Here is a 57,671-nt window from a genome sequence, read left to right on the forward strand (position 1 = left end):
CGTAGACCACCCACTTCTTCACGTTCGGATGGCGCGCGAGCACCGGCGCGGCCGCGCTGAAGCCGCCTTCGTCGTCGGTCGTCTTCTGCGGCGCGTCGAAGATGTTCTCCTTGCGGAAACCGTTCGCGAGCAGCGCCTGCGTCGCGCCGTCGGTGCGCAGCTTCGCGGTCGGCAGCTCGTAGTTCGTGATCCGCAGCGCGCCGACTTCCTCGGGCTTCCAGCCGCGCCGCTTCATCTCGTCGGCGATCGCCTGGCCGACCTGGTTGCCGATCTTGGTCGCCGACATCCCGAGGTGCGGCACGTTCGGCAGCGGCTTGCCGGTCGAATCGACGAGCTGGTCGTCGACGGTCACGAACTTCATGTTGTAGCGCTTCGCGCGTGCGGCGATCGCCGGGCCGAGGCGCACGTCCGGCGCGCAGATCACGAAGCCCTGCGCGCCCTGCGAGCCGAGGTTGTCGATCGCGGCCAGCACCTTCTCGCCGTCGGGCGTGCCGATCTTCACGACCGAGAAATTCTCCTTCTGGCCGAGCGCGGACGCCGCGTTCTGCTCGTTGATGAACCACGCCTGCTCGGGCATCTTCACCAGGAAGCCGATCTTCAGCGGCGCGTCGGCGCGCGCGGCGCCCTGCATGCCGAGCGGCGCGATGCACAGCGCGGCCAGCAGCGCGCGCAGGGTATGGCGGCGAATCGTGTGAGTCGTGCGGTTCATGCGGTGTCTCCTTTGTGTCGGCTCATGCCGTAATGATTCGTCGTGTGCGATCGCGCCGCAGCGCGACCGCGTGATCAGCGGCCGAACGCGTCGGTCTGCACGCGCCGGCCGAACAGGAAGGCATCGGCGACGAGCCGCAGCGGCCGCACGTCGACGTCGCTTTCGCCACGCGCGATCAGCGCATGGAAGTGCGCATACAGCGCCGGATACTCGCGTTCGGGGCCGAGCTCGACCGGCTCGCCCGCGATCGACAATTGCGCGCCGCCGCGGCTGATCGCGAGCACGCCGTCGGCCGTGTCGACCGCGATCTCCCATTGCTCGACCGGGCCGTGCCGCCAGTCGAATTCCGCACGCACCGGCACGCCGTCGGTATCCGCGCAATCGAGCTCGGCAGCGATCGGCGTCTGCACGTCGCTCGGCACGATGAGCGTCGCCTCGCGCAGCACGAGCTCGCGCGGCAGGATGCGCGTGACGATCGACAGCGCGTTGATGCCCGGGTCGAACACGCCCAGGCCGCCCGGCTCCCAGATCCATTGCTGCCCCGGATGCCAGCGCCGGACGTCCTCTTTCCAGCGCACCTGTACCGCGCGGATCGCGCGCGTCGCGAGCCAGGCGCGGGCGGGCTCCACCGCACTCGCGCAGCGCGAATGCCAGGTCGCGAACAGCGTGAGGCCACGCTCGCGCGCGAGCGCTTCCAGTACGGCCACTTCGCCGAGCGTCGCGCCCGGCGGCTTCTCGAGCATCACGTGCTTGCCGGCTTCGAGCGCGGCGCGCGCCTGCGCGTAGCGCACCTGCGGCGGCGCGCACAGCGACACGGCGTCGAGCTCGCGCTCGGCGGCCAGCAGCGCGCGCAGATCGCGATAGTTGCGCACGCCGGTGACTTCCGCATGGCGGCTCGCGCACGCGGTCAGCTTGAAACCCGGTTCGGCGTCGATCGCCGGCAGATGCTGGTCGCGCGCAATCTTGCCGATGCCGACGACCCCCAGCGAAACCTGATCACTCATCGTGCATGCCTCCTTCGCGAATCGTTCGGTGACCGTTCAGTGCGCCCAGCGCAGCACGAGCGGGTCGAGCCGGCGCGCGATCGCGAGCAGTTCCGCGCGCGTGTCCGGATGCAGTTCCGGCATCGGATGCCGCGGCCGCTCGCACGCGATCACGCCGCCTGCGCACATCAGCGCTTTCGCGGTGAGGATCCCGGACTGGCGGTTCTCGTGGTTGATCAGCGGCAGCCAGGCCTGGTAGCGCGCGTAGGCGTCGTCGTGGCGCCCTTCGCGCCACGCTTCGAGGATCGGCCGGATGCCGTCCGGAAACCCGCCGCCCGTCATCGCGCCGGTCGCGCCCGCGTGCAGATCGGCGAGCAGCGTGATCGCCTCCTCGCCGTCCCACGGCCCCTCGATGGCATCGCCGCCGAGCCGGATCAGCTCGCGCAGCTTGTTCGCGGCGCCCGGCGTCTCGATCTTGAAGTAGGCGATCTGCTCGATCTCGCGTGCCATCCGCGCGAGGAACGGGGCCGACAGCGCGGTGCCGCTCGCAGGCGCGTCCTGGACCATGATCGGAATCGCGATCGCGTCGGACACGCGCGTATAGAAATCAAAGATCTGCGCTTCGGGCACGCGGAACGTCGCGCCGTGATACGGCGGCATCGCCATCACCATCGCCGCGCCGAGCTGCTGCGCGCGCAGGCTGCGCGCCGCGCACACCTGGGTGCTGTAGTGCGACGTCGTGACGATCACCGGCACGCGGCCCGCGACATGGTCGAGGATCGTGCGCGTGAGCACGTCGCGTTCGTCGTCGGTGATCGCGAACTGCTCGGAGAAGTTCGCGAGGATGCACAGCCCGTCCGAACCCGCGTCGATCATGAAATCGACCGCGCGCTTCTGGCTCGCGAGATCGAGTTCGCCGGTATCGGTAAACGTCGTCGGAACGACGGGGAAAATGCCGCGATAACGCGGCGTGCTGCTCGATGTCATGGTTCGCGTCCTGCTTCGGCCTCGGTGGCGACCGGCCGTCATGCGTTTACGGTTTCACGTTGCGCGGGCCGGGAGAGCCCGCAACCGGCTGCCGCGCTGCCGCTCAATGCGAATGGCTCGGCACCTCCGCGCCGCGCGTGCCGACCAGGAAGTCGAGGTCGCACCCCTCGTCCGCCTGCAGCACGTGATCGATGTACAGCCGCGCGTAGCCGCCCTTGCCGAGCTGGCCGGCCACGCCCGGCGCCGCGGTCGGATCGACGTCCGACAGGCGGCGCTGCAGTTCGTCGTCCGTAATGTCGAGATGCAGCGTGCCGGCCTCGCAGTCGAGCTCGATCCAGTCGCCGTTGCGCACGGCCGCGAGCGGCCCGCCGGCAGCGGCTTCCGGCGCGACGTGCAGTACGACCGTGCCGTACGCGGTGCCGCTCATCCGCGCGTCGGAAATCCGCACCATGTCCTTCACGCCCTGACGCAGCAGCTTCGGCGGCAGCCCCATGTTGCCGACCTCGGCCATCCCCGGATAACCGCGTGGCCCGCAGTTCTTCAGCACCATCACCGAGCTTGCATCGATGTCGAGCGCCTCGTCGTTGATCGTCGCCTTGTAGTGGTCGAGGTTCTCGAACACGACCGCGCGACCGCGATGCTTGAGCAGCTCGGGGCTCGCCGCCGACGGCTTCAGCACCGCGCCGCGCGGCGCGAGATTGCCGCGCAGGATGCGGATGCCGCCGTCCGCGATCAGCGGCCGGTCGAGCGGGCGAATCACTTCGTCGTCATAGTTCGGCGCTTCGCGCACGTTGTCCCACAGCGACTTGCCGTTCGCGGTCAGCGCATCCGGGTTCGGCAGCAGCCCGCCTTCGCCGAGCCGGCGCAGCACCGCCGGCAACCCGCCCGCGTAATAGAACTCTTCCATCAGGAAACGCCCGGACGGCATCAGGTCGACGATCGTCGGCGTGTCGCGGCCGATGCGCATCCAGTCTTCCAGTTCGAGCGGCACGCCGATGCGGCCCGCGATCGCCTTCAGGTGGATCACCGCGTTGGTCGAGCCGCCGATCGCCGCGTTCGCGCGGATCGCGTTCTCGAACGCCGCGCGCGTGAGGATCTTCGACAGCACGAGCCCTTCGAGCGCCATCTCGACGATGCGGATGCCGGACATGTGCGCGAGCACGTAGCGGCGCGAATCGACGGCCGGAATCGCCGCGTTGTGCGGCAGCGCGACGCCGAGCGCCTCGGCCATGCACGCCATCGTCGACGCGGTGCCCATCGTGTTGCAGGTGCCGGCCGAACGCGACATCCCGGCCTCCGCCGACAGGAAGTGGTGGACATCGATCTCGCCGGCCTTCAGCGCTTCGTGCAGTTGCCACACGGCGGTGCCGGAGCCGATGTTCTTGCCTTCGAGCTTGCCGTTCAGCATCGGGCCGCCCGACACGACGATCGCCGGCACGTCGCAGCTCGCCGCGCCCATCAGCAGCGCGGGTGTCGTCTTGTCACAGCCGGCGAGCAGCACGACCGCGTCGATCGGGTTGCCGCGGATCGCCTCCTCGACGTCCATCGACGCGAGGTTGCGCGTGAGCATCGCCGACGGGCGCAGGTTCGATTCGCCGTTCGAGAACACCGGGAACTCCACCGGGAAGCCGCCGGCCTCGGAGATCCCGCGCTTCACGTGCTCGGCGAGCTTGCGGAAGTGCGCGTTGCACGGCGTCAGTTCGGACCACGTATTGCAGATGCCGATGATCGGCCGGCCGTCGAACTCGTGATCGGGGATGCCCTGGTTCTTCATCCAGCTCCGGTACATGAAGCCGTTCTTGTCGTTCGTGCCGAACCATTGGGTGGAGCGCAGCCTGGGTTTCGTTGCCGACATCGTCAGTCCTGTGGTGACGGGATACCGGCGCAGTCTAGGCAGAATTTTGATAACTGGCTAATGACGTTTTTGGCGATTACGATATCGATTCCGATATCGATATAAACCCGTACGATGCCCGAAGCCAGCCCGTGGGGAAACCGTGGCCGCCTGAAGACGCGCCAGCTTCTGCTGGTCGTCGCGCTCGCCGACGAAGGCAGCATTCACCGCGCGGCGGCCGCGCTGAACATGACGCAGCCGGCCGCGTCGAAGCTGCTGCGCGAACTCGAGGAATCGATTGGCGCGGTACTGTTCGAGCGCCTGCCGCGCGGGATGCGGCCGACGCTCTACGGCGACGCGCTGATCCGCCATGCGCGCGCGGCGCTCGGCAGCCTCGACCAGGCGCACGAGGAACTGGCCGCGTTGAAGGCCGGCCATCTCGGGCACGTGGCGGTGGGGGCGATCACGTCACCGGGCCTGCGGCTCGTGCCGCCGGCGGTCGCCGCGGTGAAGGGCACGCATGCCGGCCTGCACGTGTCGGTCGAGATCGACACCAGCAACGTGCTGCTCGAACATCTCGCGCAGGAGAAGATCGACATCGTGATCGGCCGGCTCTCCGCCGAACACGACAAGCTGCGGCTGCGCTACGAACCGCTGACCGGCGAGCCGGTGGCCGCCGTCGTGCGGCCCGGCCATCCGCTGCTCGCGCACGCGCCGCTGTCGCTCGCGGACGTGCAGCGCGCCGCGTGGGTCGTGCCGCCGGCCGGCAGCGTGCTGCGCCACCGCTTCGATCTCGTTTTCCAGCGCGCGAGCCTCGCGCCACCGGCGAACCTCGTCGAGACGTCCGCGCTGCTGTTCATCACGCAGCTGCTCGAACAGAGCGACATGATCGCGGTGCTGGCCGAGGACGTCGCGCGTTACTACGCGCGGCACGGGATCGTCACGGTGCTGCCGCTGGAGATGGATTGCCGGATGGACGACTTCGGGATCATCACGCGCACCGACCGGCTGCATTCGCCGGCCGTCGCGATGATGGCCGATGCGATTCGCGCGGCGGCGCGGGAGGTTTACGGTGTCGCGCTGTGACGTCGCCGCGGCGGTTCCAGTCGACTACGCGGCGGCGAACTCGATCACTGGTTCGCAGCGAATCGGAAAATTGACCGAGTTCGCGATATAGCACTTCGCGTGCGCATCGTGATGCAGATGCTCCGCCCGTTCGCGATCGTCGCCGGCCTGGATCGTCACGTGCGGGCGCAGCACGATTTCCGTGAAACGGCCTTCATCGGCGCTGTCGACCATCGTGCCTTCCGCGTTGTCGACATACGCAAGCACGCGAATACCGGCTTCCGAGCACAAATGCAGATACCAAAGCTTGTGGCACGCCGACACCGACGCGAGCAGCAAATCCTCGGGATTCCAGCGCGACGCATCGCCGCGAAACGCCGCGTCCGACGAACCGGGAATATCCGGCTTGGAACCGGCCCGGATCAAATGATCCCGCCCGTACTCGCGATACCCCGACGTGCCGGTGCCGCGATTGCCTGTCCATTCCACTGCGACGCGATACTTGTGTTCGCCAGATGCCATCTCGCTCTCCATTGATGTGGGTTGCTTCGGCCGGGCCGGATGTCGTTTTGCGAAGCCCGCCTGCGCTCGCCATTTTGGCACCGGATTCCCGTTTGGTATACCATTATTCCAAATTGAAGGAACATGCAGGCATGGAAGCCAAACTCGATTCCACCGCGGACGCGGTCGCCGCCTCGTTGCGGGACATGATCATCAACGGCGAGCTGGAAGCCGGCGAGCGGCTCGTCGAGCGCGACCTGGCCGACCGGTTCGGCATCAGCCGGATTCCGATGCGCGAGGCGATTCAACGCCTGGAGCGCGAAGGCTTGCTGGACATCTTCAGGAATCGCGGCGCCGTCGTGCGCATGCTGAGTGCGTCTGACGTGCGGGAAATCTACGACCTGCGCGCGCTGCTCGAAGGCGACGCAATCTACCGGAGCGTGAAGCGGCTCGACGACGAGACGCTCGCGCGCGCCGAGCTCGTCCATCGTTTGCTCGGCGACGCGGCCGTGCCGCGCCGGCAGGGCGAACTGAACCGCGAATTCCACGCGCTGCTGTATTCGTGCTGCGGCAACGCGCGGCAGTTGAAGACGATCGCGGAGCTGCGCAGCCAGGTCGAACGGTACGAGCGCCTGCAGGCCACGCTGCTTGCGGATACGCCGTCGTTCCAGGTCGAGCACGAGGAGATCCTGCAGGCGTGCCGCGAACGCAATGCGCGCGCGGCGCGCTCGATGACGGTCGCGCATCTGGAATCGGCCAGAAGCATCGTGATGCGGCTCGTCGAAGGCGGGTGAGACAGGGGAGGTTCGCCGTTCGCGACAGCGTGCGCAACGCCATGTCGGATCGCGTTGAGCACGTCGGCGACCTCGACGTACTCATCCCACCACGCATCATGTCGACGGCGCCGCGCCCCCGCCCGCCACACGACCCGTCGTCCCCCGCACCACCAGCCTCGGTCGCGGCGCGATCCGCACGCACGGTGCCCCGTCGCGCTGGCCACCCGCCTCGCGCAGCGCATTGAGCAGCTCGACAGCGAGCCCGGCGGCCTCGGCGGTCGGGATCGCGACGGTCGTCAGCGTGGGCCGCGTGTCGCTCGCCAGGTGAATGTCGGTAATCCCGACGATCGACAGATCATCCGGCACACGCCGGCCGCGATCGGCCGCCGCATGCATCGCGCCGATCGCCGGCAGGTCGTTGGTCGCGACCAGCGCGGTCAACCGCGGGTGCGCATCGAGCAACCACCCGGCCGCGCGCACGCCGCCTTCGATCGAATCGGGCTCGGCCGCGACGATCGACGCATCGAGCCCCGCTTCGCGCATCACGTCGACGAAGCCGTCGTAGCGCGCCGCCTGCACGCCGCTCGCCGACCCGCCGATGATCACGCCGATGCGCTCGTGGCCCAGTTCGAGCAAGTGCCGCGTCGCGATCCGCCCCGCCTCGCGGAAATCGATCGCGACGCACGGCAACCCGTCGGGCGGCGCCTCGGGCCGCTCCCACAGGCACAGCACGACCGGCACGCCGCGTGCCGCCACGTCGCGCAGATCCGGCAGATGCAGGTTCGCATTCGTCACGAGAATGCCTTCGGAGATCGTGCCGGCTATCTGGTCGAGATATGCACGCCCCTGCAACGGATCTTCGTTCGTGTTGCAGACGATCAGGAACTGCCCGTTACGCCGCACCGCGCGCTCGACCGCCAGCGCGAACTCCGGGTAGAACGGGTTCGCGATGCTCGACACCATCAGCGCGACCGTCGGCGCACGCCCCTCCGCCAGCGCCCGCGCGGCGAGATGCGGGCGATACCCGAGCGCCGCCACGGCCTCCAGCACCCGCGCCCGCGTCGCCTCACCCACCCGGCCGCGGTCGCGCAGCACGTTCGACACGGTCGCGGCCGTCACGCCGGCGCGTCGCGCCACTTCATCCAGGGTTGCCATTGCTTGCTCACTATATGAGACGTCTATCCAATATTTGCTTCGCTCACCGAAGCGGCGCACTATCGCCGCACACCCTGCCGCCCGACCGACGGGCGCGACTCGGCCGCGATCGCATCGCCTCTTTTTTTGATCGCGATGATTAAGCGCTTAATCACTGATGAAAGCGCATTAGAACATGGAGCGGAGACAATGGCGAGCATCTCGATGCGGCGCGTGCAGAAAGCCTATGGCGACCACGCGCCGGTCATTCGCGACGTCGATCTGGAGATCGGCGCGCACGAGTTCTGCGTGTTCCTCGGGCCGTCCGGATGCGGCAAGTCGACGTTGCTGCGGATGATCGCCGGGCTCGAGGATCTGAGCGCGGGCGAGCTGTCGATCGACGGCCGCCGCGTCGACGACGTGCCGGCCGCCGAACGCGGCGTCGCGATGGTGTTCCAGAGCTACGCGCTGTTTCCGCACATGACGGTCTACGAGAACATGGCGTTCGGGCTGAAGCTGGCACGCGTGCCGAAGGCCGAGATCGACCGGAAGGTGCGCGATGCCGCGCGCATCCTGCAGCTCGACACGCTGCTCGATCGCAAGCCGAAGGCGTTGTCGGGCGGGCAACGGCAGCGCGTCGCAATCGGCCGCGCGATCGTGCGCGAGCCCGGCGTGTTCCTGTTCGACGAACCGCTGTCGAATCTCGACGCCGCGCTGCGCGGCCAGACCCGCATCGAAATCGCGAAGCTGCACCGCCAGTTCGAACGCGCGAGCGTCGTCTATGTGACGCACGACCAGACCGAAGCGATGACGCTCGCCGACAAGATCGTGCTGCTGCACGCCGGCGCCGATACCGCGCAGCACGGCAGCATCGCGCAGGTCGGTGCGCCGCTCGACCTCTACCACCACCCGGCGAGCCGTTTCGTCGCGGGCTTCATCGGTTCGCCGCGCATGAACTTCCTGCCGGCCGTCGTGACCGCCTGCGATGCGCGTCGCACGACCGTCACGCTCACACCGTCCGGCGAAACCTTCGTACTGCCACGCGATGGCTCGGCGCTCGGCGCGGGCGCCACCGTGACGCTCGGCATTCGCCCCGAACACCTGACGCTCGGCGCCGCGCACGACGCGACGTCGCTCGCGCGCGACGTCGCACTCGTCGAACGTCTCGGCGAACAGACCTACGTGCATCTCGACCAGCCCGGCGGCCACTCGATCATCGCGAAGGTGCCCGGCGACGCGCAGGTGCGCAGCGGCGAACGCGTGCGCGTGCATGCGCCGGCCGCGGCCTGCCATCTCTTCACCGAAGACGGCCGCGCGGTGCCCGCGTGCGCCGACGTCCACGTTCACCATTACGCATAAGGATCGGGCATGCGCCTCGGAGTCTGTTACTACCCGGAACACTGGCCGGAAACGATGTGGGCCGACGATGCCCGCCGGATGAAAGCGCTCGGCATCGAGCAGGTGCGGATCGCCGAATTCGCGTGGAGCCGCATCGAGCCGTCGCCGGGCGAATACAACTGGGGCTGGCTCGATCGCGCGGTCGACGTGCTCGGCGCGGCCGGCCTCGAGATCGTGATGTGCACGCCCACCGCGACGCCGCCGAAATGGCTGGTCGATCGCCACCCCGACATCCTCGCGATCGGTGCGGACGGCCGGCCGCGCGCGTTCGGCTCGCGCCGCCACTACGACTTCTCGTCGCCGACCTATCTCGACGCGTCGCGCCAGATCTGCACGGCGGTCGCCGAACGCTACGGCCGCCACCCGGCCGTGCGCTACTGGCAGACCGACAACGAGCTGGGCTGCCACCAGACCGTCGTCAGCTACTCGCCGGCCGCGCTCGTGCGCTTCCGTGCGTGGCTGAAGGCGCGCTACGGCACGATCGACGCGCTGAACCGCGCGTGGGGCACCGTGTTCTGGAGCATGGAGTATCGCCATTTCGATGAAGTCGATGCGCCTGTCGGCACCGTGACCGAGGCCCACCCGTCGCACCGCCTCGACTACCGGCGCTTCGCGTCGGACGAAGTCGCGCGCTATCACCGGATGCAGGTCGACGTGATCCGCGCGCACTCGCCGGGCCGCCCCGTCGCACACAACTTCATGCAGCTGTTCACCGAGTTCGATCACTACAAAGTGGCACGCGACCTCGACATCGCGACCTGGGACAGCTATCCGCTCGGCGCGCTCGAGGAGCAGTGGTTCGCACCCGACGTGAAGGCGCGCTGGCTGCGCACCGGCCATCCCGATTTCGCGTCGTTCAATCACGACCTCTATCGCGGTATGTCGAAGCTGCCGTTCTGGGTGATGGAGCAGCAGCCGGGCCCGGTGAACTGGGCGCAGTGGAACCCTGCACCGCTGCCGGGCATGGTGCGCTTATGGAGCTGGGAAGCGTTCGCGCACGGCGCCGGCTGCGTGTCGTACTTCCGCTGGCGGCAGGCGCCGTTCGCGCAGGAGCAGATGCATGCGGGCCTGCATACCCCCGATGACCAGCTCGACGAAGGCGGCCGCGAGGCGCAGCGCGTCGCGCACGAGATCGCGACCGTGCACGACGCCGGCGCGGATGCAGACGGTGACGTACGCGCCCCCGTCGCGCTGGTCTTCGATTACGAAGCGAAGTGGCTGTTCGAAGTGCAGCCGCAGGGCGCCGATTTCCATTACCCGCGCTTCGCGTTCGAGTACTACTCGGCGCTGCGCTCGCTCGGCCTCGACGTCGACATCGTGTCCGCGCACGCGCCGCTAGACGGCTACCGCCTCGTCGTCGTGCCGCCGCTGCCGGTCGTGCCGAACGATTTCGCCGCGCGGCTCGCCGCCTCCGGCGCGCATGTCGTGCTCGGCCCGCGCACCGGTTCGAAGACCGTCGACCTGCAGATCCCGCCGACGCTGCCGCCCGGCCCGCTGGCGTCGATCCTGCCGGTGCGCGTGTGGCGCGTCGAATCGCTGCGGCCGAACGTGACCGAGCGGGTCGACGGCACGCTGCGCGACGGCGCGCCGCTCGCCGGCAACGCACGCCACTGGCGCGACTTCGTCGAGCTGCACGACGATACGCACAGCGTCGTGCGTGCGCGCTTCGCCGACGGTCACCCGGCGTGGGTATCGCACGGCACGCTGCACTACTGGGCCGCGCTGTTCGACGACGCGACCACCGTTCGGCTGTTCGCCGATGTCGCGGCCGAGGCCGGCCTCGCGCCCGCACCGCTCGGCGACGGCGTGCGCGTGAGCCGCCGCGGCGGCCTGACCTACGTTTTCAACTACGGCGACGCACCGCACACGATCGACGCGGTGCCGCCGTCCGCGTTCGTGCTCGGCACGGCGCAAGTCGGGCCGCAGGACGTGGCCGTGTATCGAAGCCGTTCGTAGCAACCGCGACCGGCGCCACGACGCGCCGGTCACGCACAACGACACCCAGGACTGGAGACACGTATGACCCATCGCCCCCTTCGCACCGCCGCCCGGCTCGCCACGGCCGCCGCTGTCGCACTGGCATCGCTCGGCATGACGGCGCCCGCCGATGCCGGCACGCTGACGATCAACATCGCGTTCAAGGGCGCCAGCCAGCGCGCGGTCTGGCAGTCGACGATCGAAGCGTTCCACAAGGCGCATCCCGACATCGACGTGAAGGCCACCTTCGTCGACGAGGAAGCGTACAAGGTGCAGCTCCCCGCCTGGCTCACGACCGTCGCACCGGACGTCGTCAACTGGCACGCGGGCGAACGGATGGCGTACTACGCGAAGCGCGGGCTGTTCGAGGACCTGAGCGGCGACTGGACGAAGAACGGCTGGGGCGCGATGTACGCGTCGACGCGCGACGCATCCTCGTACAACGGCAAGCAGTACGCGGCGCCGACCGTCTACTACTCGTGGGGGCTGTTCTACCGCAAGGATCTGTTCCACAAGGTCGGCATCGCCGACGAGCCGAAGACGTGGGATCAGTTTCTCGACGCGTGCAAGAAGCTGAAGGCGGCCGGCATCACGCCGATCGCGGTCGGCGGCCGCGACGCATGGACGCTCGCCGGCTGGTTCGACTATCTCGACCTGCGCGTGAACGGCAACGTGTTCCACCAGCAGCTGATGGCCGGCGACGTGCCGTACACCGACCCGCGCGTGAAGAAGGTCTACACGACGTGGAAATCGCTGATCGATGCGGGCTACTTCATCGACAACGCGCTGTCCTACGATCTCGACGGCGCGCAGCCGTTCCTGTTCCAGGGCAAGGCCGCGATGATGCTGATGGGCACCTTCATCGCGGCGGGCTTTCCGCCGAACGTGAAGCAGGAAATAGGCTACTACCGCTTCCCGATCATCGACCCGAAGGTACCGACCGCCGAGGACGGCCCGGTCGAATCGCTGCACATTCCGGCGAAGGCGAAGAACAAGACCGACGCGCACACGTTCCTCGCGTTCGTCGAAACGCCCGAGATGGGCGCGAAGCTCGCGGAGGGGCTCGGCTCGCTGTCGGCCAACAGCAAGTCGCCCGAGCCGGCCGATCCGATCTCGCGCATCGGCTTCCGGATCCTTGCGGACACGAAGGGCGGCGTCGCGCAGTTCTACGACCGCGACATGACGAAGGAAATGGCGGACGAAGGGATGAAGGGCATGCAGCAGTTCGTCGCGAATCCCGCGCAGCTCGATACCGTGCTCGCGCAACTCGAACAGACCCGCAAGCGCATCTACAAGAAGTGACCGTGTGACCCAACCGGCGGCCCCGTGCCGCCGTGCCCGTTCAGGAGGCTTGCCGTGTCCAGTCCGATCACGTCCCCCCCGCCCGCCGGCGCCGGCGCGGGCGCCGCGCCGTCGCCGCGCAGCGCATCCGCCGCCACCGCCCTGCCCGCGCGTCGCCCGTCGCCTGCCGTGCGACGGCAACAGCGCGCCGCGTGGCTCTTTCTCGCGCCGGCGTGCGCGATGGTGGCCGTCTATGTGATCTGGCCGATCCTGTCGACGCTGTGGCTGAGCCTGTACAACTGGGACGGGATGACCGAGCGCACCTTCGTCGGGGTCGCGAACTACGTCGAACTGCTGCATGCGCCGACGTTCTACACCGCGCTGCGCAACAACGTGATCTGGCTCGCGCTCTTCATGCTCGCGCCGCCGCTCGGCCTCGCGCTCGCGTTGTACCTGAACCAGGTGGTGGCCGGTATCCGGCTCGTGAAGTCCCTGTTCTTCGCGCCGTTCGTGCTGTCCGGCGTGGTCGTCGGGCTGATCTTCTCGTGGTTCTACGATCCGACGTTCGGCCTGCTCGCGCTGATCGCCGGACACGGCATCCCGGTGCTCGGCGACGCGCGCTACGCGACGTTCGGCATCGTATTCGCCGCGCTGTGGCCGCAGACCGCGTACTGCATGATCCTGTACCTCACCGGCCTCACGTCGCTCAACCCGGAACAGATCGAAGCCGCCCGGATGGAAGGCGCGCGCGGCTTCGCGCTGCTGTGGCACGTCGTGCTGCCGCAACTGCGGCCGACCACCTTCATGGCGATCGTCGTCACGGTGATCGGCGCGCTGCGCAGCTTCGACCTGATCTCGGTGATGACGAGCGGCGGCCCGTTCGAGAGCTCGACCGTGCTCGCGTATTACATGTACGACCAGGCGATCAAGTACTACCGGCTCGGCTATTCCGCGTCGATTGCGGTCGTGCTGTTCGCGATCATGCTCGTCTACATCGTGTTCCAGTTGCGCCGCCTGCTGCGCAACGAGCAATAACCTGACCGGTGGCCATCATGTTTCCGACTCCCGTTGCCCAATGGAAGCCTGTCTCGCGCAGGCTGTACAAGTTGTCGCTGCCGGTTGCGCTGCTGATCTGGCTGTTGCCGATGATCGCCGTGTTCATCACGTCGGTGCGCTCGACCGAGGAACTGGTCGAAGGCCACTACTGGGGCTGGCCGCGGCACTTCTCGATGATCGAGAACTATCGCGACGCGCTGACGACGTCGCCGATGCTGCATTACTTCTGGAACAGCGTGCAGATCACGGTGCCTTCCGTGCTTGGCTCGATTGCGCTGGCGGCGATGGCCGGCTTTGCGCTGGCGACCTACAAGTTTCGCGGGAGTACGGCGCTGTTCGGGACGTTCGTTGCCGGTAACTTCGTGCCCGTGCAGGTGTTGATGATTCCGGTGCGGGATTTGTCGCTCAGGCTCGGTGTGTTCAATACGGTCGAGGCGCTGATTCTCTTTCATGTCGCGTTTCAGACGGGGTTCTGCACGCTGTTTTTGCGCAACTTCATCAAGCAGTTGCCGTTCGAGTTGATCGAGGCGGCAAGAATCGAAGGGGCGGGGGAATGGACGGTGTTTTACCGGATCGTGCTGCCGTTGATTCGGCCCGCGTTGGCCGCGCTGGCGATTCTCGTTTTTACGTTCGTGTGGAATGACTACTTCTGGGCGCTGTGTCTCACGCAAGGGGATGAGGCTGCGCCGATTACCGCTGGCGTTGCCGCACTGAAGGGGCAATGGACGACGTCGTGGAACCTCGTGTCCGCCGGGTCGATTCTGGCGGCGTTGCCGTCCGTCGCGATGTTCTTCGCAATGCAGAAGCATTTCGTGGCGGGGCTGACGTTCGGTGCGACCAAAGGTTAAGCACGCGGCCACGCTTATTCGTATCTCCCCCTCCGCATCGTGAGGTTGCCCGCTTCGGCGGGCTTTTTTTGTTGGCGTAAATTGACTGGGAGCGCGGTATATGCGCTCATTTTCAACCGCAAGCAGCCGTTCGACATCGCATCTCGGTTCGCCGACAATTGAGCGCCGCCTGCATTCACGGACCACTGACGGGTACCTCTATGCCGATCACGGAATTGCCGCATCGACCATACGGGGCCGTCGTTGTGCTCAACGGTCCGAGTAGTGCAGGAAAAAGTACGCTGGCCAGGTATTTATGCGAGAACTTGATTGAGCATCATTTGCACGTGGAGTTGGACGTGTTCCGACACATGGAGCCAGCAAACTACTGGGAAGTTGAGAAGCAGGAAATAGAGATTCGTATGGCCGCGCTGTGCCGAGCAATCAATGCCACTGCCGCGACTTTTTCCAGGCATGGTCAGCCAGTGATCGTTGACCATGTCCTTTCATCCGATGCATGGCACTACATGCTCGAAGACTTGGTCGGTCTCCCGGTCTTCATCGTCGGAGTCTTTTGTTCGCTCGAGATTCTGATCGAGCGCGAGCTTGCCCGTGGCGACCGTAAGATCGGATTGGCAAAGTCTCAATTCCACTCGATTCATGCTGACCGGCACTACGATCACGTCATCGATACGTCGTTCACAAACGCACTCGAGTGCGGCCAGTCCGTACTGGCATGGTTGCGGACTCGACCCAATCCCACTGCATTCTCGAAAATGCGTCAGCAATTTTTCGGCAACGCAAATTAGCCAGATGTCGGCTGCCACCAGCGGTCCGTCGTGAATTGCTTCAGAATACCGGCTGATGAAGCAACGCCACGTTTTGTACGACCCCATTTCAGTGAGGCGTCAAATGGTTGATTGGTCTGCTATTGCGACGGTCGCTTCTGTCTATGCTGCAGGGGCCGTCGTACCCGGGCCGAACTTCGTCGCAATCACGCACAAGGCGGTAACTGGCACACGCGCCGATGCGCTCGCGCTTGTCGCCGGAATCGTGACGGTAAATCTGTTCTGGGCGACTTGCGCCATCCTGGGTCTCGGAATGGTGTTCGCCATTTTCCCGTGGCTCGCTGTCGGCGTCAGGCTTGCTGGCGCGGCTTATCTGATCTGGTTCGGGCTACGGCTCGTTGCGTCGGCACGTTCAACCCCGCCAGCGTCACGTCACCCAACGAAGGCGCCGCTGTTTCGCAGCGCGTTCCTGCAAGGCATCGCGACAAATATCGCGAACCCGAAGTCCATCGCCTTTTATGCGGCGGTGTTTTCCTCAGCGGTGCCCTCCCATGTTTCCACGCCGACGTTCGTCGCGATGCTGGCTACTGTCGGTGCATCGGCGACGTGCTGGTACGGAGCAGTCGCGCTCGTTCTGTCGCACGCGGCGATCGCGACCGCATATCGTCGCGCGAAGGCGTGGATCGACCTCACATGTGGCGGGCTCATGATTGCGCTGGGAATCCGGCAGGCATTTCGTTGAACACTGCGCCCGGCGGAATCTGTCTGAACGGCCGCGTTGCATATGGGCGACCGTTCCTTGCGGGTCCGACATCGGCGGGCATCCGCAAACAACGTCTTTCGCACCATCGTCGCTATGCCGCGCTCGGGCCACCACCCTTTATCCGCAACTGCACATCAACCGACCCGATGTTCTTCTCATGTGACACCAGCATTTGCGTGAGCGCATGGTGCATGTCGGGCTGCGCCAGCGTCGGCAGCAACGCCTGCAGCTTCCGCACGACCCAGCGCTGCCCGCGATTCAAGAACGCCAACCGCTCCGGCAGACCATCGATCGCCATCGCCTTCTCATAGAACGCCCCGGTGGCATGCGTCGGCGTCGCATCGAGCGACCGAATCGCATCGACCAGCACCGCACACCAGTGCGCCTCATCCTGGCGAATCCCAGCCACGAGCCGATGAAGTTCGGGATCGTCGATTTCCGCCGCCGTCTCCGATGCAACCCGCGCACCTGCGCGCTCGGCTTCCAGCAGCTCATTCAGCAACGTGAGCAACGCGTCGCGCTGCGCATCCGCGGATTCGTCCGCTGCTTTGGCGGGACGGGCGTCGTGCCCGTCGTCGTGGGTCCGGTTCGACATGCGATGTCCTCCGTTTCAGGAAGCGTGGCGCACCGGTTCGTCCGGCGTGGTTCCGTCAGGCACTGCACACACGACGGCATCCACGCATCACGGCAGGCAGCAGCGGGGGCCACACGAAGAATGGCTCACAGTCTGACATGCCTCCGTGACACGCGTCTGCAGCCGACCCGCTGTGCGTGATGCGCATCAACACACACCGCCACGCACAGCCAACCTCACGTCCACCCTTCGAGCCTCAACGTCGACCGCACCAACCGCTGCTCCTCCTGCTCGATCTCCCGCAGATACTCGACGCATTGCCGGATATGCTCGCTCGCCGCCTTGCGCGCCTGATCGGGCAACCGCCCCGTCACCGCGTTATAGAGCCTTGCATGCTGCCGATCGATCTGCTTTTTCAGCGGCTCGCGATGATAAAGATTGTTCACCGACGCAAACACCGAACTCAGCAGCAGATCCGTCAACGACTGCAGCGTATTCACGAGCACCGGGTTATGCGAAGCCTCACAGATCGCGAGATGAAACGCGTGATCGAGCTTCGCGCGCGCGGCCGGGTCGAGATCCTGCGTATCGGCCGCGGTCATCTCTTCATAGCGGCGCTTGATCAGGATGAAATCGGCCGGCGTCCCGCGCAGCGCCGCGAGCCGCGCGGCCTCCGTCTCGAGCATCCCGCGCACCTCGAACAGGTCGTACAGCGTGCGCGGCTGCGAGCCGAGCAGATGCATCATCGGCGTGATCTCGCGTTGCGGGGTCAGGCTCGCCACGAACGAGCCCTTGCCGTGCGTGGTGTCGATGATCCCCCGCGCACGCAGCAACTTCATCCCTTCACGCACGGCCGTGCGCGACACGCCGAGCTTCTCGGTCAGCCGCCGTTCGGACGGTAGCGCCTGCCCGGCCTTCAGCACGCCGTCGACGATCAGCTGCTCGATGCGCTCGGCGACGACGTCGGCCACGTTCCGCGCCGGGCCTGCCTGTTCCTGCATTTCCATACTGGTATGACCACCTCGGAAGGATATCGGCGATTTTCCCACAAACCCTTGTAGCCATTCAGTTTTACGGAGACCGATACAGCCACTTTCCGGCCGCCCCATAAAAACTGGTATGACCACTGGCGCCACATCTAGACACACACGCGCCGCCCGCCAAGAATCCCTCCCTTCCGGCGTGCCGCGCCTCGCGCAGCCGCCTGCATGGTGGAGACAACCCCGATGAGTTTCATCTACGACGAACGGATCGACGGCCCACTCGCGACCGTCGGCCGCGACACACTCGTCGCCGCACTGCACGCGGCGGCACCCGGCCTCGACGTGCTGCACGAACGCGAGGCGCTCAAGCCGTTCGAATGCGACGGCCTCGCCGCGTACCGCACGGTGCCGCTCGCGGTCGTGCTGCCCGACACGGTCGAGCAGGTGCGCGCGGTGCTGCGCGTCGCGGCCGCGCTCGGCGTGCCGGTGGTCGCGCGCGGCGCGGGCACCGGGCTGTCGGGCGGCGCGATGCCGCTCGAGAAAGGCCTGCTGCTCGTGATGGCGAAGTTCAACCGGATTCTCGACATCGACCCCGATGCCGGCATCGCGCGCGTACAGCCCGGCGTGCGCAACCTCGCGATCTCGCAGGCGGCCGCGCCCTACGGCCTCTACTACGCGCCCGATCCGTCGTCGCAGATCGCCTGCTCGATCGGCGGCAACGTCGCCGAGAACGCGGGCGGCGTGCACTGCCTGAAATACGGCCTCACGGTGCACAACATCCTGAAGGTCGAGATCCTGACGATCGATGGCGAGACGCTCACGCTCGGCGCCGATGCGCTCGACGCGCCCGGCTTCGACCTGCTCGCGCTGTTCACCGGCTCGGAAGGGATGCTCGGCATCGTCACGGAAGTCACCGTGAAGCTGCTGCCGAAACCACCGAGCGTGAAGGTGCTGATGGCGAGCTTCGACGACGTCGCGGAAGCCGGCGCGGCGGTCGCGCGAATCATCGGCGCGGGCGTGATCCCCGGCGGCCTCGAGATGATGGACAACCTCGCGATCCGCGCGGCGGAGGATTTCATCCACGCGGGCTACCCGGTCGACGCGCAGGCGATCCTGCTGTGCGAGCTCGACGGCTCGCCGACCGACGTCGACGAAGACGCCGAACGCGTCGCCGCGCTGCTGCGCGACGCGGGCGCAACCGAGATCCGCGTCGCACGCGACGAAGCCGAGCGCCAGCGCTTCTGGGCCGGCCGCAAGAACGCATTCCCGGCAGTCGGCCGCATGTCGCCGGACTATTACTGCATGGACGGCACGATCCCGCGCCGCGAGTTGCCGCGCGTGCTCGAAGGCATCGCCGCGCTGTCCGCCGAATACGGGCTGCCGGTCGCGAACGTGTTCCACGCGGGTGACGGCAACATGCACCCGCTGATCCTGTTCGACGCGAACCGGCCCGGCGAACTCGACCGCGCGGAAGCGCTCGGCGGCAAGATCCTCGAGCTGTGCGTCGCGGCGGGCGGCAGCATCACCGGCGAGCATGGCGTCGGCCGCGAGAAGATCAACCAGATGTGCGTGCAGTTCAACGCCGACGAAATCACGTTCTTCCACGCGGTGAAGGCCGCATTCGATCCGCAGGGCCTGCTCAATCCCGGCAAGAACATCCCGACGCTGCACCGCTGCGCCGAATTCGGCGCCATGCACGTCCATCACGGCAAGCTGCCGTTTCCCGACCTGGAGCGCTTCTGATGCGACGCGAAATCGAATCGATCGACGACAGCGCGGCGCTCGTCGCGCAGGTCGACGCGGCGATCCACGATCGCCAGCCGCTGCACATCCGCGGCGCCGGCACGAAGGCGTTCCTCGGCCGCCCCGTCGAAGGCCGCACGCTCGACATGCTCACGCATCGCGGCGTCGTGTCGTACGACCCGACCGAACTCGTCGTCACCGCACGCGCGGGCACGCCGCTCGCCGATCTGGAAGCGATGCTCGACGCGGCCGGCCAGATGCTGCCGTGCGAGCCGCCGTCGTTCGGCGGCGCGGCCACGGTCGGCGGCATGTTCGCGGCGGCGCTGTCGGGCCCGCGCCGCCCGTGGGCCGGCGCGGTGCGCGACTTCGTGCTCGGCTGCCGCGTGATCACCGGCCACGCAAAGCACCTGCGCTTCGGCGGCGAGGTGATGAAGAACGTCGCGGGCTACGACGTCTCGCGGCTGCTCGCGGGCAGCTTCGGCTGTCTCGGCGTCGTGACCGAGGTGTCGTTGAAGGTGCTGCCGAAGCTGCCCGCGACGGGCGATCTCGCGTTGCAGCTTGGCGTGGACGAAGCTGTGCAGCGCGTCGCCGCATGGCGGCGCGCGGGGCTGCCGCTCGCCGGCGCATGCCACGCGGACGGCGTGCTGCGCGTGCGGATCGAAGGCGGCGAGGGCTCGGTGAAGGCCGCGCGCGACACGATCGGCGGCGAGCGCATGGATGATCGCGACGATGCGTTCTGGGCTCGGCTGCGCGACCTGGCGCTGCCGTTCTTCGACGATCCGCGCCCGCTGTGGCGCGTGTCGGTGCCGGCCTCCGCACCGCTCGACGCCTTGCCCGGCGCGCAGCTCGTCGACTGGGGCGGCGCACAGCGCTGGCTGAAGAGCGATGCCGCGCCGGCCGACGTACAGCGGTTCGCCGCGCAGTGGGGCGGCCATGCAACCTGCTTCACGCCGGGCGCGACGCGCGAGCCGTTCCAGCCGCTGCCGGCGGCGCTGCTGCGCGTACACCGGCAGCTCAAGGCGCAGCTCGATCCGCATGCGATTTTGAATCCCGGCCGCCTGTACGCCGACTTCTGACGCGACCCGATCCCGACCCGCCAATGCAAACCAATCTCAGCGAAGCAAGCAAGGCCCTCGCCCGGGCCGACGAAGCGGAAGCGATCCTGCGCGCGTGCGTGCACTGCGGCTTCTGCAACGCGACCTGCCCGACCTACCAGGTGCTCGGCAACGAGCTCGACGGGCCGCGCGGGCGCATCTACCTGATCAAGCAGCTGCTCGAAGGCGAGCCGTGCGGCGAGCGCACGCAGCAGCATCTCGACCGCTGCCTGACGTGCCGCAACTGCGAGACGACCTGCCCGTCCGGCGTGCGCTATCACACGCTGCTCGACATCGGCCGCGCGGAAGCCGAGAAGCGCGTGCAGCGGCCCGCGCGCGAGCGCCTGCTGCGCGCGGGGCTGCGGCATGTCGTGCCACGCCCGGCGACGTTCGCCGCGTTGCTGAAGGCCGGCCGCGTGCTGCGCCCGCTGCTGCCCGGCACGCTGCAGGACAAGATCCCGGCCGCCGTCCCCGCGCCCGCGCCGCGCCCGCCCGTGCGCCATGGACGGCGCGTGCTGATGCTCGAAGGCTGCGTGCAGCCGTCGCTGTCGCCGAACACCAATGCGGCGGCCGCGCGCGTGCTCGACCGGCTCGGCATCAGCGTCAGTCCGGCACGCGAAGCCGGCTGTTGCGGCGCGACCGAATATCACCTGAACGCGCAGGCGGCCGGCCTCGCCCGCGCACGCCTCAACATCGACGCCTGGTGGCCCGCGATCGAAGCCGGCGCGGAAGCGATCGTGCTGACGGCGAGCGGCTGCGGCGCCTTCGTCAAGGAATACGGCGACCTGCTGCGCTCCGACCCCGTCTATGCGGAGAAGGCGCAACGCGTCAGCGCGCTCGCGCGCGATCTGGCCGAGGTGATCGCGGCCGAGCCGCTCGACGCGCTGGCCGGGCCGACGCCACGCCGCATCGCGGTGCATTGCCCGTGCACGCTGCAGCACGCGCAGCGCCTCGGCGGCGCGGTCGAACGCATCCTGACGCAGCTCGGCTTCGATCTGACGAATGTCGCCGACGGCCATCTGTGCTGCGGCTCGGCCGGCACATATTCGCTGACACAGCCCGCACTCGCGACGAAACTGCGCGACAACCGGCTCGACGCGCTCGAAGCCGCGCGGCCGGACCTGATTGTCACGGCCAACGTCGGCTGCCAGACTCACCTGAACGGCGCGGGCCGCACGCCCGTGCGCCACTGGATCGAGCTCGTCGACAACCACCTCGTCAACTGACCGGATTCCGGAGGATTGCCATGCAGACGAAACCCGAACTCGAACTCGCCGATGCCGACCGCATGCTCGCCGCCGCCCGCGCGGAAGCGGAGCGCCACGGCTGGGCGGTGTCGATCGCCGTCGTCGATGACGGCGGCCACCTGCTCGCTTTTGCGCGCCTGGACGGTGCATCGCCGGCCAGCACGTATATCGCGCAGGACAAGGCGCGCGCGGCAGCGCTCGGCCGGCGCGAGACGAAGGCGTATGAGGATATGATCAACGGTGGCCGCACCGCGTTTCTCAGCGCGCCGCTGACGGGGTTGCTCGAAGGCGGCGTGCCCGTCACGGTCGGCGGCCGGATCGCGGGCGCGATCGGCGTGTCTGGCGTAAAGTCCGAACAGGACGCGCAGATCGCCCGCGCCGGCACACAAAGCGTCGCAGCGTAACCAGCCAAAGCCGCGCGCGATTTTTTCCCCGGGAGGATTAACGATGATCGACCAAGCAGGACTGCAAGTCGCGCCAGCGCTGAGCCAGTTCATTGAAAACGAAGCGCTGCCGGGCACCGGCATCGACAAGGCCGCGTTCTGGAGCGGTTTCTCGGCCCTGGTGCACGACCTGGCGCCGCGCAACCGCGAGCTGCTCGCGGAACGCGACCGCCTGCAGCAGGAACTCGACGCCTGGCACCGTGCGCACCCCGGCCCCGTGCGCGACCACGCCGCGTATCGCGCGTTCCTCGAACAGATCGGCTACCTCGTGCCGGCCCCGTCGAACGTCGCGGCAGCCACCGCGAACGTCGACAGCGAGATCGCCACGCAGGCCGGCCCGCAGCTCGTCGTGCCGCTGTCGAACGCGCGCTACGCGCTGAACGCCGCGAACGCCCGCTGGGGCAGCCTGTACGACGCGCTGTACGGCACCGACGCGCTGCCTGAAGACGGCGGCGCCGAACGCACCACGGCCTACAACCCGACGCGCGGCCAGCGCGTGATCGACTACGCGCGCAACGTGCTCGACAACGCGGCGCCGCTCGCGAGCGGCTCGCACCGCGACGCACTGCGCTACCGCGTGCAGGACGGCCAGCTCGCCGTCGAAACCGCGAAGGGCATCGTAGGCCTCGCGCAGCCGGCGCAGTTCGTCGGCTACCAGGGCGCGGCCGACGCGCCGTCCGCGGTCCTGCTGAAGCACAACGGCCTGCACCTCGAGATCCAGATCGACGCATCGACGCCGATCGGCCGCGCCGATCTCGCGAACGTGAAGGACGTCGTGCTCGAAGCCGCGGTCAGCACGATCATCGACTGCGAGGATTCGGTCGCGGCGGTGGACGCGGAAGACAAGGTCCAGCTCTACCGCAACTGGCTCGGCCTGATGCAGGGCACGCTGGTCGAGGAAGTCGCGAAGGGCGGCAAGACCTTCACGCGCCGCCTGAACGCCGATCGCGAGTACACCACGCCCGCCGGCGGCACGCTGTCGCTGCACGGCCGCTCGCTGCTGTTCGTGCGCAACGTCGGCCACCTGATGACCAACGGCGCGGTGCTCGACCGCGACGGCAACGAGATTCCCGAAGGGATCCTCGACGGTGTCGTCACGGTGCTGTGCTCGCTGCACGACCTGAAGGCGAAGCGCAACTCGCGCACCGGCTCGATCTACATCGTGAAGCCGAAGATGCACGGCCCGGTCGAAGTCGCGTTCGCCGATACGCTGTTCGCGCGCATCGAGGATCTGTACCACCTGCCGCGCAACACGCTGAAGATGGGCATCATGGACGAGGAGCGCCGCACCAGCGTGAACCTCGCCGCATGTATCGCCGCGGCCGCCGCACGCGTGGCGTTCATCAACACCGGCTTCCTCGATCGCACCGGCGACGAGATGCACACCGCGATGGAAGCGGGCCCGATGATCCGCAAGGGCGACATGAAGTCGTCGGCGTGGATCCAGTCGTACGAGCGCAACAACGTGCTCGCGGGCCTGTCGGCCGGCCTGCGCGGCCGCGCGCAGATCGGCAAGGGCATGTGGGCGATGCCGGACCTGATGCACGCGATGCTCGAGCAGAAGATCGCGCATCCGCGCGCCGGCGCGAACACCGCATGGGTGCCGTCGCCGACCGCCGCGACGCTGCACGCGCTGCACTACCACCTCGTCGACGTGCAGGCCGTCCAGCAGGAGCTCGAGAAGACGCCGTACGCCAGCGAACGCGACGCGCTGCTCGAAGGCCTGCTGACCGTGCCGGTCGTCGAGCGCGCCGCGTGGAGCGAGGCCGAGATCCTGAGCGAAGTCGAGAACAACGCGCAGGGCATCCTCGGCTACGTCGTGCGCTGGGTCGAACAGGGCGTCGGCTGCTCGAAGGTGCCCGACATTCACGACGTCGGCCTGATGGAAGACCGCGCCACGCTGCGCATCTCGAGCCAGCACATCGCGAACTGGCTGCGCCACGGCGTGATCACCGAGGCGTTCGTGCTCGACGTGTTCAAGCGGATGGCGCGCGTCGTCGACCAGCAGAACGCCGGCGACCCGAACTATCGCCCGATGGCGCCCGGCTACGATCAGTCGACCGCGTTCAAGGCCGCGTGCGCGCTCGCGCTGCAGGGCACGTCGCAGCCGAGCGGCTATACCGAACCGCTGCTGCACCAGTTCCGCCTCGCGTTCAAGGCACAGCAGCACGGCGGTTAAGCGCAGGCGTGCTTCACGAAACGGGCGGCCGCCACGGCCGCCCGTTTTTCGTTTTCACGTTCGCCCGGCCGTTGAAACGAATAATCGGCGCCTATCGCATACCTTCATTTTTCGCGTGTGTGTGTCGCTCACCGGCGGGAATCGGCGGCTGCATGTCGCACGCCACGACCGTTCATGCCGCAAAGCCTTGTGCAGCAACGCTCTGCCCGGAATCCGCAAGCACGGGATTACACGGTAATTTGATCGGGATCAACCGTCCGCAACATTTCTCGCGCGTTCGGACGCGCGCGTTATACTCCGTTGAATTCGCGTTGCCCGATTCGTCGGATCGTTGAATCGGCGCAGATGTCACCGGTGAATGCGTGATTTACCGGTATATCTGGCCGCGATTAACGATAATCGGCGTCCATTTTCCCCGCCAGCCGGCAGGAAGGCGTCGGAATGGCCGCGTACCGGATCGCCGCCGGCACGACATACGAACAATCGCATCGGCCCGCCTCCCGGCGGCAATGCCCACCGATCCACCGACCATGGCAGAAACCGACTACGCAATGCCCAGCGAATCCGGCCTGACGAGCCGCGTCGCCGCGCATCTGCGCCGGTTCCTGCTGCCGCACCTGATCTTCTATACCGGGCTGCTGATCGCGCTGGTCCTGCTGCTCCTGTGCGGGGTCGTGCTGTACGAAGGCCGCATCGATGCGCGCGACCGCTCGATCGCGATGCAGCAGAATCTGGCGCTGATGGCGTCGTGGGACATCGAGCGCAACATCGAGATCTATTCGCTGTCGCTGCAGGCCGTCGTCGAAGGCGAGAACGACCCCGAGGTCGTCAAGCTGCCGATGCCGCTGCGCCGCCAGGTGCTGTTCGACCGTGCGACGACGGCGAAGTACCTCGGCGGGATCTACGTGCTCGACGCGAAGGGCGACATCGCGGTCGACGGCAAGAGCGACGTACCGCGCAAGGCCAACTTCGGCAACGAACCTTACTTCGTCGTGCACCGCGATCACCCCGACGCCGGCCTGTACGTCAGCCCCCCGTATCGCTCGCGGATGCGCGGCGGCTCGCCGAGCATCGCGCTCAGCCGGCGGATCACGAAGCCCGACGGCTCGTTCGGCGGCGTCGCCGTGATGTCGATCCGGCTCGAATATTTCCAGAACCTGTTCTCGCGCCTGTCGCTGGGCGATCGCGGCTCGATCGCGCTGATCAACACCGACGGCAGGATGCTCGCGCGCGAGCCGTACGATCCGAAGATCGTCGGCCGCGACATCAGCCATGCCAGCACGTTCCGGCGGTTCATGACCGCCAATGAAGGCAGCTTCGCCGACACCGCGTCGATCGACGGCGTGCGGCGCCTGTACGTGTTCCGGCACCTCGAGAACCTGCCGCTGATCATCATGGTCGCGCGCTCGGAAGCCGATACCTACGCCGCGTGGTACGACCGTGCGATTCCGATCGGCTCCGCGATGGCCGCGCTCGCGATCGGCTTCGTCGGCCTGTCGCTGCTGCTCGACGTGCAGTTGCGCAAGCGCCACCGCGCGGAAACCGAACTGCAGGCGCTCGCGCGCACCGACGGCCTCACGGGCCTCGACAACCGCCGGATGCTCGACGTCACGCTCGCGCGCGAATGGCGCCGTGCCGCGCGCTCGCAGCATGCGCTGTCGCTGCTGTTCATCGACGTCGACTACTTCAAGCGCTACAACGACACGCAAGGGCACCAGGCCGGCGACGACGCGCTGGCCGCGGTCGGCCACTGCATCGCCGGCTGCCTGCGCCGCCCGGCCGATTACGCGGCGCGCTACGGCGGCGAGGAATTCGTCGTGGTGCTGCCCGACATCGACACGGACGGCGCGGTGACGATCGCCGAGACGATCCGCACCGGCATCCTCGATCTCGGCATCCGGCACGACGCCGGTGCCGCCGGCCGCCTGACGGTGAGCATCGGCGTGACGACCAGCTACCCCGAACACGACGACGACATGCAGGGCGCGCTGAAGCTCGCCGACGACGCGCTGTATCGCGCGAAGGAAGGCGGGCGCAACCGCATCGTCGTGCACCCGGCCGCTTCCGGCGGCCTCGCGGCGCGGCAGGCCTGAACGGCCGGACACGCCGCGCCGCGGAGACGGCCAAGCAGCGGCCGAGCAACGGCCAAGCGACGGCCGGGCGGCCGCCGGCCCGCCGTCGCCGCCCGTGCGCAAAATCGCCGACAATGTCGCCTCGACCTGCCGCTGCACGGCTGACGCACCCGGCCCGTCCGCGCGGGTGCGCGGCTGCTTCGCCCCACCATGAGACTCAAGGCAAAGATCTTCCTTCTGGCCATCGTGCCGTTCCTGCTCGCGATCGCCGGCATCGGCTTCGGCGTGCGCCAGCAGGCGACGTCCCTCGCGCGCACGCAGCATGCGACGATCCAGGCCGCGTACCTGTCGAGCAAGGAAGTCGAACTGAAGCACTACGTCGAGCTGGCGACCAGCGCGATCATGCCGCTCTACGACGCGAGCGGCCGCAACGCGCGCGACGACGCGATGCTGCGCACGCAGGCGCTCGCAATGCTGCAGAAGATGGATTTCGGCCCGGACGGCTATTTCTTCGTGTACGACCTGCACGGCAATTCGCTGATGCATCCGCGCGAGCCCGAGCGCGTCGGCCACAACTACTGGTCGATGCGCGACCCGCAGGGCGCGCTGACGATCCAGAAGCTGATCGGCGCGGCATCGAGCGGCGGCGGCTACGTGCGCTACGCGTGGCAGCGGCCGTCGACGGGCCGCGTCGCGCCGAAGCTCGGCTACGTCGTCGCGCTCGAGCGCTGGGGCTGGATGGTCGGCACCGGCATCTATCTCGACGACGTCGACACCGCGCTGCAGCGCATCGACGCACGCGCGTCCGCGAACATCGAGCGCACGATGAGCTGGCTGACCGCGATCGCGCTCACCGGCGCGGCGGCGATCGTCGTGTGCGCGCTGGTGCTGAACGTCAGCGAGTCGCGCAGCGCCGACGCGAAGCTCAAGCTGCTCGCGCAGCGTGTCGTCGAATCGCAGGAGCAGGAGCGGGCGCGGCTGTCGCGCGAGCTGCATGACGGGATCAGCCAGATGATGGTGTCCGCGAAGCTGATGCTCGAATCCGCGCTCGCCCGTTTCGAACGCGGCACGGCGCGCCTGCCCGAAGCCGAGCAGGCGCTGGCATCGGGCGTCGGGCGGCTCGGCGACACGCTGCGCGAAGTGCGGCGCATCTCGCATGCGCTGCGTCCGTCGATGCTCGACGACCTCGGCCTGGCAGCTGCACTCGAGCAACTGGTGCGCGAGCTCGGCGCCGAAAGCGGCATCGACATCGGCTATACGCAGGTCGCGCACAGCGGCGCCCGGCCGCTGCCCGAAGCCGTCAACACCGCGCTGTTCCGGATCGCCCAGGAAGCGCTCAGCAACATCGTGCATCATGCGCAGGCGTCGCGCGCGGCCGTCACGCTCGACGTCGGCGCGCAATCCGTCACGCTGACCATCGCCGACAACGGCTGCGGCTTCGACGCCGAACGCTCGCAGGCCGACGCGCGACGCGGCATCGGCCTGCGCAACATGCGCGAGCGCCTCGACGCGCTCGGCGGCATGCTGACGATCACGTCGCAGGTCGGCCACACGGTCGTCGCCGCGCACGTGCCGCTGCCCGGCGCCGCGTCATGACGCGCCCCATCACAGGAGACCTTTCACGCATGAGCGCCCCCGACACCGCCCGGCCCGTCGCCCGACTGCTGCTCGTCGACGACCACCCGCTCGTGCGCGACGGCTTGCGGATGCGGCTCGAAGCGGCCGACCTGTCCGTGGTCGGCGAAGCCGGCAACGCCGACGAGGCGCTCGCGCTCGCCGCGTCGCTCGAACCCGATCTCGCGCTGATGGACGTCGGCATGAACGGGATGAACGGCATCACGCTCGCGGGCGTGTTCCACGAGCGCTTTCCGGGCATCCGCGTGCTGATGCTGTCGATGCACGACAACATCGAATACGTGACGCAGGCCGTGCGTGCCGGCGCGAGCGGCTACCTGCTGAAGGATTCGCCCGCAAGCGAGATCGTGCGCGCGATCGGCGCGGTGCTGGCCGGCCAGACGTTCTTCAGCGAAGGGCTCGCCGCGCGGATGATCCACGCGAGCGCGACCGCGTCGCCGCTCGACCGGTTGACGCCACGCGAACGCGACATCCTCGACGCGCTGGCGGAAGGGCTGTCGAGCAAGCAGATCGCGCAGCAGACGGGGCTGTCGGTGCGCACGGTCGAGACGCACCGGCTCAATCTGAAGCGCAAGCTGGAGATAGAAGGGCAGGCCGAGCTGATCAAGTTCGCGGTCGAGCATCGGCGGAGGTAGGCCAGCACGTCAACGGCGTCGACCTCACGATTCGCCGTCCAATTTCATACTCGTCCAATCGACCGCTCCCCGGGTCGATGGAATCCTTTCGCTTGCCGGAACGAGCATCGTGCTCGTGATTCGCATGACGCCTGCATGAACTCGTCGCGCGGCAACCGGCATCACCGGCAGATATCGGTGACCTGGACCAAGGAGCGAAATCATGATGCGCCGCATCGCCGTTGTCGGCGACGAATTGGAAACCGGAGGACACGTTGTTGCCTACGCGGGGCCGCCATTCACGTTTGGCGACGCTGGCCATCAGGTTGCGCTGATCGGCGGCCTCGCGTTCTGCAAAGCATGCGGAAGTACTGGACAGATTGCCAAGGCCGGCGGACCGAAGCGCATCAGATTCATGGGCGAAACGGCAGCCGATGGCGACGTCGTTTTATGTCGATGTGCGACACCGCCACGCATCGTTGCGGTGCTCTCCGGCAATTCATGGTGCGATGACGAAGCGGAAACGGAAGGCGTCGTTTCTTCCGGATCGAATCCGCAACGCAATACGGCGGCCATAGCCGCGGGCGTCTATGACGAATGCGTTCGCGCCGTCGGAAACGGCGCAGTGCCGGATTATCCGTACATCATCGAAACATCGGACGGGCGTGTTCACTCGGGCCGACTCGATGCCACCGGATACCTGCCGCGTGTTCATACGAGCCATGAGGGCACGTACACGGTCTATTGGGGCGACGAAGCGCTCGCACGACTGAGCGGGGATGCGTAATGCCAAACGCAAAAACAGTCGTGAGGACGACCACCGTGCAAAACTCGCACAAGGAAGTCCAACTGAAGTCGGTGACGTTTTCCGAACTCTGGAACAACTATGCTCACGGGAATCCGTACGCCGATCCAAACGGACAGTACCAGAACCAGTGCGCCATCCGGATGAGTGTAACGCTGCACAACGTCGGCATCGAGATGAAGTCGTTTTCGCAGAAACGGGTCCGGCCAATGCCAGGCAAGCCGACACTGGGCCGCCTCAAGCTCAACGGCAAATCGACGGCCACACGCGCATACGAGTTTGCTGAATGGTTAAAGCTGCGCCCGATTGCAGGATTACCCGCTCCGGAGAACGTGACCGGCCCCGATTGGGAAAACCGGGTCAGAAATCGCACCGGCATCATTTTCTTCTTCGGGTACTGGCAACAACAGGGCGACGCTGCCGACGACTTTAGCGGCGGACATATCGACCTCTGGAACGGTTCTCGCCTCCCGGTATCCAGTACGAGAGGTATCTTCGCGTCGATAGGCCGACGAATCGGAATATCCAGCCTGCAGATTCCACTCACGGATCTCGGCTACTCCGATCTGGCAAAATCGAAAACCATCCTTTTCTGGGAGATCAGGTGAAACGCGCCGGATTTTCACTTGCGTACTGGACCGCGGGCCTGATCACGACCTGGTTTGCATGCTGGATCGGGAGCCGAATCAGCTGGCGCATTCATACCGGTTTGCAGTGGCCTTCCGATCGGAATTCTTGCCATGAAATCGATCTCTGCTCTCCGCCGTGGCCGACTACCATTCTGCTCATTGCGTTTCTGATCGGGCCATCACTTGCATTCGCCTTCACGGGTTGGAGAATCAGTCGCCACCGCGTCACGGCAAAAAAATTGGCATCTTCGTTGGTCGCCTTGGCAGTTCCCACGATGCTCATGTACATCGGCACATATGTCATTCGATAGCTTGGTCGAATGAACAGCGGTGAGAATGCGCTCTTCGTCGGATGACGTGATCTGAAAGCCGTTCTTGCCGCCGCCGTGCGTGTCGTGACACGCATGAAAAGTTGATCGACCACTGTCATTCCGATTGTGACGACGTCACGCACGCCGCCGCGCGTCCCGGCTGCTTCTCCGTTTCACGCCGCATCATCAGCATTACCGCAACTACAATACTGAGGATCCCGGAACACAAAACCGCGATCGAAAACCCGTGCGCCATCGCGTCCCGATACGCACCGAGCTGCGCCGGCCGCCCCGCAGCAAACACATGCTCCATCACCGCCTGCCGCGCAAGCGTATCCGCCTGTGCGCTACCCGCCGCCTGCATCGCGGCCGTCATCCGGTGCAGCGCACCGACGCTCATCATGCTGCCGAGCACCGCGATGCCCATGCTCATCCCCGTCTGGCGCAACGCGTTCATCGTCGCCGACGCCATGCCCGCGCGTTCGGCCGGCGCCCGTTCCATCACGGTCATGCCGGTCGCGGGCACCGCGAGCCCCATGCCGACGCCGAGCACCGCCAGCGCGACACCGACCGGCCCATACGGCGTGCCCGCACCGAAGCCGGCCATGACCGCGAGCATCGCGCCGATCAACCCGTATCCCCCCACCATCAGCGCATGCAACGGAATACGCGCCGCGATGCGCCCGAACAGCATCGACGTGATCGCCGTCATCACGAACTGCGGCATCAGTTGCCAGCCGGCCTCGGCCGGCGTGCGCCCCTGCGCCTGCTGCAGGAACAGCGACAGGAAGAACAAACTGCTGTACCCCGAGAACCCGAGCACGAACGACGCGAGATTGGCGCGCACCAGCCGCCGGTCGCGAAACAGCCAGACCGGCAGCAGTGGCCGCTCGACACGCGTCTCGACTCGCACGAACACGACGAACGCCACCGCGGCGCCCGCCAGCGGCGCGAGCACCTTCGCGTGCCACGCGCCGGCTTCGCCGATACCGATCAGCCCGTACGTGAGCAACCCGAGCCAGATCACGCTCAGCGCCTGGCCGAGCGGATCGAACGCCGCATGCTGCGGATGCCGGCGCTCCGGAATGCCCCATGCGCCGAGCAGCACGGTCACGACGCCGATCGGCACGTTGACGAGGAAGATGTTCTGCCATCCGCCATGCTCGACGAGCAGGCCGCCCACCAGCGGCCCGAGGATCAGCGCGAGCGCGCTGAACGCGGACCACCCGCCGATCGCGCGGGCACGCTCGCGCGCATCGGGAAATGCATGCGTGAGGATCGGCATCGCGCCCGGTATCAGCAACGCACCGGCGAGCCCCTGGATCGCGCGGCCAATCAGCAGCGGCTCGGTGCTGCCCGCGCATGCGCACACCACTGACCCCACCGTGAACAGGACGACGCTGGCGAGCCACACGCGCTTGTGTCCGTAGCGATCGCCAAGCGGCCCGGCCGACAGCATGAATGCGGACAGCGTCAGCGCATACGCATTGACGACCCACTGGAGGCCGCCGATATCGGTATCGAGCGCCGTCTGCAGCGTCGGCAGCGCGACGTTGACGATGCTGATGTCGAGCGTGGCGAGAAAGGTGCCGAGACAGGCGGCCAGGACGAGTGCGGCGCGACGGTAGCGAGGCATGGTGGTCAGCCCTTGACGGGCATCGAGATGAGAATGATTCTCATCATATATATCGACCGACCGTCGGTCAATTGATTGCGTTGGCCGTGAGCAGGACGCTGGCCTAAACTGCGGGCTTTGCATGAACGGGCGTCGAGCCGCGCGATGACGGACAGGACCAAGGCAGGACACAGGACAGTGAAAGACGACACGCCGGCAGGCAAGCCGCGCACGAAGCCGGCGGAAGTGCGCCTCGAGGAACTGATGGCGGCGGCCGAGACGCTGTTTCTCGCGCAGGGCGTGGAAGCGACGACCGTCAGCGAGATCGTCGAACACGCGCAGGTCGCGAAGGGCACGTTCTATCACTACTTCGAATCGAAGTCCGACATGCTCGCCGCGCTCGCGCAGCGCTACACGGCGTCGTTCCTCGGCCGTTTGCAGCACGCGGTGGACTCGTGCGACGCCGACGACTGGCTCGCGCGCCTGCGCGCGTGGATCCGCGCCAACATCGAAACCTACGCGGCGACCTACCGCACGCACGACATCGTCTATACGAACCACCATCACCACGATCGCGCAAATGCCGACAAGAACGCGATCCTCGACCAGCTCGGCGCGATTCTCGACGGCGGCGCACGGGCCGGCACCTGGCGGCTCGCGCACCCGCAGGTCACCGCGCTGCTGATCTATGCGGGCGTGCATGGTGCGACCGATCACATCATCGCGACGCCGGAAGCGGATCGTGCCGCGTTCGTCGATGCGGTCGTCGACGATTGCCTGCGGATGCTCGGCGTCGGCGCGTAACGCGCCGCCAGCGCACAGCCATGAAAAAGGGCGCCCGAGGGCGCCCTTCGTGCATCCGGAATCCGGATCGCTCAGCGGCCGATCAGTTCGTCCGCGAATTGTGCTTCTGCAGGTACGCGATCAGCCCATCGATGCCGCCCGATGCGAGCTGGCTCTTGAACTGGCCCTGGTAGACCTGGATCAGCCACGCGCCCGACATGTCGATGTCGTAGATCTTCCAGTCGTTGCCTACCTTGCCGAGACGATAGCCGACCGACTGGCTGTCGCCCGGCGTCGTGACCGTCGACTGGACGAGCGCGTCGGCGCCCGACGCACCGCCGGCCTTGAACGAGAACTTCGCGTCCTGGCTGCCGAGCTGCGCGAGCGACGCGGCGTAGGTGCGCGTCATCAGCAGCCTGAACTGCTTGTATAGCTCCTGCTGCTGTTGCGGCGTGGCCTGCTTCCACGCGTCACCGACCGCGATGCGGGTCGTGCGCTCGAAGTTGGTCGCGGGCAGGAAGCGCTGCTCGACGACCGCCGAGACCTTCGCCATGTCACCGCCGCGTGCGGCCGGATCGGCCTTCATCGCATTGACGGTGCCCTCGACCGCATTGCGGACGATATCGACCGGCGCGCTCTGCGCGAAAGCGGAAACCGACACGGCGGCCGCCGCGACGAAAGCAAACAGATGACGTTTCATACGAATATCGCTCGATGAGAAAAAACGACCGGTTCATTGCACCGGCCGACGGAGCAAAGTATACCGGGCTCGACGCCTCGGTGCGCCGCCGTGACCGACTGTTACCTTTCAGATCCTTTGTCACAGGCCCGCGGCGGGGCGTCGACGCAGCGCGGCACCGTTTATGTAAATATCCCCTTACAAACCGGCCAGCCATCGGTATCGATTCCGCCGCCACGAACAATTCTCCTTCCCGTCTCGTAACCCCCAACGTCACGACCGCCGCCACGCTGCGCCGGTATACTTGGCTACTTTGCCCTTTCCAGCCGCTCCCCACCGCCACATGGTGACATCTCTCATCGTCCGACTCGTTGCATGGTCGGTACGCCGGCCCGTCTGGGTCGTCGTGCTGTCGCTCGTCATTGCCGCGCTCAGCGGCGTCTATGTCGCGCAGCATTTCAAGATCAACACCGACATCAGCAAGCTCGTCGATGCGGAACCGCAATTTGCCGCGCTCGGCCACGCGGTCGACACGGCGTTCCCGCAACGCAACGGCACGATCCTCGCGGTCGTCGAGGCGCCCGCCCCCGAATTCGCGAATGCCGCCGCGCAGGCGCTGACCGACGCGCTGCAGAAGGATGCCGCCGCCGGCCGCATCGGCCAGGTCGCCGAACCCGGCGGCGGGCCGTTCTTCGAGCACAACGGGCTGCTGTTCCTGTCGCCGCAGGAAGTCACCGATACGACCGCGCAGCTCGCGAGCGCACGCCCGCTCGTCAACGAACTCGCGAAGAACCCGAGCCTGACCGGGCTCGCCACGACGCTCTCCACCACGCTCGGCCAGCCGCTGCTGACCGGCCAGGTGAAACTGCCCGCGATGGCGAAGCTGCTCGCGCGCAGCGCCGCGACGGTCGACGACGTGCTGGCCGGCAAGCCGGCCGCGTTCTCGTGGCGCGCGCTGGTCGACAACGATGCCGCGCGGCAGCCCGCGCGCGCGTTCGTCACCGTGCAGCCCGTGGTCAACTACGGCGCGCTGAAGGCCGGCGCGGCAACCAGCCAGGTGATCCGCGACGCGGCCCGTTCGATCGACCTCGAGAAGCGCTACGGCGCCGTCGTGCGCCTGACCGGCGAACAGCCGCTCGCCGACGACGAATTCGCATCGGTCGAGGACGGCGCGGCGCTCAACGGCGTCTTCACGCTGCTCGCCGTGCTCGTCATCCTGTGGCTCGCGCTGCGCTCGAAGCGGATGATCGGCTCGGTGCTCGTCACGCTGTTCGTCGGCCTCGTCGTGACCGCCGCGCTCGGCCTCGCGATGGTCGGCTCGCTGAACATGATCTCGGTCGCGTTCATGGTGCTGTTCGTCGGCCTGGGCGTCGATTTCTCGATCCAGTACGGCGTGAAGTACCGCGAGGAGCGCTTCCGCGATCCGCGCATCGACCACGCGCTGATCGGCGCCGCGCACTCGATGGGCATGCCGCTCGCGCTGGCCACCGCGGCCGTCGCGGCGAGCTTCTTCTCGTTCATCCCCACCGCCTATCGCGGCGTGTCCGAGCTCGGCCTGATCGCGGGCGTCGGGATGTTCGTCGCGCTGCTCACCACGCTCACGCTGCTGCCCGCGTTGCTGCGCCTGTTCGCGCCGCCGGGCGAATCGAAGACGCCGGGCTTTCCGTGGCTCGCGCCGGTCGACGATTACCTCGACCGCCATCGCAAGCCGATCCTGATCGGCACGCTCGTGGTCGTGATCGGCGCGCTGCCGCTGCTCGCGTTCCTGCGCTTCGACTTCAACCCGCTGCACCTGAAGGATCCGAACAGCGAATCGATGGCGACGCTGCTCGCGCTGAAGGATTCGCCGGAAGCCGCCGTCAACGACGTCACGCTGCTCGCGCCGTCGCTCGCGGAGGCCGATGCGGCCGCGAAGCGCCTCGACGCGCTGCCCGAAGTCGGCCGCACGACCACGCTGTCGACCTTCATCCCCGCCGACCAGCCGGCCAAGCGCGCGGCGATCGCCGCGGCCGCGAGCGACCTGCTGCCCGCGCTGACGCAGCCGCCCGCGCCGCCCGCGACCGACGCGCAGCGCGTCGCCGCGCTCAAGCGCGTGTCGGACCTGCTGAGCTATGCGGCCGAAGATCACCCGGGCCCGGGCGCGGCCGCCGCGCAGCACCTGTCCGCGTCGCTCGCGAAGCTCGCCGCCGCGGATGCCGCGACGCGCGACCGCGCCGAACGCGCGTTCTCCGACACGCTGCGCATCGCGCTGAACCAGCTCGCGTCGCTGCTGCAACCGCAGGACGTCACGCGCGAATCGCTGCCGCCGCAGCTCGTGCGCGACTGGGTCGCGCCGGACGGCCATGCGCTCGTGCAGATCTCGCCGAAGGTGCCGAAGGGCGTCGACCCGGGCGACGACACGATGCTGCGCCGCTTCGCGAAGGCCGTGAAAGCCGCGGAGCCGGGCACGACCGGCGGGCCGATCTCGATCCTGCATTCGGCCGACACGATCATCAACGCGTTCCTGCATGCGGCGCTGTGGTCGATCATCTCGATCACGGTCCTGCTGTGGGTCACGCTGCGCCGCTTCGGCGACGTGCTGCGCACGCTGGTGCCGCTGCTCGTGTCGGGCGTCGTGACGCTCGAGCTGTGCGTCGTGCTCGGCATGCCGCTCAACTTCGCGAACATCATCGCGCTGCCGCTGATGCTCGGCGTCGGCGTCGCGTTCAAGGTGTATTTCGTGATGGCGTGGCGCGCGGGGCAAACCGGGTTGCTGCACTCGAGCCTCACGCATGCCGTCCTGTTCAGCGCCGCGACGACGGCGACCGCATTCGGCAGCCTGTGGCTGTCGCACCACCCGGGCACGTCGAGCATGGGCAAGCTGCTCGCGCTGGCCCTGACCTGCACGCTGATCGGCGCCGTGGTGTTCCAGCCTGTCCTGATGGGCAAACCGCGCGTCAAACGCGCCAAGAACCAATCGCAAGGAATCAATGAATAAGGTGCGAATCATTGCGGCGACCGTTGCCGCCAGCGCGGCGCTGACCGGCTGCGCGACGGGGCCGAACCGCAACCCCAACGACCCGCTCGAGCCGATGAACCGGGCGATGTACAAGTTCAACGACACCGTCGACACGAACATCGCCCAGCCGATCGCGAAGGGGTACCAGAAGGTCACGCCGACGCCCGTGCGCACCGCGATCAGCAACTTCTTCTCGAACCTCGGCGATCTCGGCAACATCGCGAACAACCTGCTGCAGCTCCGCATCACCGATGCCACCGAGGATCTGATGCGCGTGGCGATGAACTCGGTGTTCGGCGTCGCCGGCCTGATCGACATCGCGACGCCCGCCGGGCTGCCGAAGCATCACCAGGACTTCGGCCTGACGATGGCGCGCTGGGGCGTGCCGTCGGGCCCGTACCTCGTGCTGCCCGTGTTCGGGCCGAGCACGATCCGCGACGGCGTCGGCCGCGCGGTGGACGTGCGCTTCAACCTGCTGAACTACATCGAGCCGGCCGCACGCAACCCGATGTACATCGCGCAGTTCATCAGCGCGCGTTCGGACCTGCTCGGTGCAACCGACCTGCTGAAACAGGCCGCGCTCGATCCGTATTCGTTCGTGCGCGACGCGTACCTGCAGCAGCGCAAGTCGCTGACGTATCGCAGCCAGTCGTCGTCGGCCGCGCTGCCGACCTACAACGAGCCGGGTGAAGCGGGCGCCGTGCCGGCCGCGACGCCGGCCGTGCCGGGTTTGCCGAACTACGAGGATCCGGGCGAGTCGGGCGGCGCATCGGGCGCCACGCCGAACAATGCACCGGCCGCGCCGGGGCTGCCCCAGTACGACGATCCGGGCGCGGACAACGCGATGCCCGCGAGCGCGCCTGCTGCTGCGTCAGCCGCTACGCCGGCTGCAGCATCGGCGGCCGCACCCGCGACGCCTGCGAGCGCGCCGGCCGTGCAGCAGTAACGCTGCAGCGGCCACCGCCGCAAAGACAAAGAGCGCTGCAGATGCAGCGCTCTTTTTTTGTCCGCGAGAAACGGAAAACCGGGGGAGAAGGGCGAGACGGGCGGCGCGCGCCGCTCAGGCGATCCGCATCGCACCGGCACGCTCGAACGCGTGTCGCGCCTGGATCAGCGTCGTGCGCGCCGCGCGCGCATCGCTCGCGACCTGCAGCAGCGGGCCGAGCTGCGACGGCTGCTTCAGCAGTTCACGCAGGATCGGCAGGATCGCCGTGCTGCCGTCGTCGCGCAGGCCGGCCGTCGCCGCGCGCGGCAACGTGCGCCACGCCGGATCGACGATCGCGCGGCACACCGCGAACGGTACGCCGCGCGCGGCCGCGAAAGCCGCCGCGATATGCGACTCCATGTCGACGGCGAGCGCGTCCTTCGCGCGATGCAGCGACGTCTTGTCCTGCTCGCTGATGACCGGTGCGCCGACGGCCGCGATCGTGCCGCGCGTGACGCGCGCCCAGACGGGCGTGTCGTGCAGCGCGGCGACGAGCCGTGCACTCCAGCCTGCGTCGGTCTCGACACGGCCGAACGGCCCGTCGATCGCGCTCGCGACCACGAGCGCGCCGGGCGCCAGGTCGGGTGCGAGCCCGCCCGCCGTGCCGAAGCTCACGATGCCCGCGCAACCGCGCGCGGTCGCCTCGGTCAGCGCGCGTTCGAGGCGGTCGGCCCGTGCGGCAAAGACGGCTTCGACGCCGTCGCCGCGCGCGATGCGCGCCTCGAACGCCATCCCCGTCACGGCGATGACGGGCAGCGAGCCGGTGGATTGCGGCGCCACCCGTTACAGCCCGACCGTCACGCGCGTGGTGTTGTCGCGCTTCAGGTTGCGATAGCGGGCGAGCGCCCACAGCGGGAAGAACTTGCGATAGCCGTGGTAGCGCAGGTAGAACACGCGCGGGAAGCCCGTCGCCGTGAAGCGCGTCTCGTCCCACAGGCCTTCTTCGTTCTGCTCGGCGATCAGGTAGTCGATGCCACGCGCCACCGCCGGGTTGTTCACCTCGCCGGCCGCCATCAGGCCGAGCAGCGCCCATGCGGTTTGCGACGCGGTGCTCGGCGCCTGCTCGAAGCCGCGATAGTTCAGCTTGTAGCTGTCGCCGTCCTCGCCCCAGCCGCCGTCCTTGTTCTGGATCGACAGCAGCCACTGCGCGCCGCGCTTCATGCGCGGATCGTCCGGCGTCAGGCCGGCCGCGTTCAGCGAGCACAGTGCCGTCCACGTGCCGTACACGTAGTTCATTCCCCAGCGGCCATACCAGCTGCCGTCCGGTTCCTGTTCCTTGAGCATATAGTCGAGTGCGCGACGCGCCGGCTCGCTGTTCAGCGGCGTCTCGCCGAGCTGCGACAGCATCGACAGGCAGCGGCCCGACACGTCGGCCGTCGGCGGATCGAGCAGCGCGCCGTGATCCGAGAACGGGATGTTGTTCAGGTAGTACTGCGTGTTTTCCGGTTCGAACGCACCCCAGCCGCCGTCGCTGCTCTGCATCCCGACGACCCACTCGCGCGCCCGCGCGATCGAATCGCGATACGCATCGTTCTGCTTGAGTTGCTGCGCGCGCTCCATCGCCACCGCGACCACCGCCGTATCGTCGACGTCCGGGTAGTGTGCGTTCGCGTACTGGAACGCCCAGCCGCCGGGCCGCACGTGCGGGCGGCGCGAGATCCAGTCGCCGCGCACGTCGAGGATCTGCAGCGGGCGCAGCCATTCGAGGCCGCGGATCGCGGCATCCTCGGCACGCGCATCGCGCGTTTCGAGCAGCGCGTGCGCGGCGAGCGACGTGTCCCACACCGGCGACAGGCACGGCTGGCAATACGCTTCGTCATCGTGCACGACGAGCAGCTTCTCGATCGACTTGCGCGCGATCGCGCGGTTCGGGTGATCTTCCGCGTAGCCGAGCGCGTCGTACATCATCACCGCGTTGGCCATCGCCGGATAGATCGCGCCGAGGCCGTCCTCGCCGTTCAGGCGCTCGTCGACGAACGACACGGCCTGACGGATCGCGCGTTCGCGCGTGTAGTTCGGGAACAGGCCGTCGGCCGCGCGCAATGCATGGTCGACCACGCGGAAGAACGCGAACCAGCCGGGGCTCTGGTGGCCCTGGCGCGGCAGCAGCCCGGCGTTGACGGGCGGATCGATGAACAGTTCGTCGATGCGCACGCCGCGCGGGTTCTTCGCGAGCGGGCGCTTCGCGTTCAGCACGAGTAGCGGCACGATCACCGTGCGCGCCCAGTACGACACCTTCGACAGATGGAACGGGAACCACTGCGGCAGCAGCATGATCTCGACCGGCATCATCGGCACCGCGCGCCATGGAATCGCGCCGTACAGCGCGAGCTGGATGCGCGTGAACACGTTCGACATCTCGGCGCCGCCCATCGCGTGGATGGCACGGCGCGCACGCTGCATGTGCTCGGCGTTCTCGTCGTCGCCGATCACCTTCAGCGCGAAATACGCCTTCACGCTCGCGCTGATGTTCGGCGCGCCGTCGGTGAACAGCGGCCAGCCGCCGTCGGCCTGCTGGATGCGCCGCAGATACTTGCCGATCTTCTGTTCGAGCTCGAGGTTCGGCGTCTCGCCGAGATAGTGGACGAGCAGCACGTATTCGGCGGGAATCGTCGAATCGGCTTCGAGTTCGTAGACCCAGTGGCCATCCGCGTTCTGCGCGGCCAGCAGCGCGTCGGTCGCACGCGCGACGGCCGTATCGACGCCGGCCGGCACGGCGCCGGCGGACAGGGTAGCCATTTCGGTGAGATCGTTCATCGGTCCCTCTTTTACTTACTGTGTCTGGAGCACGTCCGCGGCCAGTTGGCCGGAGCGGATCGCACCCTCGATCGTGGCGGGCAAGCCGGTGGCAATCCAGTCGCCCGCCAGCACGAGATTGGTCCAGCGCGTACGCACGGCCGGACGTTTCATTTCCTGCGACGGCACCGCCGCAAAGCCCGCGCGCGGCTCGACGACGAGCTGCCACGCGGGGATGGTTTCCGGGTTCGCGCCGGTCACGCGCGCGACGTCTTCCCAGATGCGCCGCGCGAGCGTGTCGCGCGGCGTGTCGAGCCAGCGGCCCGCGTCGCGGATCGTCGCCGCGAGCTGGCCGCCGCCGGTGCGCACCGTATCGACAACGCCGTTGATGACGGTGGTCTGCAGCGGATTGCCGGCCGGGGTTTCGACCGCGAAATACGCGGTCACGACCGCACTGAACGTGTCGGGCGCGGTGAGTTCGGGCACGAGCGGCTGCGCGACCTCGGGCGGCACGGCCAGCACGACGGTGTCGCCCGGCGCGAGATCGATCCGCTCGCCGCCGACCGAAACCGCATCGACTGCGTTGCCGTGCGCGCCGAATTCGAATGCGTCGAGCCGCGAGTTCAGCCGGATCTGCGCGCCGCCGTGCTGCAGCATCCGCAGCGCCGGTTCGACGAATGCGCTGCCGAGGCCGTGTCGCGCGACGAGCGGACGGCAAGCGGGGCCGCCCGCGGAAAACGTGCTGCACAGCGCCGCGCGCGCGAGTTCGGCACTCGCGTGACGCGGCTCGACGTTCAGCACACCGAGGAAATACGGCCGCAGCCAACGTTCCCACAACATGCCGTCGCATCGCATCGTCTGTGCGAGCGAGCGGCCCATGCGCGCGAACGCGAGCGGGGCGAGCGCGAGGTAGTCGAGCGGCGTCGTGTCCGGCGCGCGCGACGCGGCATCGAACAGCCACGACGGCCAGCGCCCGTTGCCGAAGCGCAGCGTCCAGCGCTGCTGCGACGCGACGTCGACGACCGGGAATTCAGGCAGCGCCGGCCCCGTGAGCTGGTCGGCCGCGCCGATCGCGCGCAGGTAGCGCTGCGTCGCGGGCTGTCCCGCGAACACCGTGTGCAACCCGCTGTCGAGCGTCGCATTCAGCGTCCCGTCGAACCACGAGCGGCAGCGGCCGCCCGCATGCGCGTGCGCGTCGTGCAGCACGATGCGTCGCCCGCGGCGTTGCAGTTCGACCGCGGCCGACAGGCCGGCAACGCCGGCGCCGATCACGTGGACGGTCCTGGGCATCGACTCGGTCGGCTCAGAACAGCGCGTAGCGCGCGGCGATCATCAGCATGCGTGCTTTCGGCTTGCGCAGCGGCGCGCGCGGGAACGCAAAGCCGCGTGCGATCGCGGCTTCGAGGATGCAGCGATACGCGCCCGACATGATGCGCGGCGCCTTCACCTGCGCACGCGCGCAGGTGTCCATCACCGCGTCGGCCTGGCGGAAGTGCTCGAGCGCGCGCTCGACGAGCGTCGCGCACACGCGCGGCAGCGCCGGATCGCGCACGATCGTCGCCGGGTCGGTGATCGCGATGCCTTCGCGCGCGAGCAGCTCGCGCGGCAGGTAGCAACGGTTGATCGCCGCATCGTCGTCGATGTCGCGCAGGATGTTCGTCAGTTGCAGCGCGCGGCCGAGGTGATGCGACAGCTTGATCCCTTCGGCTTCCGGCATCCCGAAAATCCTCACCGACAGCCGGCCGGCCGCGCTCGCCACGCGATCGCAGAAGAGGTCGAGCGTCGGTTCGTCGGGCGCGCAGATGTCTTCGACCGCATCCATCGCCATCCCGTCGATCATCGCGTGAAAGTCGTCGCGCTGCAGGTTGAATGCACGGATCTCGCGATCGAGCGCGGCCAGGTGGCGCGGCGGGCGGCCGGCGAAGCACGCGTCGATGTCCGCGCGCCAGCGGTCGAGGCCCGCGTGGCGCTCGGCGCGCGGCAGGTCGCTGTCGGCGATGTCGTCGACCGCGCGGCAAAACGCGTAGACCTGGAACATCGCATCGCGCTGCGCAGCCGGCAGGATGCGCATCGCAAGATAGAAAGAACTGCCCGATGTGACGGCAGCGGCGTCGGTTTCTTGTTCGTCCACGACGGAATGGGAAACGGCCAAGACGAGCTCCACGGAGACACCCACGCGGGGCGATTGAAGAAGCCATGCCCGGCTGGGATGGTCAGGGTGTCAAATGCGTGCGAGATATGCGAACGATCGACACAGACAGGCACAAATTGCCGGCCGGAAGCCGGAATTGGGCGAAAGTATAGCAATCTTTGAAGTTCGATGGCGGACACGCGCCGCATGCGGCGGCAGGCCGGAAGCCGTTGGCCGGCAAGCGCGGCCGGTCCGGGCGGGCCCCGGCGCCGGCGGCGCGTCAGCCGTAGACGATGTCGCGTTGCAGGTCGAGCGCAATGAGCCCCATTTCGCGGGTGAGCTGCAGCATCGAGCGGCGTTCGAGGCGCGAGCCCATGAAGCTCGTCACGCGGCCGTCGGGCTCCGCGGTGAACTGGAATGTCGCGCCGCCCGTGCCGAACCACGCGCCCGGCACATCGGGCGATTCCTGCCAGTCGATCTGCGCGAACACGCGGGCGATGCCCGCACGCACCAGGTCGCCCGGGCCGATCGGCGGCGCGATGTCGCCGAGGTCGTCGAGCGAATAGGGGCCGGGCTTGTCCGGCCTCCGGTAGAAGAGATAGTCGACGTTCATGGGGCGCAATCGCAGGCAAAGCAACAAATTAGCGTGCTTCGCGATAAATTCAAATCGGATACGAACGAAATGTGGCCTGTACGAGACAAGAGGGACAGATCGAATCCGGTCCGGCTGGGCCTATACAGGTTCGTCTAAGATGACACCTTTCTCAAGATCTGAAGACCCGGACACCATGGAGACGAACGCAAGCGCCACCCCGCAGTCCGATCATCCCGTTTTCGTGCTCGTGCACGGCGCCTGGCACGGCGCGTGGTGCTACGCGCACGTCGCGGCCGCGCTGGCCGCGCGCGGCCACCTGTCGATCGCGCGTGACCTGCCCGCGCACGGCATCAACGCCCGCTTTCCCGCTTCCTACTTCGCGCGCCCGCTCGACAAGGACGCGTTCGGCGCCGAGCCGTCGCCGGTCGCGAACACGACGCTCGACGATTACGCGACGCAGGTGATGCAGGCGGTCGACGATGCGTACGCACTCGGCCGCGGCAAGGTCGTGCTCGTCGGGCACAGCATGGGCGGCCTCGCGATCACGGCGGCCGCCGAACGCGTGCCGGACAAGATCGCGAAGATCGTCTATCTCGCGGCCTTCATGCCCGCGTCGGGCGTGCCGGGCCTCGACTACGTGCGCGCCCCTGAAAACAAGGGTGAAATGCTCGGCCCGCTGATGCTGGCGAGCCCGCGCGTCGCCGGTGCGCTGCGCATCGATCCGCGCAGCGGCGACGCCGCCTATCGCGAGCTCGCGAAGCGCGCGCTGTACGACGACGTGCCGCAGGCCGACTTCGAGGCCGTCGCGAACCTGATGAGCTGCGACGTGCCGGCCGCGCCGTTCGCGACCGCGATCCCGACGACGGCCGCGCGCTGGGGCGCGATCGACCGTCACTACATCAAGTGCCTGCAGGATCGCGTGATCCTGCCCGCGCTGCAGCAGCGCTTCATCGACGAAGCCGACGCATTCGCGCCCGGCAACCCGACCCACGTGCACCAGCTCGACAGCAGCCATTCGCCGTTCATGTCGCAGCCGGCCGTGCTCGCCGGCGTCCTGGCCGACATCGCGAAAAGCTGAGCGCGGCGTGCGCCCAGCGCATCCGCTCCACGCACAGCGGGGCGGATGCGCTACCTATGCATACGCGACCGAGCGGTCGCGCCCGAGCCGCTTCGCGCGATAGAGCGCGGCGTCGGCCTCGTTGACGAGCACGTCGCTGGTCGGCGCGCCCGCCTTCGCACACGCGCCGCCGACGCTCGCCGTCACCGGCACGCTGACCCCCTCGGCATCGACCGGCACGCTGCCGATCGCATCGCGCACCTTGTCGGCCACGAGCATCGCCTCGTCGAGATTCGTGCATGGCAGCAGCAACGCGAATTCCTCGCCGCCGAAGCGGCCGAACGTATCCTGCGCGCGCACGATCGACGCGACGCGGCGCGCCGTCTCGCGCAGCACGGCATCGCCGGCCGCGTGCCCGAAACGGTCGTTGATCGTCTTGAAATGGTCGAGATCGAACAGCAGCACCGACAGGTCGCCGCCATAGCGCTGCCAGCGCGCGAATTCGTCGCTAAGCCGCGCCTCGAAGAAGCGCCGGTTCGCGATGCCGGTCAGGCCATCGCGATTCGCATGCTCGCGCAGCTTCGCGACCGCTTCCTCGCGCTCGCGCTGCATCACGCTCACATGCGTGACGTCCGAGATCGTCACGCACACGGCTTCGACGTCGCGGCCGCGCGTGAGCGGCATGAACGTGCAGTCCTGCTGCATGTAGTCGACGCCACCCGTGATCGGCCGGTCGTGCTCGAAGCGGAACAGGTAGGGCCGCTGCTCCCACGAGCTGAACGCGAAGCTGCCGAGCTGGAACACGCTCTCGAGCTTGCGCGACAGCCACGCGCGCGGCAGGTCGGGAAAACAGTCGAACAGGTTGCGGCCGATCACGTCCGCGGCGGGGATGCCGCTGTGGTCCTGCATGAAGCGATTCCACATCAGCACGGTCATCGCACGGTCGAGCACGAACAGGCCGAAGCCCACCCGCTCGATCACGAGGTCGCTCAGCGACGAGGTGGCGGCCGTCATAGCGCGGACAGCAACGCGTCGAGCGCGTCGCCCATCAGCCGGATCGAATCCTCGGCCATCAGCATCACGAAGTGGGCACGGAACGCGTGGTCCTCGAGCCCGAAGTTCACTTCCAGCAGCAATGCGACGCTCCAGGCCAGCTCGGTCGGCTGGAATACGTCGTCGAACGACACGTTCGCGCCGAGCAGCCCCGGCGGAAAGAACACGGGCTTGCGGCCGAGCTCGTCGAGGATCGACGCGACGCACGCGCCCATCAGCACGTTCGCGACGTCGAACACGACTTCGTCGGGGGTCGCCATCCCGCCGTACACGCCATCGCCGAACGTGCGGTCGACGACCGACATGAGCCGCGCGATGCTCGCGGTCCGGCACAACACGATCGCTTCGCCCTTGATGTCGGAACGAAAACCCTGGCGCACGGCGGTCACGTTGTCGTGAATACCCGTCATCTCGCGCAGCGCGTCACCCGCGTCGGTCGCTTTCACGACCCGCACGCGCGGCACCGACAGCTCGATGAAGTGCCCGAGCAACAACGCGAGCCGCGCGGCGGCACGGCCCATTGCGAGGTTGGCGATCTCCTGCAACGCGTCGCGTTGCTCCGCCGTGAACACCGAGTCAGGCATACAACCCATACTCCTTGAGAATGGGCAGCAATGCCTCCGACGTCACGGGCTTGGCTACGAATGCGATCGCGCCCAATTCGCGCACGCGAGCTTGCGCTTGCGGCTGAATATCGGCGGATACCACGATCACGAACGTGTTCAGATCTTCGTGGCGCAGTGTCTCCAGGACCTGATATCCGCTCATGTCGGGCATCGTCAGGTCCAGAAACATTACGGAAGCTTTGCCGTCACGATAGAGCGCCAAGGCCTCTCGACCATTCGCGGCATACGCGACTTCGACGTCCCAGCCTCCCGGCAGCGCCTTTGTCAGAAGTTTGCGAGCGAGCAGCGAATCGTCGGCAATTACAATCGGCAAAGGCATGGGGCGATGCGGTATACGGAATGGTCTCTCTCGCGTTAACGACCGCGCGGCGCACTTCTTTAGGCGCCATGCGTTCGGGTGCGGGCAACCGTCCGGCAGCCGTGCGCGGGCGCCGCGACGCAGGTGCGCGCGACGCACCGCGCGGCGAACGCCGGCGGGCGCATATATCTGTCATAGGGAAAGCAAGGCGCGATTCTCTGAGTAAACCGGAGGCGATGCAACTCGCCATTTTCAGCATTTCGAACAAAATTGGTCCAAACACGCGCCATTCCGAAAATAGCCCCGAGCATTTTCGAGATAAGCACGCAAAATTTTTCCTTGTGTACGTTTGCGCTGCCGGATTCGTCGCGTTTTCAATCTGACAATTTCCCCCTGTCGAAATCGACAGGATGACTGGCGTCCGGGGCCGTGCGGCGGCCCGTCGCAACTCGTTTATGATGGCAGGCACCTCTGCCTCACCCGCTTCCTCGATGACGTCCGACCGGCCCGCCGATTCCCACGCTCCCGCCTCCCCGCCCGCCGACGACTGGCAGGACGACGGCAACTATGCGGCCGGTGCGCCCGAGCACGATTTCGCGGTGCGTCGCATGACGCTGATCGTGCTGCTCGTCGCGGCGATCGTGCTGCCGTGCATCTACGTCGTGGTGATGGCGTACAACGACCTGAAGACGCGCGAGGCCGCCGCGAGCGACGTGACGATGCGCACGGTGCGAGTGGCCGAGGAGCACGCGCTCAAGGTGTTCGACCTGAGCGAGACGCTCGATGCGCGCATCGTCGATCTCGTGCAGGACATGGACGACGCGACCGTGCGCAACCGGGAGTCCGACATCCACGAAGCGCTGAACACGATCGGCGGCGGCTATCCGCAGGTGGCCGCCGTGTCGATCTTCGGCGCGAGCGGGATGCTGCTCGCGAACAGCCTCTACTATCCGGCGCCCTATGCGTCGATCGCGAACCGCGACGACTTCGCCGGCATCCGCGACGGCAAGGTCATCGAACACATCTCGCGGCTGATGATGGGGCCGCTCAAGCTCGAGAACATTCCCGTGTTCAACACGGGCGTCGCGCGACGCCATAGCGACGGTTCGTTCGCCGGGATGGTGTCGATCGCGTTGAAGTCGTCGTATTTCAACGCGTTCTACCGCGACCTGCTCGGCGGCGCGAGCACGCCGATGACGATGGCGCTCGCGCGCTCGGACGGCGCGGTGATCGCGTCGTATCCGCCGCCGCCGGCACTCGCGCACACCGATCGCACCGTCACGTTCGGCGACGCGCGCAACGATCCGCGCGCCGGCGTCGTGCGCGTGCGCCACGACGGCGCGAGCAGCGAGATCGTCGCGTATCGCCAGGTCGGCAGCTATCCCGTCTACGTGACGTGCGCGTACCGCACGTCGGCGATCTGGCATGAATGGTACGAACACCTGAGCGTGCTGTTCATCTCGATGTTCGCCCCGTCGGTCGCGCTGTGGTCCGTGATCTGGCTGTCGCTCAAGCGGCTGAAGGCGGAAGAGGAAGCGTGGGACCGCTGGCAGGCCGAAGCGTCGATGCGGCGCTCGATCGAATCGGCGTACCGGCAGTCGCGCAAGATGCAGGCGCTCGGCAATCTCGTCGGCAGCGTCGCGCACGACTTCAACAACCTGCTGATGATCATCTCGAGCAACGTGCAGATCGCGCGGCGGCGCGGGGTCCAGCATCTCGACAAGGAACTCGGCGCGATCGAACGCGCGCTGAAGAACGGGCAGTCGCTCACGCGCCAGCTCCTCGGTGTCGCGCGCAAGCAGCCGCTGCACAACGAAACGATCGACGTCGGGCAATGGCTCGGCACGTGCCGCGAACTGCTGAAGACATCGCTCGGTTCGAAATCGTCGCTGGTCGTCGCGATCGAGCCCGGTGTCTGGCCGATCCGCGTCGACGTCGCGGAGCTCGAGCTCGCGGTGATCAACCTCGCGGTCAACGCGCGCGACGCGATGACGACCGGCGGCCGCTTCACGGTCGGCGCGCGCAACGTGACGCTGCGTCGCGAGGACGGTTTTCCGCTCACCGGCGATTTCGTGCAGATCTCGCTCGACGATACGGGTTCGGGCATGGCGCCCGACGTGCTCGCGCGCGCGTTCGAGCCGCTGTTCACGACGAAGGCGCAGGGGATGGGGACGGGGCTCGGCCTGCCGCAGGTGTTCGCGTTCTGCGAACGCTCGGGCGGCCTCGCGACGATCGACAGCGCGGTCGGCGCCGGCACGTCGGTGCGCCTCTACCTGCCGCGCGCACGCGTCGAGGATGTCGTCGCGCGGCCGCCGGCGGTCGCGCAAGATGCGGGAGCGGGGGCGCTCGCCGGGCTGCACGTGCTGCTCGTCGAGGACAACAGCGAAGTCGCGGCCGGCACCGAAGCGCTGCTGTCGCTGCTCGGGCACCGCGTGACCTACGCGCCCACCGCCGACGACGCGTTGCGCCTGATCGAAGGCGCGGCCGCGAACGACGCGTTCGATCTCGTGATTTCGGATATCCACATGCCGGGCCGCCTGAACGGCATCGACCTCGCCGAAGCGGTCGAACAGCGGCCGGAGAAACTGCCCGTGATACTCGTCACGGGTTACGCGGAGGAGCTCGACCGCACGCGCACCGTCAACGTCCGCGTGCTGTCGAAGCCGTTCGACATCGCGCTGCTCGACGAGATCCTGCTGGGCATCCGTGAAGCGCGCGATGCACGACACGCGCGGCACACCGGCACGTGACCCGCTGCGTGCGGGCCCGCGCCGGTGCCGCCGGCGTGATCGGGCGGGGCGCTCAGGCCGACTTCAGCAAGCGCACCCAGCCCGTGTAGCGATCGACGAAGCCCTGCAGGAACTTGCGGGTGTCTTCGCTGACGATCTGGCCCTGGTCGTCGATGCGCGCCGGATCGTGCTTGATGAACATCTCGGGCTGCCCGAGCGTCTTCACGTCGAGATACGCGAGCACGTTGCGCAGGTGTTGCTGCGCGAGCGCGGTGCCCGTCGCACCCGGCGACGTGCCGAGCACGGCACCCGGCTTGCCCGACCACGAGTTGGAACCCCACGGGCGCGAGCCCCAGTCCAGCGCATTCTTCAGCACGCCCGGAATCGAGCGGTTGTATTCGGGCGTGAAGAACAGCAGCGCGTCGGCGGCCTCGATCGACTGCTTGAAGCGCTTCGCGACTTCCGGGAAATCCGCGTCGTAGTCCTGGCTGTACAGCGGCAGCTCGCCGATCTCGACGAACTCGAACGAGAAATCGGCGGGGGCGAGCGAGATCACGGCGTGTGCGAGCGCGCGGTTCCACGAAGCGCGACGCAGGCTGCCGACCACCACAGCGATGCGATAGGACATGGCATTCTCCTTCCGGTGAGTGAGGAATCGGATCAATTGCTTCCGAACGGGCGACAAAGGTCTGTTTATAGGCAAGCCAGCCCGCGAACCGCCCGACGGGGCCGTCCGGCCGACTTTCCACAAGGTTTTCCACAGAAATTGTGGATAACTCGGCCGTTATGTTCCGACATGACAGATTGCCTACTGCGAGTCGTTGCCGACCCGCGACACAGGGTTCGGCAAGCATAGCGCAGCGCGCTGGCCGGTTTCGTGAATTCGTGACGGAACATGCATTGCAGGCCGGCACCGCGCCCAGTAAGCTGCTCGCACTGCGATGTGCGTGCCCTGTGGCGCACGCGCGATCGCTTCGAGACACTTGCAACCCATCCATGCCGTCCGCCTACGACGATCCCGTTTATCTCGCGCAACTGCGGCGCGATCTGCTGCGCTTCGCGCGGCTCCAGCTCCGTGACGCCGATGCGGCCGAAGACGCCGTGCAGGAAGCGCTCACCGCCGCGTGGTCGCATGCGGGCGATTTCGCCGGGCTGTCGGCGCACAAGACCTGGGTGTTCGGCATCCTGCGCAACAAGCTGATCGACGTGCTGCGCGCGCGGCAGCGGACGGTGAGCCTGTCCGCGCTCGATGCCGAGCTCGACGGCGAATCGGTACTCGATCGCGAGCTATTCAAGGAAAACGGGCACTGGGCCGCGCATGCGAAACCGCGACCGTGGCCCCGCCCCGAAACGCTGTTGCAGCAGCAGCAGTTCTGGACGCTGTTCGAGGCGTGCCTCGACCACCTGCCGGAGCAGATCGGGCGCGTGTTCATGATGCGCGAATTCCTCGACTTCGAAATGACGGACATCTGCAGCGAATTGACGTTGACGACGAATCATTGCAGCGTGCTGCTTTACCGGGCGCGCACGCGCCTGCGAACCTGCCTGAGTGAACAAGGATTGACGACCGAAGATGCTGCCGGGGAAATGTACTGACGTGACGCGATTGCTGTCGGATGCGCTCGACCGGCATCTGACCCTGCATGAGCGCCTGCAGGTGCGCATACACTTGCCGACCTGCAGTGGCTGCAGAGCCTACCGCGGGCAGATCGCACTGCTGCGGACGGCCGCGAAAGCGGCGGCGGGGCGGGGGCCTTCCCCGGATGATGACGGTGCGGTGTCCGGGGAAGGCTAGGCGCGGATCGCGTGACGGCAAGTGTCAGGGCGGTGCTGGCATGCTGCCCGGCGCTCGCGCTGGTTTCGATTGCCGACGCTCTTGCTGGTGCTTGCGCTGGGCTGACGCAATCAGAAAAATACGGCGGGCAAGAATTATTCGAACAGTGCCTGCACCGATTCGGGCGGCCGGCCGATAGCGGCCTTGCCGCGGTAAACGACGATGGGTCGTTGCAACAGAATCGGATGAGCGGCAATTGCCGCATAGGCTTCCGCATCGGTCAGATCGGCGCGGGCCAGATTCAGCGCCTTGTACGGCTCCTCACCGTCGCGCAGCATGTCGCGAACCGGGCGGCCAAGCTGCCGATGCAGCGCTTCCAGTTCCTCGACCGTCGGCGGCGTCTTCAGGTACTCGACAACATTCAACGGCGCACCGGTGGTATTCAGCGACTCGACCAGCGCAAGCGTCTCGCGCGACTTCGAGCATCGGGGGTTGTGGTAGATCGTGATCATCATTCAGGCCTGAAGGGTAGAGCCCTGTATTGTAGCCAGTCTGAATTGGGGGGCTTGGTGGGGCGGACGACGAGGAATCGGGAGATCGGGCACGGATTCGCAGCTTCGTAGACGCCGACGGATGATGCGGTGTGATGGATCGCGAAAGGGGAGTGCTGGTCGGGACGCGCTTCAATGAATTGGTGGGTTTATGCGCATAAAGGCGCGTAGGACTCTATCGCGGGATGGTGATCAGAGGTCCACGCGCCTGGCCGATACGATGGGGTTCGGTCTGCGAAGCGTGTAGCCGGTGGTGCCGCCGGCCGGTTGGTTTATGCGCATAAAGCGGGCGACTGGCGGGCACGGGGATCTCGCGATTCGCGGCGCGGCGAATGCAGACGCTTCAGCGCTTCGGTGGGATGCCTGCCTTCGGTGGGATTGAAGCGTCGGTACGCTGCCTCGCAGGTTGGCCGCCCAGCACTGGATTTCGGCGCGGCCGGGAGGTGGCCTTCGTTACTCGCCGTCTATCGCTCGCGGTTTATGCGCATAAACGCGGTGCCTCGATAGCGCGTTCGGGCGACTCATGCAGGTCAAGTGGCATATCTCGATGCGCCCATACCCAGCCAGGATGTACCACTCACAACCAAGATCAGAAGCGCCTACCTTCCCGGCACGATCACGCGCCACGCTTTCCGCGGAGAGTTTATGCGCACAAACTCTGCGGCCCTCAGCCGGGGCTTACCCCCTCGAACGATAGGGCAGCGCACTGCGACACGCGCGGCAACTCGCCACTCACACCGACGTCACCGCACGCAATGCCACCGACTCGCTCACCGACTTCCTAGGCATCCGCTGCACCATCCGATCGAGTCATCTTCCATCGTCGCTTCGTTTATGCGCATAAACCGATAGTCCAAACGGCCAATGCGTAGTTGTTGAACGACAATTTCATTGAAATCCAAATATCGTCCTGTAGAATTCCAACGACCAAAATAGGAGTGAAAATTGGCCGCGGAAATCATTGCAGTCACTCAACAAAAAGGTGGCGTCGGCAAAAGCACGATTGCCATGCACCTCGGTGCCGCGTTCCATGAAAAAGGGAAGCGCGTCCTCGTCATCGACGCAGACCGTCAAAACACGCTGGTTCACTGGTCGAGCGCATCCGGCGACAGCGACACCGGCATTCCGTTTCCGGTCGTCAACCTGGCCGAAGCCGATGGCCAGATCCATCGCGAGATCAAGAAGTTCATCAACGACTACGACATCATCGTCGTGGACTGCCCGCCGTCGATCACCGAGAAGGTATCGGGCGTGGTCCTGCTCGCCGCATCGATTGCCGTGATCCCGACGTCGTCGTCGCCGGCCGATTACTGGTCGAGCGTCGGGCTGGTCAAACTGATCCAGCAAGCGCAGGTCATGAACGAAGACCTCCGCGCCGTCTTCCTGCTGAACAAGACCGAAGAGAAGCGCATGCTGACCCGCGAGCTCAAGCGTGCGCTGGAGGAACTCGGCTTCCCGTTGCTGAAAACGCAGATCCCGACCCGGGAGGCGTACAAGCAGGCGATGGCGCTCGGTCAGACCGTACTGCAGATGAACGATCGTGGCGGCAAGCTGGCCGCCGCAGAAATTCGCGCATGCGCCGACGAAATCGTCGCCATGCTGCCCTGACTTTATGCGCACAAAGGAGTCACATGAAACCCTCCCAATTTGCCAAAGGATTCCAAGCGCGCCCGGATATCACGACGAGCGAGAAGCGCACGGCGCTTGATCGACTCAATGCGATCGACGGCATCGTCAAGTCCGAGACCCCCACTCCGGCACCGACCAAATCCGCGAAGAAAGACGTCGCACCATCGCCCGCTCCCGAACTCACGCTCGATTCGTCGATCGATGAATCGGCGCAATATCGCGCGTGGCGTCTCGAGAATCGCTATGCGCCGGGGCAGGTGATCGAACTGCCGCTGAAGGCGATCAAGCATAGCCCGTTCAATCCGCGGCACTTCTATCTGAAGTCGTCGATTGCCGAACTCGCCGTCAACCTCGCCAAGCAAGGACAGCAGCAGGCGATCCACGTGATTCCGGACTACGAGAACCCGGGCACGTATTTCGTCAGCGACGGCGGCCGCCGCGTGCGGGCCCTGAAGGAAGCGAACAAGGAATCGGTCAAGGCGATCGTGATCGACGTGCCGATCGGCATCCAGAGCTACAAGCTCGGCTACGATCTCAACGTCCAGCGCGATTCACAAACGGTGTTCGACAACGCCGTCGTGTGGCGCCGTTTCCTCGACGACAAGCATTTCCAGAGCCAGAAGGAGCTCTCCGAGCACCTCGGCCTCGACGAATCGACGGTGGCCGTCGCGCTGTCGATCGGCAAGCTGCCGGAAGCGATCATGCAGGAAATGGTCGCCCGCCCCGATCGCTTCGGTTCGAACATGGCGTATCAGGTCGGCCGCTATCACAATGCGCGCGGCACCGAGGCGACGCTGCGGCTGATCAACAAGATCGTGTCCGACGATCTCAGCACGCGTCAGGTGTCGGACATCGTCAAGGGCCGCGTCGCGGCGCAGGAAACGCCGAAGGCCGCGGGCCGCCAGCGCTATGCGCAACGTCTCGAGATCAAGCTTGGCGGCAAGTCGGTCGGCGACCTGAAGTCGTATGGTGAAGATCGCATCGAATTGCGCCTGCGCGGTCTCCCGAAGGACAAGCGCGACGCGATCCTCGAGCAGCTCGAGCGGATGCTGTTGTCGGAGTGATGGAAACGGCCGGCAGGGCCTGGTGAGGACGCCGGGCCCGCCATCGAGGGCGGGGCCGGCGGCGGCCCGTCAGCGGGCCCGAGCGGGCCTCAGGCGGCCCGCGACTGATTCAGCGTGAACGACAGCAGGTCGCCGTCCGTCGGCTCGCCCCAGGTCCTCTGGGCCAGCCAGTCGAAAAAGGCCGTCTCGGCCAGCTTGGAATCGAGGCCGCGCTTGCGCCAGTCATCGCGCAGATGCGTGCCCATCGTCGGCAGCGCCTCCGATTCGAACGACTCGCGCGCCACTTCGCGCTCCGCGTCGCCCTGCTCTTCGTACAGCACCTTCGCTTCCTTGCGGCGGAACGCCGCGAACTCGCTCAGCAGGCGTGCCTTCAGATCGTCCGGCTGGGCCGCGGCAATCTTCGGGGACGGCGTGCCGGCAGGCAGCGTGTCGACCGACTCGACCGGCGGCGCATACCCCTTCTTCAGCGCATCCTTGAACAACGCCGGCGCGCTGCGCACCGGCGGCAGCGTCGTGCTGCGCATCCGCTGCTCGGTCATCTGCAGTGCGGCACGAATGCGGTTCTCCTCGCTGTCCGCATAGAGCGTCTGCGCTTCCTTCAACGGGATCCCGAGCTTCACCATCCGGTCGACCAGCGTGCTGTCGAACACGTTCGGGTGTTCGTCGAGCGCGAGCATCGGCTGCTTGCGTTCGGTCACGCGGAACTGGATCTCCGCGACCCGGCGCCCTTCACGGTGCTCGATCAGCTCGACGAAGATGTTGGTGACTGCGTTGACTTCCGCGATCGCGGGACGCAGATAGTCGCGCTTGAAGTACTTGTACTCGCGCTTCGCCTCGTCGCCGGCTTCCGTGTCGGGCGTGCCCGACAGGATCGGCCGCCACCATTCCCACGGCTCGCGCATCGTCAGGTGGCTCGGGTTCGTCAGGTAGCGCACGCAGATTTCGTACAGCGCGAGACCGGCGCTGCTGCGCAGCTGGCTCTGGAACTGCAGGCTCAGGCGCGCGTACTGGACCGGGTCGAGCAGCTTCTTCTTGATCTTCGGCGCGAACGAGAATTCGACCCACACGCGGCGGGTGGTCGGATCCTCGAGAATTTCCGCGTCGGCGATCAGCGTCGAGATCCCCCACTTGCGGCCCGGCTTCTGGCTCGACGTCCCAGTGCTCCATTCGACCTGCACCGACACCATACGGCGCAGGTGTTCCTTCACCAGCGCGGTGTCGTTCGAATCGAAGGCGGAGTTGGCGACGATGTCCGACAGCAGCGCGCGATACGTATCGCCCGAGTCGTCGGCCTGCTGCGCCACGGCCAGCAGGACATTGAACAGCTTGCGAGTGAGGAGCGTGATCTTGCCGCTCTTCGGCTGAATTGCGATCGCCTCGACGGCCTTCCGCAATTCGGCTGAACTGGCACTCACCACATCCACATCGGTTTTCTTGGCGCGCTTCGTCGTGGCCATACGTCGGGTCGGAGGAGAAGTTTTCCGGAAGGATAGCGCCTGCGGTGAAGTGCGTCCAGAACGACATGCTCACCATAGCGGGTGAAGTGCGCGTGCAAAACGGCACTCACCCCAGGCGCTCCCGAAAACTCTCACCGCTCCTGATTTACAGCGTTCCGGACTCGTCCAGACGTGCTGCGGGATGCGCCGATTCACAGAATTTCACCTGTGCACGACACGTGCGGAATGAGCTCCCGTATCGGCTCACCTTTCGATTTGTCGTAATTTTACGACTGCGCAGCTGTGCGTTCGGCACAGCGTTGCGATCCCACGTCGGCACGCGTCCCCGATCGCCCTCCATCGGCCTGTATGCATGTACAGGCGTGACCTGGCAGGAAATCGGAATCGGATCCGACATCCCGAAAGACGCCTGCGAAACCGGCCCGCGCGACCCGATCAAGCATGCTTTTCCGGGCCGGGCGCGCATTGTACAGCGCACAAACCGTATCGGGCCCCGAAAATACTCACCTTGAGCACAGTGATTTCATTCGTCCGGATATCGGCGAATGCCCGACACGCGGGGGATTCACTCCCAAGGCCTCCCGAAAACGCTCACCTTACCCAAAAATCGCTGTGCTGCTACAGGCAGGGAAACGACTCCCGAAAAACCTCACCGTAACCGCCTCGGTATCAAAAACCCCAATGCCTTCCGATACTTATGCACAGATGGCATTTGGCTGTGCACCGCCGACATCCCCCGAAAAGCCTCACCTTTCGACGGAAATCCTTCATACGACAACCTCATGTCGGGCCCCGAAAAATCTCACCTGTGCCAAAAAGTGGCACAGCAAAAACGAGATTTCTTCCAGTCCTGGCGGGCTTTTCGACGAATTCAGCCATTCACCGGTCCCGAAAAACCTCACCTTTGCCCATTTTTCGGGCAAATTCCATTCCCGAAAAGTCTCACCTGTGGCCGGCATCACAGCCTGTGATCGGGGCCCCGAAAAATCTCACCTCAAGGAGGTCCGGGCAGGAAAACCCGAATTTCCCTCCCGAAAAACCTCACCTTTAGGGCTTCACAGGCCCCCACAGGCGCTTTTGCTGTGCAAAATGGCGGTCGTTTCCCGGAAATCCTCACACCAAATTCCCGTGGAGTCCCGTGAAACCTCACCTTTCAGAAAAACTGCCTAAAAGATGGGCAGAATCGGGGCACGAAGAAGGTCCCGCAAATTCTCACCTGTGTCTGCACAGGCAGAAAACTGTGCAGCGAGGCACCGCGTGGGTTCTGTGGCTGTGAGGCCCCGAAAAACCTCACCTTTGGTAAATCTCGTGTTTCACTGTGATCCCGAATCCGCTCACGACCTTTCCCGCAACGGCTCACGCAGCTCCCTGAACCCCATCACGTCAGCTCCCGCAGGAGATCACCTTGGCTCCCGTAAAACTTCACCTTGTCGGCCGGAAAGCCTTGCCGCATAAGGCTGTGCCGTGGCGTTAACGTTTTTAACTAAGGGTTCAAGGGTGTTTACTTCTAATACTCTCAAGACATCGGCTGACGAGTTTTCCACAGACACCCCAACCCCTGACCACCGACAGGCAATCGGATCCGCTGTCATGTGAAACAAATGCCGAAATTCGGGGTCCGCAGGAAAATGCTTGCAAGACAAGGACTTGGCTGACTTTCTTCGCTTTGTTTCACGGAATCTTCGGCCACGGTCGTCTGGATCGGCTCACAGACCCGCTTTCTGTGCAAAGCGACGTAAATTCACAACGGCAAGCCGAAAGAAGTATCGATAGATACGTATTTCGTTATGATTGCAACATTTGAATGTCTGCGAGCACAGAGATGACCCTCGACGAAATACGCCAGGCCATTCGGGACGAACTGGAATCGCTGCGTGCAAGCGGTGCGCGACGGCAGGAACTGTCGCTGCACGCATGCAAGCGGTTGTTCTTCGATCTTGGCATCAGGCCGTCGGCTGCCAATGTCCGCGATCTCACCCAGACCGGCAGCGCCAGCGATATCCCGAAAGACATCGACCATTTCTGGGAGCGCATCCGTTCCGCCTCCAAAATCAGGCTAGACGGTGCCGCGATCCCCAAAGCCGTCGAGGAAAAGGCGGGTGCACTGCTCGGCGCACTCTATGAAGAAGCGTTGAAAGCCGCGCGGGACAGTCTGGATGCAGATCGCGAGCAGGTTCGCGCCGGCGTTGCCGACGCCGAACAGCGGTTGCGCGACGCAACCGTCCGCCAGGAGACGCTCGAAGCCGCGCTCGCGCGTGGCGAAGCGAAAAACGAGCAGTTGCAGGCACGCGTGACCGAACTCGAGGTCCAGCTCGCGTCGCAAACGACGCACGGTTCGGCCAGCGAGGCGACGTTGCTCACCACAGTCGCCCGACTGGAGAAGGAGCTGGCCGCGGCCGCCGGACGCGTCGAAGCCGAGCAGACGCAAAATGCGGCGCTGCGCGACCGCATCGATGCGCTGCAGGCCGAACTGCAGCAGCGCACCGAGCACTACGCGCAACAA

General features: G+C 66.6%; 51 protein-coding genes and 1 pseudogene (2 of these 52 running past the window's edge). 31 read left to right on the plus strand and 21 right to left on the minus strand.

The window, feature by feature from the left end:
- The 4 genes from CFB41_RS31170 to CFB41_RS31185 all read right to left on the minus strand — a co-directional run.
- Nucleotides 1–709, minus strand: the 5' portion of a protein-coding gene (locus tag CFB41_RS31170; RefSeq protein ID WP_089459242.1) for an arabinose ABC transporter substrate-binding protein. Its footprint begins 305 nt before the window's first position; only the first 709 of its 1,014 coding nucleotides appear in the window; its start codon is at nt 707–709; its stop codon lies off the left edge, out of view.
- Between the two features lie 74 nt (nt 710–783).
- Nucleotides 784–1,713 (minus strand): Gfo/Idh/MocA family protein, encoded by a 930-nt coding sequence (locus CFB41_RS31175; protein ID WP_089443757.1) that lies wholly within the window; start codon nt 1,711–1,713, stop codon nt 784–786.
- Between the two features lie 36 nt (nt 1,714–1,749).
- A complete protein-coding gene (locus CFB41_RS31180) occupies nt 1,750–2,679 on the minus strand; it encodes a dihydrodipicolinate synthase family protein (protein WP_089459243.1) in 930 nt (309 codons plus the stop codon).
- Between the two features lie 103 nt (nt 2,680–2,782).
- The gene (locus CFB41_RS31185; RefSeq protein WP_089459244.1) at nt 2,783–4,534 is read right to left on the minus strand and encodes an IlvD/Edd family dehydratase; all 1,752 of its coding nucleotides are present in this window, start codon (nt 4,532–4,534) and stop codon (nt 2,783–2,785) included.
- A gap of 114 nt (nt 4,535–4,648) precedes the next feature.
- On the opposite strand from CFB41_RS31185, the gene CFB41_RS31190 reads away from it, so the two are divergent.
- Nucleotides 4,649–5,599, plus strand: coding sequence for a LysR substrate-binding domain-containing protein (locus tag CFB41_RS31190; protein ID WP_089459245.1), 951 nt, complete (start codon nt 4,649–4,651; stop codon nt 5,597–5,599).
- Nucleotides 5,600–5,623: 24 nt separating this feature from the next.
- Here CFB41_RS31190 and CFB41_RS31195 read toward each other — a convergent pair whose 3' ends face one another.
- A complete protein-coding gene (locus tag CFB41_RS31195; protein WP_089459301.1) occupies nt 5,624–6,100 on the minus strand; it encodes an OsmC family protein in 477 nt (158 codons plus the stop codon).
- A 131-nt stretch (nt 6,101–6,231) separates the two neighbouring features.
- Between CFB41_RS31195 and CFB41_RS31200 the strand changes: the two genes are divergently transcribed.
- Nucleotides 6,232–6,873, plus strand: coding sequence for a GntR family transcriptional regulator (locus tag CFB41_RS31200; RefSeq protein ID WP_089459246.1), 642 nt, complete (start codon nt 6,232–6,234; stop codon nt 6,871–6,873).
- Nucleotides 6,874–6,969: 96 nt separating this feature from the next.
- Here CFB41_RS31200 and CFB41_RS31205 read toward each other — a convergent pair whose 3' ends face one another.
- Nucleotides 6,970–8,010 (minus strand): LacI family DNA-binding transcriptional regulator, encoded by a 1,041-nt coding sequence (locus CFB41_RS31205; protein ID WP_089459247.1) that lies wholly within the window; start codon nt 8,008–8,010, stop codon nt 6,970–6,972.
- 189 nt (nt 8,011–8,199) lie between these two features.
- On the opposite strand from CFB41_RS31205, the gene CFB41_RS31210 reads away from it, so the two are divergent.
- The 7 genes from CFB41_RS31210 (at nt 8,200) to CFB41_RS31240 (ending at nt 16,058) form a co-directional block, all read left to right on the plus strand.
- Nucleotides 8,200–9,348, plus strand: a complete 1,149-nt coding sequence (locus tag CFB41_RS31210; RefSeq protein ID WP_089459248.1) for an ABC transporter ATP-binding protein — start codon at nt 8,200–8,202, stop codon at nt 9,346–9,348.
- Between the two features lie 9 nt (nt 9,349–9,357).
- A complete protein-coding gene (locus CFB41_RS31215; protein ID WP_089459249.1) occupies nt 9,358–11,343 on the plus strand; it encodes a beta-galactosidase in 1,986 nt (661 codons plus the stop codon).
- A 63-nt stretch (nt 11,344–11,406) separates the two neighbouring features.
- Entirely contained in the window at nt 11,407–12,666 is a 1,260-nt protein-coding gene (locus CFB41_RS31220; RefSeq protein ID WP_089443749.1) for an ABC transporter substrate-binding protein, read from the plus strand.
- A gap of 54 nt (nt 12,667–12,720) precedes the next feature.
- Nucleotides 12,721–13,680, plus strand: a complete 960-nt coding sequence (locus CFB41_RS31225; RefSeq protein ID WP_089459250.1) for a carbohydrate ABC transporter permease — start codon at nt 12,721–12,723, stop codon at nt 13,678–13,680.
- Nucleotides 13,681–13,697: 17 nt separating this feature from the next.
- Nucleotides 13,698–14,549 (plus strand): carbohydrate ABC transporter permease, encoded by an 852-nt coding sequence (locus CFB41_RS31230; protein ID WP_089459302.1) that lies wholly within the window; start codon nt 13,698–13,700, stop codon nt 14,547–14,549.
- A 200-nt stretch (nt 14,550–14,749) separates the two neighbouring features.
- A complete protein-coding gene (locus CFB41_RS31235) occupies nt 14,750–15,337 on the plus strand; it encodes a chloramphenicol phosphotransferase CPT family protein (RefSeq protein WP_089459251.1) in 588 nt (195 codons plus the stop codon).
- 103 nt (nt 15,338–15,440) lie between these two features.
- The gene (locus CFB41_RS31240) at nt 15,441–16,058 is read left to right on the plus strand and encodes a LysE family translocator (protein ID WP_089459303.1); all 618 of its coding nucleotides are present in this window, start codon (nt 15,441–15,443) and stop codon (nt 16,056–16,058) included.
- Between the two features lie 112 nt (nt 16,059–16,170).
- On the opposite strand, the pseudogene CFB41_RS31245 reads toward CFB41_RS31240, so the two are convergent.
- A pseudogene (locus CFB41_RS31245) lies at nt 16,171–16,614 on the minus strand (DUF6306 domain-containing protein); the annotation flags it as partial.
- A 275-nt stretch (nt 16,615–16,889) separates the two neighbouring features.
- A complete protein-coding gene (gene glcC / locus CFB41_RS31250; RefSeq protein WP_089459253.1) occupies nt 16,890–17,660 on the minus strand; it encodes a transcriptional regulator GlcC in 771 nt (256 codons plus the stop codon).
- Between the two features lie 219 nt (nt 17,661–17,879).
- On the opposite strand from glcC, the gene glcD reads away from it, so the two are divergent.
- From glcD to CFB41_RS31300, 10 genes are all read left to right on the plus strand, one after another.
- Entirely contained in the window at nt 17,880–19,379 is a 1,500-nt protein-coding gene (gene glcD, locus CFB41_RS31255; RefSeq protein WP_089459254.1) for a glycolate oxidase subunit GlcD, read from the plus strand.
- On the plus strand, nt 19,379–20,455 hold the full coding sequence (gene glcE / locus CFB41_RS31260; protein ID WP_089459255.1) for a glycolate oxidase subunit GlcE: 1,077 nt from the start codon (nt 19,379–19,381) through the stop codon (nt 20,453–20,455). The genes glcD and glcE overlap by 1 nt, the downstream gene beginning before the upstream one ends.
- 23 nt (nt 20,456–20,478) lie before the next feature.
- On the plus strand, nt 20,479–21,699 hold the full coding sequence (gene glcF / locus CFB41_RS31265; protein ID WP_089459256.1) for a glycolate oxidase subunit GlcF: 1,221 nt from the start codon (nt 20,479–20,481) through the stop codon (nt 21,697–21,699).
- A gap of 20 nt (nt 21,700–21,719) precedes the next feature.
- The gene (locus tag CFB41_RS31270; RefSeq protein WP_089443739.1) at nt 21,720–22,124 is read left to right on the plus strand and encodes a heme-binding protein; all 405 of its coding nucleotides are present in this window, start codon (nt 21,720–21,722) and stop codon (nt 22,122–22,124) included.
- 43 nt (nt 22,125–22,167) lie between these two features.
- Entirely contained in the window at nt 22,168–24,342 is a 2,175-nt protein-coding gene (locus tag CFB41_RS31275; protein ID WP_089459257.1) for a malate synthase G, read from the plus strand.
- 530 nt (nt 24,343–24,872) lie between these two features.
- A complete protein-coding gene (locus tag CFB41_RS31280; protein ID WP_089459304.1) occupies nt 24,873–26,435 on the plus strand; it encodes a sensor domain-containing diguanylate cyclase in 1,563 nt (520 codons plus the stop codon).
- A 189-nt stretch (nt 26,436–26,624) separates the two neighbouring features.
- Nucleotides 26,625–28,010 carry a cache domain-containing protein gene (locus CFB41_RS31285; protein ID WP_089459258.1) on the plus strand — a complete coding sequence of 462 codons (1,386 nt, stop codon included), beginning with the start codon at nt 26,625–26,627 and terminating at the stop codon, nt 28,008–28,010.
- A gap of 29 nt (nt 28,011–28,039) precedes the next feature.
- Nucleotides 28,040–28,684: a response regulator transcription factor gene (locus CFB41_RS31290; RefSeq protein WP_043186307.1), complete on the plus strand. Its 645-nt coding sequence runs from the start codon at nt 28,040–28,042 to the stop codon at nt 28,682–28,684.
- Nucleotides 28,685–28,886: 202 nt separating this feature from the next.
- Nucleotides 28,887–29,450: a PAAR domain-containing protein gene (locus CFB41_RS31295; RefSeq protein WP_089459259.1), complete on the plus strand. Its 564-nt coding sequence runs from the start codon at nt 28,887–28,889 to the stop codon at nt 29,448–29,450.
- Complete coding sequence (locus CFB41_RS31300) at nt 29,450–30,076, plus strand: type VI secretion system amidase effector protein Tae4 (protein WP_089459260.1); 627 nt, start codon at nt 29,450–29,452, stop codon at nt 30,074–30,076. Before CFB41_RS31295 ends, CFB41_RS31300 begins: the two co-directional genes overlap by 1 nt.
- Before the next feature lie 447 nt (nt 30,077–30,523).
- Here CFB41_RS31300 and CFB41_RS31305 read toward each other — a convergent pair whose 3' ends face one another.
- Entirely contained in the window at nt 30,524–32,044 is a 1,521-nt protein-coding gene (locus tag CFB41_RS31305; protein ID WP_089459261.1) for an MFS transporter, read from the minus strand.
- 144 nt (nt 32,045–32,188) lie between these two features.
- On the opposite strand from CFB41_RS31305, the gene CFB41_RS31310 reads away from it, so the two are divergent.
- On the plus strand, nt 32,189–32,827 hold the full coding sequence (locus CFB41_RS31310) for a TetR/AcrR family transcriptional regulator (protein WP_089459262.1): 639 nt from the start codon (nt 32,189–32,191) through the stop codon (nt 32,825–32,827).
- Between the two features lie 82 nt (nt 32,828–32,909).
- Here CFB41_RS31310 and CFB41_RS31315 read toward each other — a convergent pair whose 3' ends face one another.
- A complete protein-coding gene (locus tag CFB41_RS31315; RefSeq protein WP_089428733.1) occupies nt 32,910–33,506 on the minus strand; it encodes a phospholipid-binding protein MlaC in 597 nt (198 codons plus the stop codon).
- Between the two features lie 322 nt (nt 33,507–33,828).
- On the opposite strand from CFB41_RS31315, the gene CFB41_RS31320 reads away from it, so the two are divergent.
- Nucleotides 33,829–36,462, plus strand: a complete 2,634-nt coding sequence (locus CFB41_RS31320) for an MMPL family transporter (RefSeq protein WP_089459263.1) — start codon at nt 33,829–33,831, stop codon at nt 36,460–36,462.
- Complete coding sequence (locus tag CFB41_RS31325; protein ID WP_089459264.1) at nt 36,455–37,429, plus strand: VacJ family lipoprotein; 975 nt, start codon at nt 36,455–36,457, stop codon at nt 37,427–37,429. Before CFB41_RS31320 ends, CFB41_RS31325 begins: the two co-directional genes overlap by 8 nt.
- A 114-nt stretch (nt 37,430–37,543) precedes the next feature.
- Here the strand turns inward: CFB41_RS31325 and CFB41_RS31330 are convergent, their stop codons facing one another.
- The 5 genes from CFB41_RS31330 to CFB41_RS31355 form a co-directional block, all read right to left on the minus strand.
- A complete protein-coding gene (locus tag CFB41_RS31330; protein WP_241022391.1) occupies nt 37,544–38,200 on the minus strand; it encodes a phosphorylase in 657 nt (218 codons plus the stop codon).
- Between the two features lie 51 nt (nt 38,201–38,251).
- Complete coding sequence (shc, locus tag CFB41_RS31335) at nt 38,252–40,225, minus strand: squalene--hopene cyclase (protein ID WP_089459265.1); 1,974 nt, start codon at nt 40,223–40,225, stop codon at nt 38,252–38,254.
- Nucleotides 40,226–40,240: 15 nt separating this feature from the next.
- Nucleotides 40,241–41,494 carry a hydroxysqualene dehydroxylase HpnE gene (gene hpnE / locus CFB41_RS31340; protein ID WP_089459266.1) on the minus strand — a complete coding sequence of 418 codons (1,254 nt, stop codon included), beginning with the start codon at nt 41,492–41,494 and terminating at the stop codon, nt 40,241–40,243.
- A gap of 13 nt (nt 41,495–41,507) precedes the next feature.
- Entirely contained in the window at nt 41,508–42,356 is an 849-nt protein-coding gene (gene hpnD, locus CFB41_RS31345; RefSeq protein WP_089459305.1) for a presqualene diphosphate synthase HpnD, read from the minus strand.
- A gap of 259 nt (nt 42,357–42,615) precedes the next feature.
- Entirely contained in the window at nt 42,616–42,948 is a 333-nt protein-coding gene (locus tag CFB41_RS31355; protein WP_046548815.1) for a hypothetical protein, read from the minus strand.
- A gap of 175 nt (nt 42,949–43,123) precedes the next feature.
- Between CFB41_RS31355 and CFB41_RS31360 the strand changes: the two genes are divergently transcribed.
- The gene (locus CFB41_RS31360) at nt 43,124–44,008 is read left to right on the plus strand and encodes an alpha/beta fold hydrolase (protein WP_089459267.1); all 885 of its coding nucleotides are present in this window, start codon (nt 43,124–43,126) and stop codon (nt 44,006–44,008) included.
- 54 nt (nt 44,009–44,062) lie between these two features.
- Here the strand turns inward: CFB41_RS31360 and CFB41_RS31365 are convergent, their stop codons facing one another.
- Genes CFB41_RS31365 through CFB41_RS31375 form a run of 3 tightly spaced genes read right to left on the minus strand, consistent with a single transcriptional unit; the run spans nt 44,063 to nt 45,985 of the window.
- The gene (locus CFB41_RS31365) at nt 44,063–45,001 is read right to left on the minus strand and encodes a GGDEF domain-containing protein (RefSeq protein WP_089443728.1); all 939 of its coding nucleotides are present in this window, start codon (nt 44,999–45,001) and stop codon (nt 44,063–44,065) included.
- Nucleotides 44,998–45,624, minus strand: coding sequence for a chemotaxis protein CheC (locus tag CFB41_RS31370; protein ID WP_039344650.1), 627 nt, complete (start codon nt 45,622–45,624; stop codon nt 44,998–45,000). Before CFB41_RS31370 ends, CFB41_RS31365 begins: the two co-directional genes overlap by 4 nt.
- The gene (locus CFB41_RS31375) at nt 45,617–45,985 is read right to left on the minus strand and encodes a response regulator (protein ID WP_039344648.1); all 369 of its coding nucleotides are present in this window, start codon (nt 45,983–45,985) and stop codon (nt 45,617–45,619) included. The genes CFB41_RS31370 and CFB41_RS31375 overlap by 8 nt, the downstream gene beginning before the upstream one ends.
- 20 nt (nt 45,986–46,005) lie before the next feature.
- On the opposite strand from CFB41_RS31375, the gene CFB41_RS31380 reads away from it, so the two are divergent.
- Together CFB41_RS31380 and CFB41_RS31385 are read left to right on the plus strand one after the other, a co-directional pair.
- Nucleotides 46,006–46,347 (plus strand): hypothetical protein, encoded by a 342-nt coding sequence (locus tag CFB41_RS31380; protein ID WP_089443727.1) that lies wholly within the window; start codon nt 46,006–46,008, stop codon nt 46,345–46,347.
- 108 nt (nt 46,348–46,455) lie between these two features.
- Nucleotides 46,456–48,714: a hybrid sensor histidine kinase/response regulator gene (locus CFB41_RS31385; protein ID WP_089459268.1), complete on the plus strand. Its 2,259-nt coding sequence runs from the start codon at nt 46,456–46,458 to the stop codon at nt 48,712–48,714.
- Between the two features lie 52 nt (nt 48,715–48,766).
- Here the strand turns inward: CFB41_RS31385 and CFB41_RS31390 are convergent, their stop codons facing one another.
- Entirely contained in the window at nt 48,767–49,321 is a 555-nt protein-coding gene (locus tag CFB41_RS31390) for an NADPH-dependent FMN reductase (protein WP_011353625.1), read from the minus strand.
- Nucleotides 49,322–49,689: 368 nt separating this feature from the next.
- Here CFB41_RS31390 and CFB41_RS31395 point away from each other — a divergent pair, with 368 nt between their 5' ends.
- Both CFB41_RS31395 and CFB41_RS31400 read left to right on the plus strand, forming a co-directional pair.
- On the plus strand, nt 49,690–50,289 hold the full coding sequence (locus tag CFB41_RS31395) for an RNA polymerase factor sigma-70 (RefSeq protein ID WP_011353624.1): 600 nt from the start codon (nt 49,690–49,692) through the stop codon (nt 50,287–50,289).
- Nucleotides 50,267–50,488: a zf-HC2 domain-containing protein gene (locus tag CFB41_RS31400; RefSeq protein WP_089459269.1), complete on the plus strand. Its 222-nt coding sequence runs from the start codon at nt 50,267–50,269 to the stop codon at nt 50,486–50,488. The genes CFB41_RS31395 and CFB41_RS31400 overlap by 23 nt, the downstream gene beginning before the upstream one ends.
- 134 nt (nt 50,489–50,622) lie before the next feature.
- On the opposite strand, the gene arsC is transcribed toward CFB41_RS31400, so the two are convergent.
- Nucleotides 50,623–50,982 carry an arsenate reductase (glutaredoxin) gene (gene arsC, locus CFB41_RS31405; protein ID WP_089428722.1) on the minus strand — a complete coding sequence of 120 codons (360 nt, stop codon included), beginning with the start codon at nt 50,980–50,982 and terminating at the stop codon, nt 50,623–50,625.
- A gap of 981 nt (nt 50,983–51,963) precedes the next feature.
- On the opposite strand from arsC, the gene parA reads away from it, so the two are divergent.
- Together parA and CFB41_RS31420 are read left to right on the plus strand one after the other, a co-directional pair.
- Nucleotides 51,964–52,626 carry a ParA family partition ATPase gene (parA, locus tag CFB41_RS31415; protein ID WP_011353621.1) on the plus strand — a complete coding sequence of 221 codons (663 nt, stop codon included), beginning with the start codon at nt 51,964–51,966 and terminating at the stop codon, nt 52,624–52,626.
- A 23-nt stretch (nt 52,627–52,649) separates the two neighbouring features.
- On the plus strand, nt 52,650–53,711 hold the full coding sequence (locus tag CFB41_RS31420) for a ParB/RepB/Spo0J family partition protein (protein WP_089459271.1): 1,062 nt from the start codon (nt 52,650–52,652) through the stop codon (nt 53,709–53,711).
- An 89-nt stretch (nt 53,712–53,800) separates the two neighbouring features.
- Here the strand turns inward: CFB41_RS31420 and CFB41_RS31425 are convergent, their stop codons facing one another.
- Entirely contained in the window at nt 53,801–55,168 is a 1,368-nt protein-coding gene (locus CFB41_RS31425) for a replication initiation protein (protein ID WP_089443721.1), read from the minus strand.
- 441 nt (nt 55,169–55,609) lie between these two features.
- On the opposite strand from CFB41_RS31425, the gene CFB41_RS37865 reads away from it, so the two are divergent.
- Nucleotides 55,610–56,338: a hypothetical protein gene (locus CFB41_RS37865; protein WP_144029978.1), complete on the plus strand. Its 729-nt coding sequence runs from the start codon at nt 55,610–55,612 to the stop codon at nt 56,336–56,338.
- Between the two features lie 652 nt (nt 56,339–56,990).
- Nucleotides 56,991–57,671, plus strand: the 5' portion of a protein-coding gene (locus CFB41_RS31435; RefSeq protein WP_089459272.1) for a DNA-binding protein. It continues 501 nt past the right edge of the window; the window shows 681 of its 1,182 coding nt (coding positions 1–681); the start codon lies at nt 56,991–56,993; its stop codon lies beyond the right edge, outside the window.

Source organism: Burkholderia sp. AU33803, assembly GCF_002223095.1.
Taxonomy (GTDB): Bacteria; Pseudomonadota; Gammaproteobacteria; order Burkholderiales; family Burkholderiaceae; genus Burkholderia.

Coding starts and splice junctions, on each gene's coding strand:
- CFB41_RS37865 (WP_144029978.1), top strand. CDS start 55,610: ATGCTTTTCCGGGCCGGGCGCGCATTGTACAGCGCACAAACCGTATCG.
- CFB41_RS31320 (WP_089459263.1), top strand. CDS start 33,829: ATGGTGACATCTCTCATCGTCCGACTCGTTGCATGGTCGGTACGCCGG.
- CFB41_RS31370 (WP_039344650.1), bottom strand. CDS start 45,624: ATGCCTGACTCGGTGTTCACGGCGGAGCAACGCGACGCGTTGCAGGAG.
- CFB41_RS31330 (WP_241022391.1), bottom strand. CDS start 38,200: ATGGCGTTCGAGGCGCGCATCGCGCGCGGCGACGGCGTCGAAGCCGTC.
- CFB41_RS31200 (WP_089459246.1), top strand. CDS start 6,232: ATGGAAGCCAAACTCGATTCCACCGCGGACGCGGTCGCCGCCTCGTTG.
- CFB41_RS31300 (WP_089459260.1), top strand. CDS start 29,450: ATGCCAAACGCAAAAACAGTCGTGAGGACGACCACCGTGCAAAACTCG.
- arsC (WP_089428722.1), bottom strand. CDS start 50,982: ATGATGATCACGATCTACCACAACCCCCGATGCTCGAAGTCGCGCGAG.
- CFB41_RS31385 (WP_089459268.1), top strand. CDS start 46,456: ATGACGTCCGACCGGCCCGCCGATTCCCACGCTCCCGCCTCCCCGCCC.
- CFB41_RS31295 (WP_089459259.1), top strand. CDS start 28,887: ATGATGCGCCGCATCGCCGTTGTCGGCGACGAATTGGAAACCGGAGGA.
- CFB41_RS31240 (WP_089459303.1), top strand. CDS start 15,441: ATGGTTGATTGGTCTGCTATTGCGACGGTCGCTTCTGTCTATGCTGCA.
- glcF (WP_089459256.1), top strand. CDS start 20,479: ATGCAAACCAATCTCAGCGAAGCAAGCAAGGCCCTCGCCCGGGCCGAC.
- CFB41_RS31285 (WP_089459258.1), top strand. CDS start 26,625: ATGAGACTCAAGGCAAAGATCTTCCTTCTGGCCATCGTGCCGTTCCTG.
- glcC (WP_089459253.1), bottom strand. CDS start 17,660: ATGGAAATGCAGGAACAGGCAGGCCCGGCGCGGAACGTGGCCGACGTC.
- CFB41_RS31280 (WP_089459304.1), top strand. CDS start 24,873: ATGGCAGAAACCGACTACGCAATGCCCAGCGAATCCGGCCTGACGAGC.
- CFB41_RS31275 (WP_089459257.1), top strand. CDS start 22,168: ATGATCGACCAAGCAGGACTGCAAGTCGCGCCAGCGCTGAGCCAGTTC.
- CFB41_RS31185 (WP_089459244.1), bottom strand. CDS start 4,534: ATGTCGGCAACGAAACCCAGGCTGCGCTCCACCCAATGGTTCGGCACG.
- CFB41_RS31215 (WP_089459249.1), top strand. CDS start 9,358: ATGCGCCTCGGAGTCTGTTACTACCCGGAACACTGGCCGGAAACGATG.
- CFB41_RS31395 (WP_011353624.1), top strand. CDS start 49,690: ATGCCGTCCGCCTACGACGATCCCGTTTATCTCGCGCAACTGCGGCGC.
- CFB41_RS31190 (WP_089459245.1), top strand. CDS start 4,649: ATGCCCGAAGCCAGCCCGTGGGGAAACCGTGGCCGCCTGAAGACGCGC.
- glcD (WP_089459254.1), top strand. CDS start 17,880: ATGAGTTTCATCTACGACGAACGGATCGACGGCCCACTCGCGACCGTC.
- CFB41_RS31400 (WP_089459269.1), top strand. CDS start 50,267: ATGCTGCCGGGGAAATGTACTGACGTGACGCGATTGCTGTCGGATGCG.
- CFB41_RS31375 (WP_039344648.1), bottom strand. CDS start 45,985: ATGCCTTTGCCGATTGTAATTGCCGACGATTCGCTGCTCGCTCGCAAA.
- CFB41_RS31195 (WP_089459301.1), bottom strand. CDS start 6,100: ATGGCATCTGGCGAACACAAGTATCGCGTCGCAGTGGAATGGACAGGC.
- CFB41_RS31235 (WP_089459251.1), top strand. CDS start 14,750: ATGCCGATCACGGAATTGCCGCATCGACCATACGGGGCCGTCGTTGTG.
- CFB41_RS31270 (WP_089443739.1), top strand. CDS start 21,720: ATGCAGACGAAACCCGAACTCGAACTCGCCGATGCCGACCGCATGCTC.
- CFB41_RS31290 (WP_043186307.1), top strand. CDS start 28,040: ATGAGCGCCCCCGACACCGCCCGGCCCGTCGCCCGACTGCTGCTCGTC.
- CFB41_RS31315 (WP_089428733.1), bottom strand. CDS start 33,506: ATGAAACGTCATCTGTTTGCTTTCGTCGCGGCGGCCGCCGTGTCGGTT.
- CFB41_RS31220 (WP_089443749.1), top strand. CDS start 11,407: ATGACCCATCGCCCCCTTCGCACCGCCGCCCGGCTCGCCACGGCCGCC.
- glcE (WP_089459255.1), top strand. CDS start 19,379: ATGCGACGCGAAATCGAATCGATCGACGACAGCGCGGCGCTCGTCGCG.
- hpnE (WP_089459266.1), bottom strand. CDS start 41,494: ATGCCCAGGACCGTCCACGTGATCGGCGCCGGCGTTGCCGGCCTGTCG.
- CFB41_RS31380 (WP_089443727.1), top strand. CDS start 46,006: ATGGTCTCTCTCGCGTTAACGACCGCGCGGCGCACTTCTTTAGGCGCC.
- CFB41_RS31365 (WP_089443728.1), bottom strand. CDS start 45,001: ATGACGGCCGCCACCTCGTCGCTGAGCGACCTCGTGATCGAGCGGGTG.
- CFB41_RS31205 (WP_089459247.1), bottom strand. CDS start 8,010: ATGGCAACCCTGGATGAAGTGGCGCGACGCGCCGGCGTGACGGCCGCG.
- CFB41_RS31325 (WP_089459264.1), top strand. CDS start 36,455: ATGAATAAGGTGCGAATCATTGCGGCGACCGTTGCCGCCAGCGCGGCG.
- CFB41_RS31360 (WP_089459267.1), top strand. CDS start 43,124: ATGGAGACGAACGCAAGCGCCACCCCGCAGTCCGATCATCCCGTTTTC.
- CFB41_RS31180 (WP_089459243.1), bottom strand. CDS start 2,679: ATGACATCGAGCAGCACGCCGCGTTATCGCGGCATTTTCCCCGTCGTT.
- CFB41_RS31420 (WP_089459271.1), top strand. CDS start 52,650: ATGAAACCCTCCCAATTTGCCAAAGGATTCCAAGCGCGCCCGGATATC.
- CFB41_RS31230 (WP_089459302.1), top strand. CDS start 13,698: ATGTTTCCGACTCCCGTTGCCCAATGGAAGCCTGTCTCGCGCAGGCTG.
- CFB41_RS31355 (WP_046548815.1), bottom strand. CDS start 42,948: ATGAACGTCGACTATCTCTTCTACCGGAGGCCGGACAAGCCCGGCCCC.
- CFB41_RS31425 (WP_089443721.1), bottom strand. CDS start 55,168: ATGGCCACGACGAAGCGCGCCAAGAAAACCGATGTGGATGTGGTGAGT.
- CFB41_RS31390 (WP_011353625.1), bottom strand. CDS start 49,321: ATGTCCTATCGCATCGCTGTGGTGGTCGGCAGCCTGCGTCGCGCTTCG.
- CFB41_RS31305 (WP_089459261.1), bottom strand. CDS start 32,044: ATGCCTCGCTACCGTCGCGCCGCACTCGTCCTGGCCGCCTGTCTCGGC.
- shc (WP_089459265.1), bottom strand. CDS start 40,225: ATGAACGATCTCACCGAAATGGCTACCCTGTCCGCCGGCGCCGTGCCG.
- CFB41_RS31310 (WP_089459262.1), top strand. CDS start 32,189: ATGACGGACAGGACCAAGGCAGGACACAGGACAGTGAAAGACGACACG.
- CFB41_RS31210 (WP_089459248.1), top strand. CDS start 8,200: ATGGCGAGCATCTCGATGCGGCGCGTGCAGAAAGCCTATGGCGACCAC.
- CFB41_RS31175 (WP_089443757.1), bottom strand. CDS start 1,713: ATGAGTGATCAGGTTTCGCTGGGGGTCGTCGGCATCGGCAAGATTGCG.